The 57,671-nt window shown below is 46.9% G+C and carries 57 protein-coding genes (2 of these 57 cut by a window edge); 22 read left to right on the top strand and 35 right to left on the bottom strand.

What is annotated here, in order from left to right; genetic code table 11:
- Nucleotides 1-327, top strand: partial view of a molybdate ABC transporter permease subunit gene (gene modB / locus AOC07_RS03845; protein WP_215358221.1) — the 3' end only. The gene continues 327 nt to the left of window position 1, outside the view; only the last 327 of its 654 coding nucleotides appear in the window; its start codon lies beyond the left edge, outside the window; the stop codon is at nt 325-327.
- Nucleotides 327-1,433, top strand: coding sequence for an ABC transporter ATP-binding protein (locus tag AOC07_RS03840; RefSeq protein WP_215358220.1), 1,107 nt, complete (start codon nt 327-329; stop codon nt 1,431-1,433). The genes modB and AOC07_RS03840 overlap by 1 nt, the downstream gene beginning before the upstream one ends.
- On the opposite strand, the gene AOC07_RS03835 is transcribed toward AOC07_RS03840, so the two are convergent.
- From AOC07_RS03835 to AOC07_RS03720, 24 genes are all read right to left on the bottom strand, one after another.
- The gene (locus AOC07_RS03835) at nt 1,423-2,079 is read right to left on the bottom strand and encodes a bifunctional 2-polyprenyl-6-hydroxyphenol methylase/3-demethylubiquinol 3-O-methyltransferase UbiG (RefSeq protein ID WP_251371725.1); all 657 of its coding nucleotides are present in this window, start codon (nt 2,077-2,079) and stop codon (nt 1,423-1,425) included. The genes AOC07_RS03840 and AOC07_RS03835 overlap by 11 nt on opposite strands.
- Entirely contained in the window at nt 2,063-3,271 is a 1,209-nt protein-coding gene (locus AOC07_RS03830) for an O-succinylhomoserine sulfhydrylase (protein ID WP_215358218.1), read from the bottom strand. Before AOC07_RS03830 ends, AOC07_RS03835 begins: the two co-directional genes overlap by 17 nt.
- Nucleotides 3,272-3,331: 60 nt before the next feature.
- A complete protein-coding gene (purF, locus tag AOC07_RS03825; protein ID WP_215294066.1) occupies nt 3,332-4,870 on the bottom strand; it encodes an amidophosphoribosyltransferase in 1,539 nt (512 codons plus the stop codon).
- A 4-nt stretch (nt 4,871-4,874) separates the two neighbouring features.
- The gene (locus AOC07_RS03820; protein WP_215358216.1) at nt 4,875-5,441 is read right to left on the bottom strand and encodes a CvpA family protein; all 567 of its coding nucleotides are present in this window, start codon (nt 5,439-5,441) and stop codon (nt 4,875-4,877) included.
- Entirely contained in the window at nt 5,441-6,259 is an 819-nt protein-coding gene (locus AOC07_RS03815; RefSeq protein WP_215358215.1) for an SPOR domain-containing protein, read from the bottom strand. The genes AOC07_RS03820 and AOC07_RS03815 overlap by 1 nt, the downstream gene beginning before the upstream one ends.
- A 3-nt stretch (nt 6,260-6,262) precedes the next feature.
- The gene (folC, locus tag AOC07_RS03810; protein WP_215358214.1) at nt 6,263-7,588 is read right to left on the bottom strand and encodes a bifunctional tetrahydrofolate synthase/dihydrofolate synthase; all 1,326 of its coding nucleotides are present in this window, start codon (nt 7,586-7,588) and stop codon (nt 6,263-6,265) included.
- A 4-nt stretch (nt 7,589-7,592) separates the two neighbouring features.
- The gene (gene accD / locus AOC07_RS03805) at nt 7,593-8,480 is read right to left on the bottom strand and encodes an acetyl-CoA carboxylase, carboxyltransferase subunit beta (RefSeq protein ID WP_215358213.1); all 888 of its coding nucleotides are present in this window, start codon (nt 8,478-8,480) and stop codon (nt 7,593-7,595) included.
- A 5-nt stretch (nt 8,481-8,485) separates the two neighbouring features.
- Nucleotides 8,486-9,283, bottom strand: a complete 798-nt coding sequence (gene trpA, locus AOC07_RS03800; protein ID WP_215358212.1) for a tryptophan synthase subunit alpha — start codon at nt 9,281-9,283, stop codon at nt 8,486-8,488.
- An 8-nt stretch (nt 9,284-9,291) separates the two neighbouring features.
- On the bottom strand, nt 9,292-10,485 hold the full coding sequence (gene trpB, locus AOC07_RS03795; protein WP_215358211.1) for a tryptophan synthase subunit beta: 1,194 nt from the start codon (nt 10,483-10,485) through the stop codon (nt 9,292-9,294).
- A 30-nt stretch (nt 10,486-10,515) separates the two neighbouring features.
- A complete protein-coding gene (locus tag AOC07_RS03790) occupies nt 10,516-11,193 on the bottom strand; it encodes a phosphoribosylanthranilate isomerase (protein ID WP_215358210.1) in 678 nt (225 codons plus the stop codon).
- A gap of 27 nt (nt 11,194-11,220) precedes the next feature.
- Nucleotides 11,221-12,048 carry a tRNA pseudouridine(38-40) synthase TruA gene (truA, locus tag AOC07_RS03785; RefSeq protein WP_215358208.1) on the bottom strand — a complete coding sequence of 276 codons (828 nt, stop codon included), beginning with the start codon at nt 12,046-12,048 and terminating at the stop codon, nt 11,221-11,223.
- A 9-nt stretch (nt 12,049-12,057) separates the two neighbouring features.
- Entirely contained in the window at nt 12,058-13,437 is a 1,380-nt protein-coding gene (locus tag AOC07_RS03780; RefSeq protein ID WP_215358207.1) for a FimV/HubP family polar landmark protein, read from the bottom strand.
- Nucleotides 13,438-13,444: 7 nt separating this feature from the next.
- A complete protein-coding gene (gene asd, locus AOC07_RS03775) occupies nt 13,445-14,602 on the bottom strand; it encodes an aspartate-semialdehyde dehydrogenase (protein ID WP_215358205.1) in 1,158 nt (385 codons plus the stop codon).
- A gap of 23 nt (nt 14,603-14,625) precedes the next feature.
- Nucleotides 14,626-15,696 (bottom strand): 3-isopropylmalate dehydrogenase, encoded by a 1,071-nt coding sequence (gene leuB, locus AOC07_RS03770; RefSeq protein WP_215294055.1) that lies wholly within the window; start codon nt 15,694-15,696, stop codon nt 14,626-14,628.
- A gap of 21 nt (nt 15,697-15,717) precedes the next feature.
- The gene (gene leuD, locus AOC07_RS03765) at nt 15,718-16,365 is read right to left on the bottom strand and encodes a 3-isopropylmalate dehydratase small subunit (RefSeq protein WP_215358204.1); all 648 of its coding nucleotides are present in this window, start codon (nt 16,363-16,365) and stop codon (nt 15,718-15,720) included.
- Between the two features lie 24 nt (nt 16,366-16,389).
- Nucleotides 16,390-16,593: a hypothetical protein gene (locus AOC07_RS03760; RefSeq protein ID WP_215294053.1), complete on the bottom strand. Its 204-nt coding sequence runs from the start codon at nt 16,591-16,593 to the stop codon at nt 16,390-16,392.
- A 12-nt stretch (nt 16,594-16,605) separates the two neighbouring features.
- Nucleotides 16,606-18,015 (bottom strand): 3-isopropylmalate dehydratase large subunit, encoded by a 1,410-nt coding sequence (gene leuC, locus AOC07_RS03755; RefSeq protein ID WP_215358203.1) that lies wholly within the window; start codon nt 18,013-18,015, stop codon nt 16,606-16,608.
- A 17-nt stretch (nt 18,016-18,032) separates the two neighbouring features.
- The gene (gene gltA, locus AOC07_RS03750; RefSeq protein ID WP_215358202.1) at nt 18,033-19,346 is read right to left on the bottom strand and encodes a citrate synthase; all 1,314 of its coding nucleotides are present in this window, start codon (nt 19,344-19,346) and stop codon (nt 18,033-18,035) included.
- Nucleotides 19,347-19,428: 82 nt separating this feature from the next.
- Nucleotides 19,429-19,698, bottom strand: coding sequence for a succinate dehydrogenase assembly factor 2 (locus tag AOC07_RS03745; RefSeq protein WP_215358201.1), 270 nt, complete (start codon nt 19,696-19,698; stop codon nt 19,429-19,431).
- Nucleotides 19,695-20,399: a succinate dehydrogenase iron-sulfur subunit gene (locus tag AOC07_RS03740; RefSeq protein ID WP_215294049.1), complete on the bottom strand. Its 705-nt coding sequence runs from the start codon at nt 20,397-20,399 to the stop codon at nt 19,695-19,697. The genes AOC07_RS03745 and AOC07_RS03740 overlap by 4 nt, the downstream gene beginning before the upstream one ends.
- A gap of 17 nt (nt 20,400-20,416) precedes the next feature.
- Nucleotides 20,417-22,195 carry a succinate dehydrogenase flavoprotein subunit gene (sdhA, locus tag AOC07_RS03735; RefSeq protein ID WP_215294048.1) on the bottom strand — a complete coding sequence of 593 codons (1,779 nt, stop codon included), beginning with the start codon at nt 22,193-22,195 and terminating at the stop codon, nt 20,417-20,419.
- A 4-nt stretch (nt 22,196-22,199) separates the two neighbouring features.
- Nucleotides 22,200-22,565 (bottom strand): succinate dehydrogenase, hydrophobic membrane anchor protein, encoded by a 366-nt coding sequence (gene sdhD / locus AOC07_RS03730; RefSeq protein ID WP_215294047.1) that lies wholly within the window; start codon nt 22,563-22,565, stop codon nt 22,200-22,202.
- A gap of 24 nt (nt 22,566-22,589) precedes the next feature.
- Nucleotides 22,590-23,009 (bottom strand): succinate dehydrogenase, cytochrome b556 subunit, encoded by a 420-nt coding sequence (gene sdhC, locus AOC07_RS03725; RefSeq protein WP_215358200.1) that lies wholly within the window; start codon nt 23,007-23,009, stop codon nt 22,590-22,592.
- 132 nt (nt 23,010-23,141) lie between these two features.
- Nucleotides 23,142-23,879 carry a GntR family transcriptional regulator gene (locus AOC07_RS03720; RefSeq protein WP_215358198.1) on the bottom strand — a complete coding sequence of 246 codons (738 nt, stop codon included), beginning with the start codon at nt 23,877-23,879 and terminating at the stop codon, nt 23,142-23,144.
- A gap of 149 nt (nt 23,880-24,028) precedes the next feature.
- Here AOC07_RS03720 and AOC07_RS03715 point away from each other — a divergent pair, with 149 nt between their 5' ends.
- Together AOC07_RS03715 and AOC07_RS03710 are read left to right on the top strand one after the other, a co-directional pair.
- Nucleotides 24,029-25,018 carry a malate dehydrogenase gene (locus AOC07_RS03715; protein WP_215294044.1) on the top strand — a complete coding sequence of 330 codons (990 nt, stop codon included), beginning with the start codon at nt 24,029-24,031 and terminating at the stop codon, nt 25,016-25,018.
- 13 nt (nt 25,019-25,031) lie between these two features.
- Nucleotides 25,032-25,406 (top strand): hypothetical protein, encoded by a 375-nt coding sequence (locus tag AOC07_RS03710; protein WP_215294043.1) that lies wholly within the window; start codon nt 25,032-25,034, stop codon nt 25,404-25,406.
- Between the two features lie 62 nt (nt 25,407-25,468).
- Here the strand turns inward: AOC07_RS03710 and AOC07_RS03705 are convergent, their stop codons facing one another.
- The gene (locus AOC07_RS03705; RefSeq protein ID WP_215294042.1) at nt 25,469-26,680 is read right to left on the bottom strand and encodes a DUF2863 family protein; all 1,212 of its coding nucleotides are present in this window, start codon (nt 26,678-26,680) and stop codon (nt 25,469-25,471) included.
- Nucleotides 26,680-27,456: a peroxide stress protein YaaA gene (yaaA, locus tag AOC07_RS03700; protein WP_215358195.1), complete on the bottom strand. Its 777-nt coding sequence runs from the start codon at nt 27,454-27,456 to the stop codon at nt 26,680-26,682. Before yaaA ends, AOC07_RS03705 begins: the two co-directional genes overlap by 1 nt.
- 59 nt (nt 27,457-27,515) lie before the next feature.
- On the opposite strand from yaaA, the gene AOC07_RS03695 reads away from it, so the two are divergent.
- From AOC07_RS03695 to AOC07_RS03635, 13 genes are all read left to right on the top strand, one after another.
- Nucleotides 27,516-28,715, top strand: a complete 1,200-nt coding sequence (locus AOC07_RS03695) for a pyridoxal phosphate-dependent aminotransferase (RefSeq protein WP_215358194.1) — start codon at nt 27,516-27,518, stop codon at nt 28,713-28,715.
- 11 nt (nt 28,716-28,726) lie between these two features.
- On the top strand, nt 28,727-29,458 hold the full coding sequence (locus AOC07_RS03690; RefSeq protein ID WP_215358193.1) for a glutathione binding-like protein: 732 nt from the start codon (nt 28,727-28,729) through the stop codon (nt 29,456-29,458).
- Nucleotide 29,459: 1 nt separating this feature from the next.
- Nucleotides 29,460-30,314, top strand: a complete 855-nt coding sequence (locus AOC07_RS03685; RefSeq protein WP_215294038.1) for a 3-hydroxybutyryl-CoA dehydrogenase — start codon at nt 29,460-29,462, stop codon at nt 30,312-30,314.
- A 34-nt stretch (nt 30,315-30,348) separates the two neighbouring features.
- Nucleotides 30,349-30,834 carry a DUF3429 domain-containing protein gene (locus AOC07_RS03680; RefSeq protein WP_251371724.1) on the top strand — a complete coding sequence of 162 codons (486 nt, stop codon included), beginning with the start codon at nt 30,349-30,351 and terminating at the stop codon, nt 30,832-30,834.
- Between the two features lie 7 nt (nt 30,835-30,841).
- A complete protein-coding gene (locus AOC07_RS03675) occupies nt 30,842-32,155 on the top strand; it encodes a replication-associated recombination protein A (RefSeq protein WP_215358192.1) in 1,314 nt (437 codons plus the stop codon).
- Nucleotides 32,156-32,165: 10 nt separating this feature from the next.
- Nucleotides 32,166-32,792 carry a 2-hydroxychromene-2-carboxylate isomerase gene (locus AOC07_RS03670; protein ID WP_215294036.1) on the top strand — a complete coding sequence of 209 codons (627 nt, stop codon included), beginning with the start codon at nt 32,166-32,168 and terminating at the stop codon, nt 32,790-32,792.
- Between the two features lie 50 nt (nt 32,793-32,842).
- A complete protein-coding gene (locus AOC07_RS03665) occupies nt 32,843-33,418 on the top strand; it encodes a peptidylprolyl isomerase (protein WP_215294035.1) in 576 nt (191 codons plus the stop codon).
- 24 nt (nt 33,419-33,442) lie between these two features.
- Entirely contained in the window at nt 33,443-35,269 is a 1,827-nt protein-coding gene (locus AOC07_RS03660) for a bifunctional chorismate-binding protein/class IV aminotransferase (RefSeq protein WP_215358191.1), read from the top strand.
- A 9-nt stretch (nt 35,270-35,278) separates the two neighbouring features.
- A complete protein-coding gene (locus tag AOC07_RS03655) occupies nt 35,279-35,839 on the top strand; it encodes an NUDIX hydrolase (protein WP_215294033.1) in 561 nt (186 codons plus the stop codon).
- Between the two features lie 34 nt (nt 35,840-35,873).
- Complete coding sequence (aat, locus tag AOC07_RS03650) at nt 35,874-36,611, top strand: leucyl/phenylalanyl-tRNA--protein transferase (RefSeq protein ID WP_215358190.1); 738 nt, start codon at nt 35,874-35,876, stop codon at nt 36,609-36,611.
- Nucleotides 36,608-37,363 carry an arginyltransferase gene (locus AOC07_RS03645; RefSeq protein WP_215358188.1) on the top strand — a complete coding sequence of 252 codons (756 nt, stop codon included), beginning with the start codon at nt 36,608-36,610 and terminating at the stop codon, nt 37,361-37,363. Before aat ends, AOC07_RS03645 begins: the two co-directional genes overlap by 4 nt.
- Nucleotides 37,364-37,372: 9 nt before the next feature.
- The gene (locus tag AOC07_RS03640; protein WP_215358186.1) at nt 37,373-38,407 is read left to right on the top strand and encodes a quinone-dependent dihydroorotate dehydrogenase; all 1,035 of its coding nucleotides are present in this window, start codon (nt 37,373-37,375) and stop codon (nt 38,405-38,407) included.
- Between the two features lie 94 nt (nt 38,408-38,501).
- Nucleotides 38,502-39,326 (top strand): IclR family transcriptional regulator, encoded by an 825-nt coding sequence (locus AOC07_RS03635; RefSeq protein ID WP_215358184.1) that lies wholly within the window; start codon nt 38,502-38,504, stop codon nt 39,324-39,326.
- A gap of 1 nt (nt 39,327) precedes the next feature.
- Here AOC07_RS03635 and AOC07_RS03630 read toward each other — a convergent pair whose 3' ends face one another.
- The gene (locus AOC07_RS03630; RefSeq protein ID WP_251369690.1) at nt 39,328-40,392 is read right to left on the bottom strand and encodes a serine hydrolase; all 1,065 of its coding nucleotides are present in this window, start codon (nt 40,390-40,392) and stop codon (nt 39,328-39,330) included.
- 47 nt (nt 40,393-40,439) lie between these two features.
- On the bottom strand, nt 40,440-41,327 hold the full coding sequence (locus AOC07_RS03625) for a DMT family transporter (protein ID WP_215358183.1): 888 nt from the start codon (nt 41,325-41,327) through the stop codon (nt 40,440-40,442).
- Nucleotides 41,328-41,516: 189 nt separating this feature from the next.
- On the opposite strand from AOC07_RS03625, the gene AOC07_RS03620 reads away from it, so the two are divergent.
- Nucleotides 41,517-42,071: a phasin family protein gene (locus AOC07_RS03620; protein ID WP_215358181.1), complete on the top strand. Its 555-nt coding sequence runs from the start codon at nt 41,517-41,519 to the stop codon at nt 42,069-42,071.
- 72 nt (nt 42,072-42,143) lie between these two features.
- Here the strand turns inward: AOC07_RS03620 and lpdA are convergent, their stop codons facing one another.
- From lpdA to aceE, 3 genes are read right to left on the bottom strand one after another with little or no spacing between them, the layout of a single operon-like run.
- The gene (gene lpdA, locus AOC07_RS03615; RefSeq protein WP_215294026.1) at nt 42,144-43,910 is read right to left on the bottom strand and encodes a dihydrolipoyl dehydrogenase; all 1,767 of its coding nucleotides are present in this window, start codon (nt 43,908-43,910) and stop codon (nt 42,144-42,146) included.
- A gap of 9 nt (nt 43,911-43,919) precedes the next feature.
- Nucleotides 43,920-45,521 carry a dihydrolipoyllysine-residue acetyltransferase gene (gene aceF / locus AOC07_RS03610; RefSeq protein WP_215358178.1) on the bottom strand — a complete coding sequence of 534 codons (1,602 nt, stop codon included), beginning with the start codon at nt 45,519-45,521 and terminating at the stop codon, nt 43,920-43,922.
- Nucleotides 45,522-45,534: 13 nt separating this feature from the next.
- On the bottom strand, nt 45,535-48,231 hold the full coding sequence (aceE, locus tag AOC07_RS03605; RefSeq protein ID WP_215294024.1) for a pyruvate dehydrogenase (acetyl-transferring), homodimeric type: 2,697 nt from the start codon (nt 48,229-48,231) through the stop codon (nt 45,535-45,537).
- 294 nt (nt 48,232-48,525) lie between these two features.
- Between aceE and AOC07_RS03600 the strand changes: the two genes are divergently transcribed.
- Genes AOC07_RS03600 through AOC07_RS03585 form a run of 4 tightly spaced genes read left to right on the top strand, consistent with a single transcriptional unit; the run spans nt 48,526 to nt 54,661 of the window.
- Nucleotides 48,526-50,952 (top strand): PAS domain-containing sensor histidine kinase, encoded by a 2,427-nt coding sequence (locus tag AOC07_RS03600; protein ID WP_251371723.1) that lies wholly within the window; start codon nt 48,526-48,528, stop codon nt 50,950-50,952.
- Between the two features lie 36 nt (nt 50,953-50,988).
- Nucleotides 50,989-51,633, top strand: coding sequence for a response regulator transcription factor (locus tag AOC07_RS03595; protein ID WP_215294022.1), 645 nt, complete (start codon nt 50,989-50,991; stop codon nt 51,631-51,633).
- A gap of 30 nt (nt 51,634-51,663) precedes the next feature.
- Nucleotides 51,664-52,518 carry a bifunctional methylenetetrahydrofolate dehydrogenase/methenyltetrahydrofolate cyclohydrolase FolD gene (gene folD, locus AOC07_RS03590; RefSeq protein ID WP_215294021.1) on the top strand — a complete coding sequence of 285 codons (855 nt, stop codon included), beginning with the start codon at nt 51,664-51,666 and terminating at the stop codon, nt 52,516-52,518.
- Between the two features lie 19 nt (nt 52,519-52,537).
- The gene (locus tag AOC07_RS03585) at nt 52,538-54,661 is read left to right on the top strand and encodes a M3 family metallopeptidase (RefSeq protein WP_215358174.1); all 2,124 of its coding nucleotides are present in this window, start codon (nt 52,538-52,540) and stop codon (nt 54,659-54,661) included.
- Nucleotides 54,662-54,679: 18 nt separating this feature from the next.
- Here AOC07_RS03585 and AOC07_RS03580 read toward each other — a convergent pair whose 3' ends face one another.
- The 4 genes in view from AOC07_RS03580 to glnL are tightly spaced (at most 33 nt apart) and all read right to left on the bottom strand, a layout consistent with a single transcriptional unit that may run on beyond the window.
- Nucleotides 54,680-55,285, bottom strand: coding sequence for a glutathione S-transferase (locus tag AOC07_RS03580; protein WP_256437857.1), 606 nt, complete (start codon nt 55,283-55,285; stop codon nt 54,680-54,682).
- Nucleotides 55,286-55,318: 33 nt separating this feature from the next.
- Entirely contained in the window at nt 55,319-56,167 is an 849-nt protein-coding gene (gene xth / locus AOC07_RS03575; protein WP_215358172.1) for an exodeoxyribonuclease III, read from the bottom strand.
- Complete coding sequence (gene ntrC, locus AOC07_RS03570) at nt 56,160-57,611, bottom strand: nitrogen regulation protein NR(I) (protein WP_215294017.1); 1,452 nt, start codon at nt 57,609-57,611, stop codon at nt 56,160-56,162. The genes xth and ntrC overlap by 8 nt, the downstream gene beginning before the upstream one ends.
- Nucleotides 57,608-57,671 carry the end of a nitrogen regulation protein NR(II) gene (gene glnL / locus AOC07_RS03565; RefSeq protein WP_371816730.1) on the bottom strand. The gene runs 1,058 nt beyond the window's last position, so 64 of the gene's 1,122 nt are visible here — the last part of the coding sequence; its start codon lies beyond the right edge, outside the window; the stop codon is at nt 57,608-57,610. Before glnL ends, ntrC begins: the two co-directional genes overlap by 4 nt.

The following is a 57,671-nucleotide window of genomic DNA, read 5'->3' as shown; positions in this document are numbered from 1 at the left end:
GAAGCCGCTCAAGTCAGCGGTCTTTCTCAGTGGCAAATCTTTCGCACGATTGAATTGCCATTAGCCTGGCGCGGCATCACTAGTGCAGCCGTCCTGACCTTTGCCCACACTCTTGGAGAATTTGGCGTTGTCCTGATGATGGGTGGCGCAATACCCGGGGAAACCAAAACAGTCTCCATTGCTATCTATGACAAAGTTCAAAGCTTTGATAGCGCTGGCGCAGGAGCGCTATCATTACTATTGCTTGCAACCTCTTTAATAGCGATTGCAATCTCCTATGGTGTGTTTGGCCGAAACCCATCTCGTAGAAGTGGATGGAGAGCTTAATGCTGAAGGTCAAAGCCACACAAATACTCCCCAATCCATTGCAAATTGATATTGAATGCGCCCCCGGAGAATTACATGCTCTGGTAGGCCCATCCGGAAGCGGCAAAACATCAGTCCTCAGGACAATTGCAGGTCTGAACAATGCTAGCGCAGGGAAAGTTGAATGTGATGGTCAAACTTGGTTCGAGGCCAACGAGCTAAGAGGAGTTACAAGGTCCCTTGCACCAGCCGAGCGCTCATGCGGATTTTTATTTCAGCAATATGCACTCTTTCCCCATTTAACTGCCCTGCAAAATGTCTGTATTCCTTTGCAAAATTCTGGATTGAATCAAGCAAAGCGTGAATCAATCGCCTTAGATTGGTTAAACCATATGGGCATTGCCGAACTGGCTCAACGCATACCTCACGAACTGTCTGGCGGACAACAGCAACGCATAGCACTCGCTCGAGCGCTAGTAAAGAAACCAAAAGTGCTGCTACTTGATGAGCCTTTTTCTGCAATTGATGCGCCCACCCGTCAGAGTCTTTATAAAATCCTAGCTGAACTCAGAAAAGAGTTGCATATTCCCATTCTGCTAGTGACTCATGATTTACGCGAAGCTGATTTATTGGCAGATCACATCACCGTAATTGACCAAGGTATTGGCTTGCAGACCGCAGCTCCAAGGGTTTTATTTCAGAAACCCAGAAACTCGAGAGTGGCAGAGCTAGTTGGCATTAACAATATATTCGAAGGTATATTCACCTCGGGTAAGCTCTCCTGGGATAGAAGTCATCATATTTTTAATGTAATGGATAAAGGTAAGATCCCTCCGGGTACACCGGTCGCCTGGGTAATTCCGGCAGATGGATTGAGCGTTCATGATAGCCAGGTCTCGGACGGCATTCCTGTTGTCGTTGAGCAAATTAGCGCCCTGGGTCAGATTGCCGTCATTCAACTTCTTGCAAACAATAGCGCTCACACCATTACCTGGGAAGCCTCTGCAGCAGAAGTCAAACGCTTAGGCCTAGAGCTCGGCACGAAGACCTATGCTGAAATCGATGGTAGCAAGATTCACATCATGCCACTACGCTCCATCAACGACCCGCGCCGCTTTACTTCCTAGCAACCAGCCCCAATAAGGCAGACATGCCAGTATGTCTTGGGCCTTCTGATAACACTTGTTCGTATGAGCGCAGTTCAAGAATCTCAAAATCAATTGTGAGTTCTCGAATGAGCTCTTCGGTATACAGATGGTCAATGAGAGACGGGCCACCCGTCTTGTACTCGAGCTGCTTAGGTGTGTAGCCCTGCATTATCAAAATGCCGCCGGGCTTTAATGCCTCATAGGTCTTCTGAAAAATGCGCTCACGCATCTGCGGATCAGCAAACTGAATAAAGATCCCGATAACGGCATCATAAGTATTTGCCTGCCAAGCAAAGCTATCGGCATCCGAGAATGAGTATTGGACTACTACCTGGTTATCTTTTGCGAACTGGTTTGCTTTAGCAAGCGCAATATCAGACGCATCAAAGCCAACTACTTGCATACCTTGCTTAGCAAGCCAGACGCCATTGCGCCCTTCACCATCCGCAATACAGAGGACTTTGTTATTTGGCTTTAGATACTGATTAGCTTGTTTGACGAGATATTCATTTGGCTCTTTACCAAAGATAAATTCTTCTTTATTGAATCGCTCATTCCAAAACTGAGTGGCATCAGCAAAACCCAAAGGTTTACTGAGGTGGACTTCCTTATTTTTTGAGTCCACCAACGAGGTCATTCTTTAAATCATTGATATTTTCAAGACCAACCGCAATACGCACCAAGCCATCAGAGATGCCTGCTGCCTTGCGAGCCTCTGGAGTTACGCGGCAATGGGTAGTTGTCGCAGGATGAGTAATGGTCGTGCGTGTATCACCGAGATTTGCTGTAATTGAGCAAAGCTTAGTTTGATTAATGAGGCTAAAGGCCGATTTCTTGCCACCCTTCAAGATGAAAGATACGATCGCACCGCCTGCTTTTTGCTGACGTTTTGCTAATGCATGCTGAGGATGGGATGCGAGGCCAGGATGGTAAACACGCTCAACACCAGACTGCTTCTCCAACCATTGGGCCAGGGCGAGTGCATTTTGACTCTGCTGTTTCATACGAAGCTCTAGAGTCTCTAAACCTTTGAGAAATACCCAGGCATTAAATGCGGATAGTGTTGGTCCTGCTGTGCGCACATAAGGAAACACCTTGCCCATGATGAAATCTTTGCTACCCACAATTGCGCCACCCACCACTCTGCCTTGACCATCCAAATACTTTGTCGCCGAATGAATTACGACATCAGCACCGAAAGCCAGCGGCTTTTGCAAGGCCGGCGTACAGAAGCAGTTATCCACTGCGAATAAGGCGCCTGCTTTCTTGGCAACCTTGGAAATTGACTTGATATCTGCAATCTCTGTCAGGGGATTAGATGGCGTCTCTAAGTAAAATAATTTGGTGTTTGGCTGGACAGCAGCCTGCCATGACTTGGCATCAGCCAAATCAACATAAGTTGTTGTAATCCCAAAGCGCCCCAAGATATTGGTAAACAATTGAACCGTTGCACCAAATACCGAGCGGGAGCACACCACATGATCGCCAGCTTGCAGATGAGCCATCGCCATCGTCAAGATGGCCGACATACCAGAGGCAGTAGCGATGCATGCTTCGCCACCCTCTAAGGCAGCCAAGCGATCTTGAAACATGCTCACAGTTGGATTGGTAAAGCGGGAATAGATAAAGCCCTGGTCTGCGTGAGCAAAGCCATCGGCAGCCAACTCTGCACTATCAAAGCAAAAGCTCGACGTCAGAAACATTGCCTCTGAATGCTCTTGATATTCAGCTGTGCGGCGAGTGCCAGCACGGACCGCCAAAGTCTCTAATGCCAGCTTAGAAAAATCCGGCTTTTTGCGTATAGTTTTGCTCTTCATCGTGCTATTTTGACACCGAATTGCAGAATTGCCTCGTAGAAGGCAAATTCTTGTCGCTTTTTAGTCTTCAGTAGCCAAATGCAGGTGGAGCTGTGAGCGGGCAAAGTCACTCGAATCACGCTGACGATCAGCCTTAGCATCAGAGGTATTTCTGGCAGCCTCTAAGGCATCAAGATAGGACTCGGTAATATCTCCGGTGATGTAATTGCCATCAAAGCAGGAGGCCTCAAAGTTCTTGAGATCAGGATTGATATCACGAACTGCTTGTTTCATATCCTCAACACTTTGATAAATCAATTGGTCAGCACCAATCATCTTGTTGATTTCTTCATCGGTACGACCATAAGCAACCAACTCACTCCGTGTTGGCATATCAATGCCATACACATTCGGAAAACGGACAGGTGGCGCTGCTGATGCAAAGATTACTTTCTTCGCGCCAGATTCACGTGCCATTTGCACGATCTCGAATGAGGTAGTGCCGCGGACGATTGAATCATCTACGATCAGCACCGTTTTATCTTTGAACTCAATCCGCATTGCATTAAGTTTCTGACGTACAGACTTTTTGCGGACTGCCTGACCAGGCATGATGAAGGTGCGACCAATGTAACGGTTCTTAAAGAAGCCTTCACGATAATCCACCCCAAGCTTCTTGGCTACTTGCATTGCTGCAGGTCGGCTTGAATCAGGAATTGGCATGACCACATCGATTTCATCCACATTAGTCTCTTTGCGGATTTTCTCTGCTAAATAATCGCCCATGCGCATGCGCACGTTATAAACAGTTACTCCATCAATAGTGGAGTCTGGACGTGCCATGTAGACGTATTCGAAAATACAAGGCGTGAGGACTGCATTAGGCGCACACTGACGGGAATAAAAATTACCATCCAAATCAATATAAATTGCTTCACCCGGATTAACGTCACGTACAAAAGTAAAACCAAGACCTTCAAGCGCCACAGACTCAGATGTCACCATCCATTCAGGACCTTGTGGCGTATCAATCCGCCCAAGACAAAGGGGGCGAATACCAAATGGGTCGCGAAATGCTAATAGGCCATAACCCGCAATAATCGAAACAACGGCATAAGAACCTTTAACGCGACTAGTCACTCCAGTAACCGCATTAAACATAGCGCCCTCATCCAAGGCAGCGCTATTGGTCTCTTTTTGAAGTTCATCAGCTAAGACGTTTAAGAGCACTTCGGTATCAGAACTGGTATTAATATGACGACGATCACGATAGGCCATCTCAACCCGCAAGCTCGGTGCATTTGTAAGATTACCGTTGTGCGCTAAAACAATTCCGTATGGCGCACTGACATAAAAAGGCTGAGCTTCTTCTTCGCTGCTGGCTGAACCAGCAGTTGGGTAGCGGACCTGGCCGATACCAGCATTACCAACCAAGCTGCGCATATTACGAGTTCTAAATACGTCGCGCACAAGGCCATTGGCCTTATGCATGGTGAACGAGTTACCGTTCATAGTTGCAATACCAGCTGCATCTTGTCCGCGGTGTTGCAAAAGCAACAAAGCATCATAGAGAAGTTGATTTACTGGTGAGTGGGAAATAGCTCCGACGACGCCGCACATATCTCTAGATTCCTATTGTTAATTTAGGAGTAATCGTTGGCGTTACTTTGGGCATTGAATCACCCAATTGCTTAGCCCAGTCAGCTGGTAGCCAACCTTTAATTAAACCGGTTGCCGTATCCATAGCCGGTCTTGTAATAGCATCTTTCCAAGCGTTGCTTTGTGGGATCGGCGTTAGTGCAGCGAGCGTTGCCAGAATAATCACAATCAGGCCACCGCGCGCTAGGCCAAATACCAAGCCTAAAAAACGGTCCGTCAAACTCAAACCTGCTGACAAAATAATTTTTTGTACTAGACCACCGAGTAATCCACAAACAATCAAGGTCAAGATGAAAAGAATCAGGAAGCTGATACCCAGACCAAGTAACTCATCAAGGTGAAATGTTGAAAGCCATTCGGTGGCAAGGTAATTTGTATAGTGATAGGCAACCCATGCAGCCGCAAACCATGAACCTAGAGCAAGCACCTCTTTAAATAAACCGCGAGAAATGCCTACCAAGGCGGATACCAAGAGGACAACTAGGGTGAAGTAATCCACCGATGTTAATTTTAAGGTGGATAAGTATTCCATTACTGTTTACCAGTCTCGACGAGTCTTGGTGAAAGACCCATCGCCTTTGTTTTCTTTTCTGCTGCTTCAGCAGCATCTTTATCCGCAAACGGACCAGCTCGTAAAACATAGAGTTTGCTGCCATCGCTAGCTGTTTTATTAAAAACGTAATTAGGAATCTTTTGTTCTTTGAGTTTAGCAATCCAACCTTTAGCGCGATCTTCAGATGCAAATGCGCCCAGCTGAATAATAAATTTGCCAGAACCACTCGCAACATTGTTAGCACCACTTGCATTGGTCTTAGTAAGGTCATCAGCCTTCGCTTTGGTATTAGAAGCAGAGACCACTTCTTCTCCGGTAGCTAGACCTAGGGCGGCAGTTTTGCTTGGTACAGACTTAGCCTCAATCTTGGTATCTGATTTGGGCTCCACCTTAAGCTCAGATTTCACTTCTGAAATAGCTGCCGCTTCTTTAACAAGCTCTGTTGGGGTATCTACTTTTACTTTTTCTTCGACCTTGGTTTCTGGCTTTGCATCAATACCCGGAATTGGCAGACTCGTTACGATGTTGACAGCAATATCGTTTGGCGCTGACTTAGGCTTGCTATCCAAAATACGCGGCAAACCCACGACCGCAATCAGCACTAATACAGTGGCGCCAATTAAACGATGGCGAGCCCTTTGTTGTTCTGGGTCTTCGGTGAGGGCAAGTTCTTCTGCTTCGGCAGCACGCTGAAAACTGCGAGGAGCAGCGCGTTGAGCAGTGCGCCCCCTTACTGAACCTAATTCAAGGTCATCAGCCTGTGTTTTTCGCTTAAAGAAGCTCGGTAAACGAATCATGGATCAATGGGCCTGGTTGTTTCGGTAAATCATTACGCCTGCAACGGTATAGAAGGATCCGAAGGTCACAATTCTATCACCCTCACCCGCTTTTGAGAGCGCTTTTTGATACGCTGCAGCAGGATTTTCAAAGGTTTCAATACCGCCATCCGCTCCGTTTTGAGGCTTTACGCCCAAGGCCTCAAGTCTCTGGCTCAAGGACTTTGCGCTGGCCGCCCTAGGGGTTGGCAAATCCGTACAAAACCAGAAATCCACAATACTCAACAAGGGCTTCATTACCCCCTCAATATCCTTATCGGCCATAGCCCCAAAAATGGCATAGGTATAAGGGTGGTAACCCATTTTGTCTAAGCCTTGAGCCAAAGTAGCTGCGGCATGGGGGTTGTGGGCCACGTCCAAAACTATGGTTGGCTGCCCTGGCAAAACCTGAAAACGGCCCGGCAGTTCAACCAAAGCAAAACCATTACGAATATCCTGGGCGCTGACTGGCAGACGTTGGTGCAAGGCCATTAAGGCGGCAATGACAGCGGAGGCATTCAGAATTTGGTTAGCGCCCCGTAACGCTGGGTATCCAAGACCACTAAAGCGCTTCTTACGACCTGCCCATCCCCACTGCTGCTTATCCCCCTGAAAGTTGTAATCACGTCCTTGCAACCAAAGATCACAGCCAAGCTTTTCTGCATAGTCAATTAAAGATTGCGGCGGTACTGGGTCGCCGCACACGGCGATATGTCCAGGACGAAAGATGCCCGCCTTCTCGAAACCAATAGCCTCGCGAGTAGCTCCCAAGAAATCTGCATGATCAATATCAATGCTAGTAACGATCGCGCAATCGGCATCCACAATATTGACTGCGTCTAAACGACCACCCATGCCTACTTCTAACACCACGGCATCCATATTGGATTTAGAAAACAGATGCATGATAGCCAAAGTAGTGAACTCAAAATACGTTAGCGTTGGTGCATCTACCAAACTCACGCGTGCATTTTCAACAGCAGCAAAATGTTCTAATAAAAGATTGTCGGTAACCTCTTGTCCATTGACACGGGCGCGCTCATTGAATTTGAGAAGGTGAGGTGAAGTGTGGCAAGCAACGCGATATCCGGAGGCTAGCAAAATACTTTCAAGATAAGCGCAAGTAGAGCCTTTGCCGTTAGTGCCAGCAACTGTAATTAAAGGGCAATCAAAATGAAGATCTAAGGCCGACTTGACTCGATTGATACGTTCCAGACCCATGTCGATACCGACTGGGTGCGCTGTTTCGAGGTGACTAAGCCAAGCCTCTAGGCTAGAAAAAAGAATTGGGGTTTGGTGTGCTGTACTCAAGCGCTTAAACGACTGCGCTACCCGCAATCGCAGGCTCTGGTAGTTTTTGTAAGAGCGCCAATAAGCGTGCAATCTCGCCACGCATCTGGCGACGATCAACAATCATGTCAATGCCGCCCTTTTGCATCAAGAACTCGGAGCGCTGAAAACCTTCTGGTAATTTTTCACGAACAGTTTGCTCAATGACACGTGGACCAGCAAAACCAATCAAGGCTTTTGGTTCAGCCATCACCACATCACCCATAAAGGCAAAGCTTGCAGAAATACCGCCCATAGTAGGGTCAGTCAATACACTGATATATGGCAAACCTTTTTTAGACAGCAGAGTCAACATCGAGTTAGTCTTTGCCATCTGAAATAGAGATAACAAGCTCTCTTGCATACGCGCACCACCAGTAGCAGTAACACAGATGAAAGCGCATTTCTTGTCAATCGCTTCTTGCACACCGCGGGCAAAACGCTCACCCACGACAGATCCCATTGAGCCACCCATATATTGAAACTCAAAACAAGCTGCCACAACTGGAATACTCTCAATCTTGCCACCCATCACAATCAGAGCTTCTGTTTCGCCAGAAGCATCATTGGCTTCTTTAATACGATCTGGATATTTTTTAGAATCTTTAAATTTGAGCGGATCGGTTGGATAAATATCAGCTCCGATTTCGTATCGGCCACTTGAATCGAGAAGGCTATCTAAACGCTGTCGCGCGCCAATGCGCATGTGATGACTACATTCTGGGCAAACTGAAAGATTAGCTTCGATATCAGTGCTATAGAGAACTGTTTCGCAACTTGGGCACTTCACCCACAACCCTTCTGGTACTGACTTACGATTTGCAGGATCAGTATGTTGGATTTGGGGTGGGAGTAATTTATCTATCCAGCTCATTAGTTTTAACTATCCAATGCGTCGCGAATCTCACGAATGAAGGTTTCCAATGATTGTACCGCTTGACCAGGTGGCGCATCCTCTAACAGACGAATAATTCGACTGCCGATGACCACTGCATCAGCACTAGCGGATACCGCCTTGGCGCTTGCCGCATCGCTAATCCCAAAGCCTACGGCAATTGGAATATCGGTCTCCTCGCGAATCTTAGGGATGATGCTGGCCACATCTTGAGTGTTGAGGTGGGAAGCGCCTGTGACCCCACGCATCGAAACATAATAGATATAACCAGAGGCAATTTTGGCAGCCTCTTTAATACGCTCATGCGATGAGGTTGGTGCCAATAAGAAAATCGGGTCAATACCTGCAACACGCATACGTGCAGCAAAATCTACACACTCTTCTGGTGGGTAATCCACAACCAAGACCCCATCTACACCGGCCGCTTTTGCTTCGGTTGCGAAACGCTCTGCCCCCATTTGCTCGACAGGGTTTGCATAACCCATTAAGACTACGGGAGTAGTGACATCTTTTTGACGAAACTCTTTCACCATCCCCAAGCAAGAATGCAAAGTCACACCATGTGTTAAAGCACGCTCCGATGATCTCTGAATCACTGGGCCATCAGCCATGGGGTCTGAGAAAGGTACGCCTAACTCAATGACACTCGAGCCACCACGTACTAGTGCATGCATTAGCTCAACCGTTTGCTTTGGATCGGGATCGCCTGCAGTAATAAAAGGAATTAATCCTTTTTTGCCACTTGCTTTTAACTCTTTAAAGAGCGCTGTAATTTTTGACATCGTTTTTCTTAACCTTCAGAACCAGTAGCTTGTGCAACGGTGTGCATATCCTTGTCGCCACGTCCCGAAAGATTTACCAAGATGGTTTTATCTTTTGGCAAAGTCTTGGCGAGCTTGCAGGCATAAGCAATTGCATGGGCCGACTCCAATGCAGGAATGATGCCCTCAATCTGACAACAGTCATGAAATGCCTTAAGCGCTTCCTCATCGGTAATAGCTACGTAGTCAGCACGGCCAGAGTCCTTCAACCAAGCATGCTCAGGACCAACGCCGGGGTAGTCCATGCCCGCTGACACCGAATGGGTTTCAGAGATCTGACCATTCTCATCTTGTAACAAGTAAGTGCGGTTGCCATGCAAAACACCGGGCTTACCAACACAAAGTGCTGCTGAATGCAGACCACTACCCAATCCATGGCCTGCAGCCTCAACGCCAACCAGATTTACTTCTGGGAAATCAATGTAAGGATAGAAAATGCCCATTGCATTAGAGCCGCCACCAACACAAGCTAATACGAAGTCTGGTTGTCGACCAGTCATCTCCGGCATTTGCACTTTGCACTCTTCACCAATGACGCTTTGGAAATCGCGCACCATCATTGGGTAAGGATGCGGCCCTGCGACAGTGCCAATGATGTAGAAAGTATTTTCCACATTGGTCACCCAATCGCGCATTGCTTCATTGAGTGCATCTTTTAATGTTTTGGTACCCGATTCCACGGGAACTACTTTGGCACCGAGTAATTTCATACGGAAGACGTTTTGTGCCTGACGTGCAACGTCTACAGAACCCTGATAAACCGTGCAATCCAAACCAAAGCGCGCGCAAATAGTCGCTGTAGCAACACCGTGCTGCCCAGCGCCGGTCTCAGCGATGATGCGAGGCTTGCCCATGCGCTTAGCCAGCATCGCTTGGCCAATCACGTTATTAATCTTGTGTGCCCCAGTGTGATTAAGATCTTCACGCTTAAGATAGATCTGTGCACCGCCGACCATTTCGCTCCAGCGCTTGGCGTGGTATACCGGCGACGGTCTTCCGACGAAGTGTTTGAGCTCGTAATGAAACTCTTCAATGAATTCTGGATCGTGTTGATATTTAGCATAAGCTTCTTTGAGCTCATCTAATGCAAACATCAACGTCTCAGAAACAAACACGCCGCCGTAAGGACCAAAGTGTCCTCGTGCATCTGGCTTGTCGTACATAGCTACCTCTTTTGATTTATCTACAGCAATTTATTGGGATGATGATTTCTCATCTGCTGCGCGCACTGCTTTTACAAATTCAGCCATGAGCGCAGGATCTTTAATACCCCTGCTGCTTTCTACGCCACTAGAGACGTCAACCGCGCAAGGATGTAGACGAGCAATCGCCTCGCCCACGTTGTGCGTGTTCAATCCACCACTCAAAACGACCCGAGGCGCGTTTTCGCTTACCCATGTCTGTGGAATTCCTTGCCAATCAAAAGGAACGCCTCCGCCACCATAGCCCTCGACGAGAGCATCTAGCAGAAAAGCGTTTGCATCCCTATATTGTAGGGAAAAATCATCGAAGGCGAACTGAGGGCCTACACGCGCAGCCTTCATCCAGGGCTCACCTTGAGCCAATTGAGCACATCTCTGAGGGGTCTCATCCCCATGAAACTGCCACAAAGTGATTGGGGCAGCCGCACGTATAGCAGCAAACTCATCATCGCTCACATTCACCAGTAATCCAACGGCGTCTACCCCTGCCGGAAGTCTAGAAATGAGCTGGGCAGCCATATTGGGGCTTACAGCTCGAACACTGGGGGGATAAAAGACAAAGCCAACCGCATCAACACCAGCCAGAACGGCCGCATCAGTATCTGCCGCCGTCTTTAAACCGCAGATTTTGACCCGGGTTCGCCCCGGAAAATATGTCAATAAGCCCATAAATGAATGATAAGGCCTTATAAGCCCCTAAGACTGAATGATCTGAGCAGGCAACCAGGAGTTTTTTAGCCAAGGCGCTGGTATGGCAAATTCCTCCGGATAAGCAATTTTGGCCAAATATAGACCATCCGGCATAAAAGTGGGGGCAGCCAAATGGCGATCTTTAGCGGCCAACACCTCAGCCATCCATTCTGGCTGATGTTTACCGCGACCAATTTGCAAAAAGCTACCAACAAGATTGCGCACCATGTGATGCAAAAATGCATTGCCTCGAATGCGGAAATACAACCAAGGCTCATCAGAAATGATGTCAATCGCATATATTGTTTTTACCGGCGTCTTGCTTTGACATTCGGAAGATCTAAATGAGGTGAAGTCGTGCTCTCCAATAAGGCATTGAGCAGACTCTTTCATGGCATCGACATCAAACCATTGATTGGGTGGCAATAGCACATAACCCGCGCGCGCATTCACCATCGGCGAAGGACAAGGTCCTGCATGTATTGCATAAATATAGGTGCGCTCGAATGCCGAAAATCGCGCACTAAATTCTGTCGAGACTGTTTTGGCCCAATTGATAACAATCGATGGTGGCAGGAATGAATTCACCCCCCTCACCCATGAGAAATCTTCCCGCTCAACCTGTGTCTCAAAATGAACTACCTGTCCAAGCGCATGGACGCCAGCATCTGTTCTACCAGCAGTAATGGTGTGCACCGGGCAACTTTTAGCCTCTTCACCAATAAAAGCCGTAATTGCTTTTTCTAATTCTGCTTGAACAGTATTGTGATTGTGTTGAACTTGCCATCCAGCATACGGACTACCGTCGTATTGGAGGCCGAGCGCTATACGCATCGCTCAGCCCTAAGCCTGACGATGGGAAAGCTCTGATAGTAAGCCTTGCGCTTCAATCGTAATGGTTGGATCTACTGAGTTACTAACGCGAATAATTTCTTCTAAAGATTTCTTTGCTGCCGAGTAATCTTCAATAGTGATGTAAGCGCGAGCCAAGTTCAGTTTTACGCGCAAGGTATCCGCCAGAGGATTACTCTCAGACGCAACTTCAGCAGATGGCTCTTGCGCTGGAGTGGAAAGATCAAGATCAATTCCAGAAAATAGTGCTTTAGCCCGTTCAGGCATTTCAAAATTGGGGGCGGCGGCCGTCTTTTGCGAGTCTGGCTCGGCCTTAGCAAATGCAGAAGATTCTGAGCCACGCGCATTGCGCGCCAAGACCCACAGCAGAAGTCCTGTTAATGCAATTAAACCCATTGCCAAAACAGCTGGTCCAAAGCCACCCAAACCAAAATTATCAGCAACAGATTTTTTATCTTTGGATTTTTCCAAGAGTCGCTGTAAGTCAGCAATATTCTTTTGCAGTTCTGCAACACGCGCTTTGGCTTGCTCTAATTCTTTTTCTTGGGCAACCAGTTCTTCCGTATAGCGACGCTCTTCAGCGCTACCTTCAGCGCTGGAGCCAATCTTCAAACGGTCTTTTGCAGCATTCTCCCCCGCCTTAGTTTTGATGCCCTTACTAGAGCCATCAGGACCTTTATCGCCTTTTGTACCCTGATCAGCGCGCCACTGTTCATTCGCATCAGCAACAAACTGATGTGCCTCAACTGGACTAATAGAGCGCAGAAGTGCTTGGCTTGGTTTATTAAGCTCAGCTCCAGAATTTAATCTATTAATGCTGCCGCTGGCAAATGCTTCAGGATTCGCTTTGTATAAGGCCAGCATAGTCTGATCTAGGCTAGCGCCTTCCAAGCGAGGCGCCATAATGGTCGCAATCTCGGATAGACTTTGACCGGGCTTTACTATCACCTTCTGCGTATCGCCTAGTAAAAAGGTATACGTTTTAGTAAGACTTCCGCTAGACCAATTCAGCTTCACTAATATATCCAAGAATGGATCATTGCTAACTGGTACAGGGTTAACTGACTCAACTAGCACCATTAACTGTTCTTGGCGGTTTCGATAAACCATCACCTGCGGATTGAGATCTAGAATTTTTTGAGAAATTCCCAATTTTTCATAAGCAGCCTTACTCGGAAGCTCAACAGTGAGACTTGATAAAAAAGCTTTTTCATCTGGTCCACTACGAATGGGAATTTCAACACGCAAAGGTTCACCAGGGACAGACTGTAATTTAGGGACGCCTAAATAAATCGCACTGGCCGTGCAAGACCAACTGAGCAAAGTAAAGCAAATTACTTTAAGCAAACTAGATTGATCAAGACGAAGCATCTGTTCATTACCTCTCGAGTAGGATTCTGAGCATACGGCGCAAGGGCTCAGCAGCACCCCATAATAGCTGATCACCCACAGTAAATGCACTAAGATACTCCGGACCCATCGCCAATTTGTGCAATCTGCCGATAGGCACAGTCAAAGTGCCACTCACTGCTGCCGGCGATAAGTCTCGTTCTGTCAATTCACGGTCGTTTGGCACTACTTTGACCCATTGGCTATCATTTGCCAAGATAGATTCGATTTCCTTAAGTGGAATATCCTTCTTTAACTTCACAGTCAAACCTTGTGAATGGCAACGCATTGCGCCAACACGTACGCACAATCCATCGATTGGAATACTGCCAGGAGTGCGGAATGCTGGACGACCCAAGATTTTGTTGAACTCAGCGCCACCCTTCCACTCTTCTTTCGTTTGACCATTTTCAACTGGCACATCAATCCATGGAATCAAACTACCAGCCAAGGCAGTGTTGCGGAAATTCTTTTTCGGAAAATCTGCTGAACGTAATGTTTCCGTTACCTTACGATCAATATCCAAAATCCATGAGGACGGGTCTGCTAATTCAGTAGCAACACTGTCGCGCAAAGCACCCATTTGCAAAAGCAACTCACGCATGTTTTGTGCGCCAGCACCAGATGCCGCTTGGTAAGTCATGGCGCTGATCCACTCAACCATGTCAGCCTTTACCAAACCACCCATGGCCATCATCATCAAGCTCACGGTGCAGTTACTACCAATCCAGTTTCTACCTCCAGCAGCCAATGCCTGATCAATTACGGGACGGTTGACTGGATCCAATACCAAGACAGCATCATCCTTCATGCGCAATGCACTAGCAGCATCAATCCAATGACCAGCCCAGCCTGCAGCTCGCAGTTTTGGAAATATTTCGTTGGTGTAGTCACCACCTTGGCAAGTCAAAATGATGTCGCAACGTGACAATGCTTGGATGTCATTGGCATCTCGCAAAGTACTTTCGCTCTTTGTTACTTTTTGACCATTGAGCAATGGCACTTCGCCTCCTGCTTGGCTAGTACTAAAGAAGATAGGTTCGATTAGGTCGAAATCTTTTTCAGCAAGCATGCGCTCCATCAGGACGCTACCGACCATACCACGCCAGCCAACTAAGCCTACTATAGGAGTTTTTGTATTTACCATGATGAATAAATTTTTATGTCGATTTATGAGAGTGCGGCGACTACTGCATCGCCCATTTGTACAGTAGATACTTTTTGAGTGCCCGCGGTATAAATATCAGCTGTACGCAAGCCTTGTGCCAATACTGTTTGCACAGCTTTTTCAATCCGATCCGCTTCAGCTGGCATTCCCAAGGAATAGCGCAGCATCATTGCCGCAGAAAGAATCGTTGCCAAGGGATTCGCAATACCTTTGCCGGCAATGTCAGGTGCAGAACCGTGGCTGGGCTCATACAAACCCTTATTGTTCTTGTCTAATGATGCGGAAGGCAACATACCAATGGAGCCTGTAAGCATCGCTGCCTCATCAGAAAGAATATCTCCGAACAGATTACCAGTTACCACCACATCAAATGCCTTGGGCGCTTTTACCAACTGCATTGCAGCGTTATCCACATACATATGGGATAACTCAACATCAGGATATTCTTTAGAAATACGAATCATCACCTCGCGCCACAGTTGTGAAGTTTCTAAAACGTTTGCTTTATCAACGCTACATACTTTCTTGCCACGTTTGCGCGCCGCCTCAAAAGCAACGCGACCAATACGCTCTACTTCAGGCTCACTGTAGTGCATGGTGTCGAAACCTTCGCGCGCACCTTTAAACAAAGGCAACTCTGAACTACGAATACCACGCGGTTGACCAAAATAGATGTCGCCATTCAATTCACGCACAATCAAAATATCTAAGCCACCAATAATCTCTGGCTTCAAACTAGACGCTGCAGTTAACTCTGGGTAGCAAATTGCTGGTCTGAAGTTAGCAAACAGTTCTAAGTGTTTGCGCAATCCTAAAATAGCCTGCTCTGGACGCAATTCACGCGCAAGGGTATCGTATTTCCAATCACCCACTGCACCAAATAAAATCGCATCAGCATTCTTTGCCAAATCAAGAGTTGCTGGCGGCAAAGGGTGTCCGGCGACATCATAAGCGGCGCCACCAACAGGGGCTTCTTCAAGATCAAACTTTGGGCCGAGTGCATTTAAAACTCGAACGGCTTGAGCAACGATTTCCGGGCCGATACCATCGCCCGGTAGAACTGCAATTTTCATGAAAGGCCTTTAAATCTAAAATTACGGCAATTGTGTCGCAAGCCAAGGCATTTTGAGAATGCGCTCGGCTTCATAAGCCTTGATTTTATCTGCATGTCGCAGAGTTAAGCCGATATCGTCCAGACCATTGAGAAGGCAATACTTTCTGAATGGGGCTACTTCGAAGCTATATACAGTGCTATCAGGGGTAATCACCTGTTGAGCTTCGAGATCAATAGTGAGCTGATAGCCACTAAATGCGAGGGTTTCGTTAAACAGGTGATCAACCTGAATTTCTGTCAAAACGATGGGTAGAAGACCGTTTTTGAAGCAATTATTGTAAAAAATATCGGCAAAACTAGGGGCGATGACTGCCCTAAAACCGAATTGATCAAGCGCCCAAGGGGCGTGTTCACGGGAGCTGCCACAACCAAAGTTTTTGCGCGCCAAAAGAATCCCGGCATCCTTGTACCGAGCCTGATTCAGAATAAAATCAGGATTAACTGGGCGAGTACTGCAATCCTGCCCTGGCTCACCATGATCTAAATAACGCCACTCATCAAATAAGTTTTGACCGAAACCAGTCTTCTTGATGGATTTGAGAAACTGTTTCGGAATAATAGCGTCGGTATCCACGTTCTCGCGATTAAGCGGAGCAACCAAACCTTTGTATACCGTAAATTTATCCATGATTCTGACTTTAACTCTTAATGTTTACTTCACAGGGGTAATCACAACATCTTTACCCTTGGTTTGTGACTGATTATTTTGGGTGCTATTTGAGCTATCCATTGACTTACCCATCGTTTGTAAATCTTTCCCCATGCCTTCAAACGTATTGCTGCAAGCAGAGATGGTAAGACCTGCAATACCAACGATAGCTAATTTAGCCATTAAAGATACTGGAGAAAATTTCATTCTGAATGGCCCTTATGAAATCTTACGTACATCAACAAAATGACCTTCAATTGCAGCGGCAGCTGCCATCGCAGGACTCACTAAATGGGTGCGACCGCCATTACCTTGGCGGCCTTCAAAGTTACGATTGGAAGTTGATGCGCAACGCTCACCCGGCTCTAAGCGATCAGCATTCATTGCCAAACACATAGAGCAACCTGGCTCGCGCCATTCAAAGCCAGCAGCCTTAAAGATGCGATCCAAGCCCTCACGCTCAGCTTGCGCTTTAACCAATCCCGAACCAGGAACAACCAATGCCAACTTCACATTCGCCGCAACTTTTTTACCAAGACGATCAACCACTTTAGCTGCTGCGCGCATGTCTTCGATGCGGCTATTGGTGCAGGAGCCAATAAATACTTTATCAACGGAAATACTGCTTAGTGGCGTATTCGGAGTCAGATTCATGTACTCCAATGCACGCTCCATTGCAGTACGCTTATTAGGGTCACGCTCTTTTTCTGGATCAGGAACACGTTCGCTGATGGCAAGCACCATTTCTGGTGAAGTGCCCCAAGTCACTTGAGGGGCAATCTCTTCTGCGCGCAACTCCACTACTGCATCAAATTTTGCATCTAAATCAGAATGCAAAGTTCTCCAATACTGTAAAGCTTGCAATAACGCCGGGCCTTTTGGTGAGTATGGGCGACCTTGAATATATTCAATAGTGGTTTCATCAACGGCAACTAAGCCCGCTCTTGCACCAGCTTCAATTGCCATATTACAAAGGGTCATACGACCTTCCATCGATAGGCTGCGTATGGCTTCGCCAGCAAACTCGATGGTGTAGCCCGTTCCCCCTGCAGTGCCAATCTTACCGATGACAGCAAGAACGATATCTTTAGCAGTAGAGCCTGGCTGCAAACGGCCATCTACTTTAACCAACATATTCTTGCTCTTTTTCATGAGCAGGGTTTGAGTCGCCAATACGTGCTCGACTTCTGAAGTGCCAATACCAAATGCCAAAGCACCAAATGCGCCATGAGTACTAGTATGCGAATCACCGCACACCACCGTCATGCCCGGTAACGTTGCGCCCTGCTCTGGCCCAATCACATGAACAATTCCTTGACGGGCATCGTTCATTTTGTATTGGGTAATACCAAAAGCATCGCAGTTTTGATCCAAGGTATCTACTTGCAATTTTGAAATTGGATCAGCAATACCTTCAGAGCGATCTGTTGTTGGCACGTTATGGTCTGAAACTGCTAAATTCGCAGAGATACGCCAAACTGGGCGGCCGGCCATATTCAAGCCTTCAAACGCTTGTGGGCTAGTTACCTCATGCAGTAGCTGACGATCAATATAGATCGTCGCTGTGCCATCTTCTTCAGAGTAAACAACGTGGTCATCCCACAATTTGTCATAAAGCGTACGAGACATGAGCGACCTTAAGAACCTTATTTACGAACCGAGATGTTAGGAACCTTGCGTGAAGTTTCACCAACATACAGCTGACGTGGACGTCCGATCTTGTACTCTGGATCGGTAATCATCTCTTCCCACTGCGCAATCCAGCCTACTGTTCTTGCCAAAGCAAAAATACAGGTAAACATTTCTGTTGGGATGCCAAGTGCGCGCTGCACGATGCCCGAATAGAAGTCCACGTTTGGATAGAGCTTACGGCTAACGAAATACTCATCTTCCAAAGCAATCTTCTCAAGGGTCATTGCCAACTTGAACAATGGATCATCTTGCAGACCGAGTTCGTTCAAAACTTCATAGCAAGTCTCACGCATCAATTTTGCACGTGGATCAAAGTTTTTGTAAACACGATGGCCAAAGCCCATCAAACGAACGCTAGAGTTCTTGTCTTTCACTTGAGCGATAAATTCATGGATCTTATCAACGCCACCGCTTGCTTGAATCTCATTCAACATCTGTAAGCAAGCTTCGTTTGCTCCACCGTGAGCCGGACCCCATAGACAGGCTATACCAGCAGAAATAGCAGCAAATGGATTTGTGCCTGAAGAGCCGCACAAACGCACGGTCGATGTAGAAGCATTTTGCTCATGGTCTGCATGTAAGGTAAAGATGCGGTCCAAAGCACGTACCAATACTGGGTTTACTTTGTACTCTTCACATGGGGTAGCAAACATCATGCGCATAAAGTTGGCGGTGTATGACAAAGAATTATCTGGATAGATAAAAGGTTGTCCTACTGAATACTTGTATGCCATTGCCACAAGGGTTGGCATCTTCGCGATCAAACGAATTTGCGCTACTTCACGGGCCTTAGGCTCGCTGTAGTCAATCTCGTCATGGTAGAAAGCAGCCATGGCGCCAACCAAGCCAGTCAATACTGACATTGGGTGCGCATCACGACGGAAACCGCGCAAGAAGAATTGCATCTGCTCATGAACCATGGTGTGGTGCATAACCATTTCTTCAAAATCTTTTTTCTCGGTAGCGTTTGGCAATTCACCATTAATCAGCAGAAAGCATACTTCCAAGAAGTCGCAGTTATTTGCCAGGTCTTCAATTGGGTAGCCGCGATAGAGCAACTCACCTTTGTCGCCATCGATATAAGTAATTTTGCTATTGCAAGACGCAGTAGAAAGAAAACCTGAATCGTAAGTGAACTTACCAGTCTGACCATAGAGCTTGCGAATATCGATTACATCAGGACCAACTGTTCCTTTGTAAATTGGCAGATCAATATCTGGCGTGCCATCCGAAAACGAGAGTTTTGCTTTGATGTCCGATTCAATCATTTCTAATCCTTAGTCATTCAAAATTATGAGTAAAACACTATTCAATCACATGCCATCACTACCACTGCACCAAAAAGCTGAATTATTTCTCTCTGAGCTTTTGTAAAACTGCTTTGAAAGAATCAGACTGCATCTCTTTCTCCAACATTGATACTGAATCTTTACGACCAATTAACAAATCCATGAGGTCATTGTCATCAAGGGCCAATAACTGACTTAAAACGATTCCATCTGCTTCGCTCAACTGAGCGCCATAACGCTCAAAGAAGCGCTGCAGAATTAAGTCGTTTTCTAGCAAGCCTCTACGAGCATCACTCTTTAAACGATATAACTCTGCATTGCCTAGGGTCATACTGCCCTACGAACCATCAACTCCTTGATCTTGCCAATTGCCTTGGTTGGGTTCAAGTGCTTAGGACAGACGTCCACACAATTCATAATGGTATGGCAGCGGAATAAGCGATACGGATCTTCCAGATTATCCAAGCGCTGCGATGTTTCTTCGTCACGGCTATCAGCAATAAAGCGATATGCCTGTAACAAGCCCGCTGGACCCACAAACTTATCAGGGTTCCACCAGAATGATGGGCATGAAGTTGAGCAAGATGCGCACAAGATGCACTCATACAAGCCATTTAACTCTTCACGCTCTTCAGGGCTCTGAAGGCGCTCTTTTTCTGGAGGTGGATTGTCATTTACCAAGTAAGGTTTGATAGACAGGTATTGTTTGAAAAACAAAGTCATGTCGACGATCAAATCACGCACGACTGGCAAGCCAGGCAATGGGCGCAATGTGATGACCTTAGGCAAAGTCAACATATTGGTCAAACAAGCCAAACCATTTTTACCGTTGATGTTCATCGCATCTGAACCGCACACACCTTCACGGCATGAACGACGATAAGAAATTGTTTCGTCTTGCTTCTTTAAAGAAATCAAGGCATCTAACAACATACGTTCGCCAGTAAGCTCTAGCTCATAGCGCTGCATGCGTGGAGCTGCATCGACATCTGGATCGTAGCGGTAAATTTCAAATATACGGATATCACTCATTTTCTATTTCTCTTCGCTTAGAAAGTACGTTCTTTAGGAGGGAAGGACTCAACAGTCAAGGGCTTTAATACCACTGGCTTATAAGAGAGCTTATTTCCTTCGCTATACCAAAGGGTATGCTTCATCCAGTTGTCATCATCCCGATGCTGGTGATCATCATGTGAGTGTGCGCCGCGACTTTCTTTGCGGGCTGCAGCAGAAATCATGGTTGCATTGGCAGTCTCAACTAAGTTAGCTACTTCCAACGCTTCAATACGCGCTGTATTGAAAATCTCAGACTTATCTTTGACCCACAAGTTCTGAGCACGCTCAGTCAATTTCGCCATTTGACGAACGCCTTCATCCATCAGCTCTTGATTACGGAACACGCCAGCATATTTCTGCATACACTTGCGAATGTCGTTAGCAACGTCTTGTGCGTACTCACCAGAAGTAGAGTTATCTAACTTCGCAATACGTTCCAAGGTTTGCTGACCAGCATTCTCAGGCAATTTCTTGAACTCACGATTCTTCAAGCCCAAGCCAACAATGTGGTTACCCGCTGCGCGACCAAATACCAAAAGGTCTAGTAATGAGTTAGTGCCTAAACGGTTTGCACCGTGAACGGAGACGCATGAGCATTCACCAATGGCATACAAGCCATTCACGATTTCGTTATGAATACCGTTGGCAGGCACAACCACTTGCCCATTGATGTTAGTTGGAATGCCACCCATCTGATAGTGAATGGTTGGCACAACTGGAATGGGCTCTTTAGTCACGTCAACGTTAGCAAAGTTAATGCCAATTTCATACACAGAAGGTAAACGCTTCATGATCGTTTCGGCGCCAATGTGCGTCAAATCCAGCACAACATAATCACCGTTGGGACCACAACCGCGCCCTTCTTTAATTTCTTGATCCATGCAACGAGATACGAAATCGCGTGGCGCTAAATCCTTATAGGTTGGCGCATAACGCTCCATGAAACGCTCTCCGTCTTTGTTGCGCAAGATACCGCCTTCACCGCGGCAACCCTCTGTCAGCAATACGCCCGCACCCGCTACGCCGGTTGGGTGGAACTGCCAGAACTCCATGTCTTCCAATGGAATACCTGCGCGGGCTGCAAGACCCATACCGTCGCCGGTATTAATAAATGCGTTAGTAGAGGCGTCCCAAATACGGCCTGCACCACCTGTAGCCAACATAACAACCTTGGCCTCAAGGATATAAACCTGACCAGTCTCCATTTCAAGAGCGGTAACACCAACGACATCACCCTCATCGTCACGAATTAAATCCAGGGCTAACCACTCAACAAAGAAATTGGTTTTAGCGCGCACGTTACGCTGATACAAGGTGTGCAACATTGCGTGACCAGTACGGTCAGCAGCAGCGCAAGCACGTTGCACTGGTTTTTCACCATAGTTTGCAGTGTGACCACCGAATGGACGCTGATAAATCGTACCATCTGGGTTACGGTCAAATGGCATCCCAAAATGCTCTAATTCGTAAACAACTTTTGGCGCCTCACGACACATAAACTCGATGACGTCCTGGTCACCTAACCAATCAGAACCTTTAATAGTGTCATAAAAGTGATAGTGCCAATTGTCTTCGCTCATATTACCCAATGAAGCACCAATACCACCTTGTGCAGCAACCGTATGTGAACGTGTTGGGAAAACTTTCGTTAATACAGCAACATTGAGACCAGCTTCCGCCAATTGCAATGAAGCACGCATACCTGAACCACCCGCACCAATAATCACCGCATCAAAACGGCGGCGTGGCAATGATTTTTGAATTGCAGTCATCGAATTACACTTTCCACAAAATTTGGACGGCATAGGCCGCACAGGCTACGAGATAGAGGACGGTCAACACTTGCAGTGTTAAACGAATACTTACGGGCTTGATGTAATCCATCCAGATATCGCGCACACCAATCCAGGCGTGATAGAAAAGGCTGAATAAAGCCAACAAGGTTAAAAGCTTCATAAACTGATTGGCGAAAAGACCAGACCAGCCTTCATAAGTTGCGCTACCAGTGATGCAGTAGTCAACCAGCAAAACAACTGTAAATATCACCATCACAATCGCAGTGACGCGTTGGATGATCCACTCTTTAAGACCGTAATGGGCGCCTACAACTAAGCGCTTTGGTCCAATTTGATAAATAGGCATGAAATTTCCTTAAGTGATGTGCGCTTAGTACAGGTCAAATAATTTGAGGCCAACGATTGCCGTCAGAGCCAAGCCAACAATTAAAACAATGATGGCAGAGCGATTGGATTCCGACTTCTCCACCCCGATTTCCAAATCGAGTAAGAGGTAACGGATACCAGCACAAAAGTGGTGCAAGAATGACCAGATCAAGCCTAAGCAAATTATTTTTACCAAAATGTTGCCAGTAAAAGCTTGGAATTTTTGATAACTCAACTCAGAAGCCAAACTCTGATCAAAGAGATACAAGATGAATGGCAATAAGAGGAACAATACCGCTCCGCTAATGCGGTGAAGAATAGAAACCTTCCCTGCCCAAGGAAGGCGATATTTCACTAATTGGGCTAGGCCAATATTTCGATAAACCGGTTTATCTTTTTTTACATTGTGTTGTGCATCAACCATGGGCAATCTCGATGTTTAAGTGGAGGTTTATTGTGGTTTTGTTGTGTCGCAACATATTCTATTGGAAACCTTAGGGGTGGTGGGGATTTTTTAGTGTTTAAAAGCGTTAAATAGGGGTTTTAACGGATATTTTTAGTTCAATTTATTTTCGTAGTGCTGCTCTGAAGTGTCGTATCTGGCATGACGAATTTCTACTGGTTTATTCCCGTAAGTGAAGGCCACTCTCTCAACAGAAAGCAGTGGTGCGCCAAGTGGCAATTGGAGATGACCCGCCAAGACTTCATCAGCAGCTACTGCCTTAATTTTTTCTTCTGCACGCACCATATGTGTCGCAAATTGACTCTCATAGAAAGCGTATACCGGACCATGCCAGGTATTCAGCGCCTCGAGATCAAGATCCTTAAAGCGGGCTCCAGGTAGCCAAATCTCTTCAAAAACAATGGGTTTACCTGCAAAACTCTGGACACGATCAATATGAATCACTGCGTCACCTGCCTTTAATTTAAGCAAATCCGCTATATATGGACTTGCTTTAGCCCTGACACAGGCTAAAAACTGGCTAGTGAGATGAAATTTCTCACCAGAATCAGGGGCTAAGCGTAAAAAACGATATTGCCAATCGTCTTCTTGATGGGTGGCAACAAAAGTACCCTTCCCTTGACGTCTCACCAATAAGCTTTGGGCTGCCAGCTCATCGATAGCCTTGCGGACGGTGCCCTGGCTAACGGCATAGCGTGCCGCCAATTCCATTTCACTAGGGATGGCTGCTCCAGGAAGCCATTCTGCAGCTTGCAGGCTAGCCAAAATCATTGACTTGATCTGCTCGTACAGAGGGCTAAATGAGGCAACAGGCAAATTGACTTCTGACAAATTGACTCCAGTCGATAGCAATTGGATAAAATTTACGGTGATTCTAGTCTTATATAAGACGTCATTGACAGTGTAAAGCGAAAGTCCATACACTTAAATGGATAATAGAAATGTTTTGATTAATTAACCTTCCTCTGGAGTTATTAGTAATGGCAAAAGCCCCAATGCGTGTCGCTGTAACCGGTGCAGCCGGTCAAATCGGATATTCCCTTCTGTTCCGTATCGCCAATGGCGACCTTTTGGGCAAAGACCAGCCTGTCATCCTCCAGTTGCTTGAGATTCCGGATGAGAAAGCTCAAAAAGCCTTGGCTGGCGTGATGATGGAATTAGAGGACTGCGCATTCCCACTATTGGCAGGCATGACAGCGCACTCTGACCCCATGACCGCGTTTAAAGATATTGACGTAGCCCTCTTGGTTGGCGCACGTCCTCGCGGTCCTGGCATGGAGCGTAAAGATTTACTCTCTGCTAACGCACAAATTTTTACGGCTCAAGGCAAGGCATTGAATGCAGTTGCTAAGAAGACTGTCAAAGTATTGGTGGTTGGTAACCCAGCAAATACCAATGCATATATCGCGATGAAATCTGCTCCAGATATTCCTGCGAAGAACTTCACAGCAATGTTGCGTCTCGATCACAATCGCGCACTCTCACAGTTGGCCACAAAGCTAAACAAGCCTGTTGCTGACATTGAGAAACTGATTGTTTGGGGTAACCACAGTCCAACAATGTATCCAGACTATCGCTTTGCAACGATCGATGGTCAGTCTGTAAAAGACGCCATTAACGATCCAGCCTGGAACAAGGATACCTTCATTCCTACCGTTGGTAAGCGTGGCGCAGCCATCATTGACGCTCGTGGTCTCTCATCTGCAGCTTCTGCTGCAAATGCTGCGATTGATCACATGCGTGATTGGGTGCTCGGTACGAATGGCAAATGGGTCACTATGGGTATTCCTTCTAAAGGCGAGTACGGTATTCCAGCTGAAGTGATTTATGGCTTCCCAGTAGTGTGCGAAAACGGCGAGTACAAAATGATCGAAGGTTTAGAGATCGATGAATTCTCCCGTGAGCGCATGACTCATACCCTCAATGAATTGCTTGAAGAGCAAGCTGGCGTGAAGCATTTGCTCTCCTAAGGAAAAATTACACATGAAGAAAAATCTTCTTACCATTAGCGTTGTCATTGCCAGTTTTTTTGCTGCTGCACACGTCAGCGCTAGTGAAGAAGTTTTCACTTGGACTTGCAGCGAAAGTAAACAGTTCAAAACTTCTGGCACTACCGAGAAAGTTCGCTTAACTTGGGAATCCAAAACGTTCGACTTAGATCGTCAAACTTCATTGCCTGGCAGTCTGCGTTACAAAAACACAAACAGCGGGCATGACCTTGTTGTGCTTGGTAACAAGGCAATGTTGTTTAACATTAAAGCGGGCGTCAGGCTGGCTGACTTCTGCCAAACCGCAGAGATGAGATCTGGCAAGTTACCGCATTTATTTGCTGGTGCTGAGCCGTTTACTCAGAACTAATGCTTCATCAACGCATCAATTAAAAAGCCGAGAGTTTCTCGGCTTTTTCTTTTGTTTTTGTATTAGTGAAATAGGGGTTGTTGGGTTGGAGAGTCTTCGGGCATCTCTGCATGCACTGCCTCTCCTGAGCGATCGGGGAATAGCGGGGCGCCACAGTCATCACATAACTCTGGCTCAAAAAGCATTGCATGACGAAAGACATCCTCCACTCCAGCATCATGCAAAGCATCGCATATTTTCTTGATTGGGCTTTCATCATCCGACAGATCATTTAAGGCATCGCTCGCCACGCTCTCGCGGTCATACAAAGGCCAGATCACGCCATACATAATTTCTGGGGATCCCTTTGCGCTAAAGGAAATGCGGTACTCATCAGCCTGCTCTTCTCCAAATGCACCCACTACGCAAGATAAGCCAGCAGGCAAGATACCTAAACCGCTCTCTAAAAAGTTCACCGCTGCGCGAATACTCAAGGGACGAACATGCTTATCGGCTAAACGGCAATTTGTGAAATAAGATTCTGGAAGTAAGAGTTCGAATTCACAACCTGGCAGCAAAGAAGCAATCGGCTCTTGCATTGCGTTTTGCCAACCAATCAAGCTCACGCCACGTTCTTGCCGAGCTGGAGGCTCAGCCTGCCAACGGAAGATAGGGGCTCCACTGGGCGCACTTAAAGCAGCAATAATGAAACGGGGATCAGCCAGGACTGCAATGGTCTCAGACATATCGCGCAACTCAAGCTTGACATCTTTATTGCAGATGGCCGCATTAGCCAAGGACTCAGTCAAGACACGTGTTTGACAATGAGAGTGAGGCATCTGATCAATGCTGTAGAGCCAAGGAACAATGGCAAGACGGGTATCAGGGGCAGCAATAGCAGCGTTCAAGGCCTGCGCAGTCGCCTCAATAATACTTGCCGGTAAAGGTCCAGAAGGAATTTGATAACGGGTATGCGCCACAATCGGCATCGCCAATAAAAGAACATCCCACTCCTGCCCCTCATGCTCCATTCTCAGGGACTCCGCCAAGGTTTCTGCAGAATCCGCAAGTACTTCAAAGGCAACCGTGTTGATGCGAAAAGTTTGATCTAGAGCGGCATCAATCACATTTTGATTTTGGCTTTTCAGTAAACGCATCAAACGAATATTGAGGCGATCTTCCCAAAAGCGATCTTCAATCTGACTGCCAGAGGCTGCCAAGGAAATGGCGTCAGATACCAGCTTTTCAACTTCGGGAGAACTGCGTTGCGAAGACTTCGTGCGATGTACGGCCATTATTTTTTCTCTGCCCTTCTAAATACCGGCTTGTCTAACTTCGATTCTGCAGCAAAATACTTATACCCATCCAAATGAAAACCTTTTAAATCGGCTGGATCGGTAATGCGGTTCTCGACTACGTAACGCGCCATCAACCCACGTGCGCGCTTGGCATAAAACGAAATGATTTTGTACTTTCCGTCTTTAGCGTCCTGAAATACAGGGGAAATAACAGGGCAATCCAAATCTTTAGCCTGCAAGACCTTGAAATACTCCTCTGAGGCCAGGTTGAGTAGCGCAGGCTTCTTTTGCTTTTCCAATATTTTCTTGAGCGAATCCGTTACCCGGCTACCCCAAAAAGCGTAAAGATCCTTGCCTCTTATATTGTTGAATGCAGTGCCCATTTCCAGGCGATAGGCCTGCATCAAATCGAGGGGCCTTAAGGCACCATAGAGACCAGACAAAATCCGGATATGGTCTTGAGCAAAATCAACTGCCTTGGCATTAAGGGTTTTGACGTCAAAGCCGTCATAGACATCACCATCAAAGGCATAGATCGCTGGCTTGCTGTTCTCTTCGGTAAATTTCTTAGACCAATCCCGGTAACGGCCGACATTTAAGGCTGCCAATGGATCGGACAAACCCATTAGCTTAGCTAGGTCCTGAGGGGACAGCTTTTTGAGGTCAGCGATCAGTTTGGCCGATTCCGAGACAAATTCAGGCAAGGTAGGCGCCTTGACCTGGACTGGGGTCTTGTAGTCTAAGGATTTAGCGGGAGAAAGTACGATCAGCATGGCACAATTTGTATATGTATTTTTACCATTCTAGCGACTACTAGACTTCCCTGCCCCAAATGACCGCGCCAGACCACGCACCCTCATTTCCGAGTCGCCTACCCAATGTAGGAACAACGGTATTTACCGTTATGTCTGCGCTTGCAGTGGAGCATCAAGCAATCAACTTAGGGCAAGGCTTTCCAGATTTTCCTTGTGATCGCAAATTAATTACTAGCGTCAATGATGCGATGCTCGCCGATCGCAACCAATACCCCCCCATGATTGGCATCGCTGAACTGCGTAACGGAATTTGCCAAAAGATTAAAAACCTATATGGCCATCACTATGATCCCGATAAAGAAATCACGATTACTGCGGGGGGTACTCAGGGCATTCTCACAGCAATACTTGCCTGTGTAAGCCCAGGCGACGAAGTGGTTATCATTGAACCTGCTTACGATAGCTACCGACCCTCAATTGAATTGGCAGGTGGCAAAACCATTGCAGTATCACTTCAAGTAAAGCGTGACCCAAATGGTCAAGTGGCCTCTTATGAAATTCCTTGGGAGGCTTTGGCTAAGGCTATTCATTCCAAAACACGCTTACTCATCATTAACTCTCCGCACAATCCTACTGGAATGGTGTGGCAAGAAGCTGATTTAGATCGCCTAGCGCAATTAGTGAAAAATACTTCTGCGCTCATTTTGAGTGATGAAGTCTATGAGCATATGGTCTTTGACGGCGCCGAACATCACAGCGTTGCCTCCCACCCAGAGCTGGCTGCAAGGAGTTTTCTAATTTCCAGCTTTGGTAAGACTTATCACGTTACTGGCTGGAAGGTCGGCTATGTAGCAGCGCCTCCCTTGCTCACTAAAGAATTTCGAAAGGTTCACCAGTTCAATGTCTTTACTGTAAATACACCAATGCAGTATGGCCTCGCTTCCTATCTAGAAGATGCATCGCATTACTTAAATCTTCCGGATTTTTATCAATCCAAACGGGATTTTTTTCGGGCTGGTTTAGAGAAGACTCAATTTAAGCTACTGCCAACACCTGGCACTTATTTTCAGTGCGTCGATTACTCTGCACTGAGCATTCCAGAATCCAAATTGAATGAAGCAGATTTTTGTCAATGGCTCACCACCAAAGTTGGTGTAGCGGCTATCCCCGTTTCCGCTTTTTATGATCAACCCACTGAATCTGGCGTGATCCGCTTCTGTTATGCCAAAGAAGAACAGACTTTATCGAATGCCTTACAACGCTTACAAAACTTATAGAGAGATCCCCCATGGCAAATAAGCAATCCAAAAACGTCATTGATGTTTATAGCTGGCCAACGCCGAATGGCCACAAGGTCCACATCATGCTGGAGGAATGTGGCTATCGCTTAGGTAAGGATTGGGTTGCCCATCCCATTGATATTGGCGCTGGTGATCAGTTTGCCAAGGACTTTTTAAAGATTAGTCCGAATAATAAGATTCCGGCATTAGTAGACCCCCATGGGCCCGATGGAAAGCCAATCAGTATTTTTGAATCCGGCGCCATCTTGCTCTACCTCGCCAGCAAGACCGGCAAGTTTCTTCCTAAAACAACTCGCGCTAAGTATGAGGTTTTGCAATGGCTCATGTTCCAAATGGGTGGTTTAGGACCTATGCTTGGGCAAAACCACCATTTTCGACTGTACGCCCCCGAGAAAATTGACTACGCCATTCATCGCTACACCAATGAAGCAAAGCGTTTATATGGAGTTCTGGATGCGCAACTGAAAGATAATCCTTACATAGCAGGTAAAACCTACTCGATTGCGGATATGGCGATTTACCCTTGGACGCGAAATTGGAAAAATCAAGGTATTGAGATTAATGACTTTCCTCATTTCAAGCATTGGTTTGAAAAGCTTAGTGAACGTCCAGCAGTCAAGCGTGGTTGCGAAGTATTAACCGCATTACGCAAGCCCTTGACAGACAATAAGGCTAGAGAGCAATTATTTGGTTCAACCCAGTATCAAAAGAGGAAATGAAATGAAGATTCAATCAGTTGGCGTGGTCGGTGCGGGCACAATGGGTAATGGTATTGCACAGGTTTGTGCGGTTGCCGGTCTCGATGTCGTCATGGTTGATATTAACGAAGCAGCCGTACAACGCGGGCTGGATCAAATTAGTAAAAGCTTAGATCGCCTCGTTAAGAAAGAAACACTCACTGCCGATGCAAAAGAAGCGGCACTCAAGCGAATTAAAGGCAGTACCTCTTATGCAGATTTCAAGGGCTTAGGCTTAGTCATTGAAGCTGCTACCGAAAATCAAGCAATTAAAGAAAAGATTCTCAAGCAAGTAGATGAGATTGTTGGCAAAGACACCATCATTGCCACCAATACCTCCTCCCTATCGATTACCAAGCTTGCTGCACTTGACTCAAATCCAGCGCGCTTTATTGGCATGCACTTTTTCAACCCGCCACCTCTCATGGCTTTAGTAGAAGTGATTCGTGGCCTGCAGACGAGCGATACAACGCATGCCGCCATTATTGAGATGGCTAAACAAATTGGCAAAGAACCCATCACCGTGAAGAATTCACCAGGGTTTGTGGTGAATCGTATTTTGTTACCCATGATTAACGAAGCATTCTTCGTGCTGTCAGAAGGACTTGCTAGTCCAGAAGATATCGATGCCGGTATGAAGTTGGGCTGTAATCAACCTATCGGCCCCTTAGCCTTGGCAGACCTCATTGGTTTAGATACTTGTTTAGCGGTGATGGAGGTTTATTTTGAAAACTTCAGCGACTCCAAGTACCGCCCTTGCCCACTCCTTCGTGAAATGGTTGCAGCCGGTTATCTAGGTCGCAAAACCGGTCGCGGCATTTATACCTACGACAAATAATTTCCCAATCCAATTAACCTCAACTAAAACTGAAGTGCTCGTGAATCCTATTCCACCCCTAGTTAGTAAACTGGCTTACGCTGGTCTCATTCCTTTTATTGGCCTCGCTTTAATGGTGCAACTAGCGCCAACGCCTCTTAACTATTTAAGTGCAGAGTCTCTTGCGGGCTATGGGGCAGTGATTACTTCCTTTATGGGTGCTTTACATTGGGGCGCTAACTTGCATCACTTAGGCAAAGCACCTATTGGTGATCGTTGGGTTGACCGCAATGCTTGGATTTGGGGTGTGATACCCGCTCTAGTTGCCTGGGTTGCCTTGCATATTTACATTCCGGTGGGGCTGTTGATTTTGGCATCCACTTTAATCATTCAGCGCAATATTGATCAGAGCACCTATCAATATTATTTTTCTGATGAAGCAGCACGCAGCACCTTTATGACGATCCGCAATCGCCTGACTTATGTTGCCGCGGCTTGCTTAAGCTGGGCAGCCATCGTCATTCTCTTTATTCAAGCATGACTGTTCAATGAGCGGTCTTTTCGAGAGCACCCCTCCGCCGCCACTAGCGGAAGCTTTGCGTCCGAAAAACATTGAAGAAGTGATTGGGCAAACCCATTTATTGGCGGCCGGCAAGCCACTTAATCTAGCGTTTGCCTCAGGCAAGCCCCACTCAATGATTTTGTGGGGGCCTCCAGGCGTAGGCAAGACAACGCTGGCACGCCTCTCAGCAAAAGCCTTTGAGCGCGAATTTATTGCCATCTCTGCAGTCTTAGCTGGCGTCAAAGAGATTCGCGAAGCCATTGAACAAGCGCAACAAAACATGGCGCAATATGACAAGCAAACAATTTTGTTTGTTGATGAGATTCATCGCTTCAACAAGAGTCAGCAAGATGCCCTTTTACCTCATGTTGAATCAGGCCTGTTTACCTTTATCGGCGCCACTACTGAGAATCCTTCTTTTGAAGTGAACTCAGCACTTTTATCTCGCGCACAAGTGTATGTACTTAAATCATTAACTGCAGATGAACTGAAGAAGCTATTTATTCGCGCACATCAGCATGCTATGCCCAATGTCAAATTTGACGATAGCGCAATAGATACTCTGATCTCTAATGCTGATGGCGATGCTAGAAGACTCTTTAATCTAGTGGAGCAAGTTCGTAATGCCGTTTTGACACCTAACGCTCTTGTTGATGTTGTTGACGAAGCCTTTATTGAAAATGCGCTTACCGTCCAGGCACGTCGCTTTGATAAAGGTGGCGATCAGTTTTATGACCAGATTTCTGCGCTCCATAAATCAGTGCGGGGATCCAACCCTGATGCAGCACTCTATTGGTTTTGTCGCATGCTCGATGGTGGCGCAGATCCGCGTTACTTAGCGCGCCGCATTATTCGCATGGCATGGGAAGATATTGGATTGGCTGATCCCAGAGCGATGCAATTAGCAAACGATGCCGCCCAAACATTTGAAAGATTAGGATCGCCCGAAGGTGAGCTGGCTTTAGGTCAAGCGGTAGTGTATTTGGCGGTAGCCTCAAAAAGTAATGCTAGTTACAAGGCATTTAATGCTGCGCGAGCCTATGTTGCCCAAGATCAATCTAAGCCGGTGCCCAATCATTTGCGCAATGCGCCAACTAAACTCATGAAAGAGCTTGGACACGGCAAAGAATATCGCTACGCACACGATGAACCGCATGGCTATGCCGCTGGTGAATCCTATTTGCCCGAAGGAATGCCAGAAACACAATGGTATGAACCTGTGGAGCGTGGTCTGGAGAGTCAGATTAAAGAAAAACTGGCTTTCTTACGAAAACTGGATGCTGAGTACAAAGGGAAATAGGACTAACTCTATGAGTGAGAAAACAGCAGCCACCCTCTACTACGACATCATTTCACCTTTTGCTTATTTGTATATTAAGCAAAGGCAGCGTTTAGAAGACAAACTCAACATCACACCCGTCCCAATTCTCTTAGGCGGCCTATTAAGGGCCACTGACAATAAAGGTCCCGGTGAAATCACCGCCAAGCGTCCGCATACATATCAATTTTGTGTCTGGCAAGCTGAAAAGTTAGGCATCCCATTTCGCTTTCCTGAACACCACCCGTTTATGACAGTTGCAGCTCAGCGTCTTCTTGTACAAGAGAATGCAGATTGGGCCATGCTTGAACGCGCCTTTGATTATGTGTGGATGGAAGGTAAAGATCCCAATCTTTCTTGGTCCGAGTTTTGTACTTATTTAGGTTTGCCAGCAGATACTGCAAAACCAGAAAGCCCCGAAGTAAAATCTAGGCTCATTGCCAATACCGATCAGGCTAAAGCAGATGGCGCCTTTGGATTGCCGGCCCTGATACTGAAGCAACATTGTTTTTGGGGCGTCGATACCATTGATTGGGCGCTGGACTACCTCAATCGGCCAGGCATGTTCGAGGAAGCCTCCTATGCCTATGCTGGCAATGTCCCAAACGGACTGACTTAATGCGGTTGCGCAATACAATCTGTTGTATCTATCTCACCCAAGGAGTCCTTATGCGTAAGCTTTTTACCAGCCTCATTCTGATTGCCGCCTGCTTTGCTAGCCAAGCTGCTATTGCTGGCACTAAGGTTGAATTCAAAACCACCATGGGCAACTTTGTAGTAGAGCTCGATGATGTGAAAGCCCCAAAGACTACCGCTAACTTTTTAAATTATGTCAAAAGTGGTTTTTACAATGGCACCATCTTTCATCGCGTCATTGATGGCTTCATGATTCAAGGTGGCGGCTTTACTCCTGATCTGATGCAAAAGTCGACTGATGCACCGGTTGCATCAGAAGCAAACAATGGCCTCAAGAACAATACATACACCATTGCAATGGCTCGTACTGCTGACCCTGATTCTGCGACCTCCCAATTTTTTATTAACGTTAACAATAATGCGGCATTGGACTACCCGAATGCAATGGGCAATGGCTATACCGTATTTGGGAAGGTGATTTCTGGGATGCAAACCATCGATGCCATTCGCAAGCTACCTACCATGGTGGCACCAGCCCCACGAATGGGCAGAATGGCTGATGTGCCATCCAAGACTGTCACTATTGAATCTGCCACCCTTCTGAAATAACTAGAAGACATTAGGTTAGCTGCGATGATTTTGCTCGATGATGCGCAAAGTACGGCAGCTAAGCCATCTAGTCGTCATTATGAAAACCCACTGCAGTATTGGCGAGTGCTTACAAGTGGTGACAATGCTCAGGATCTAGCTGCGACTCAGGCCTGTTTAACCCAGATTACTGCTTCGCTTGCTAGAGGCGAGTTTGTAGTTGCTGCATTTGCGTATGAGTTTGGCAGACAAATTCATCAGCTTCCACAAAGATCGGAGGCTAGTCCAAGTTCACACCCGCTGATCGAGGCTTGGTCATTTAAAGGCTATGACAAGCTATCCAAGACTAAAGTGGATACCTTCATCGCTAAGCAGGTTGCGATGCTCGAGGATCGCCAGAAGACTGCTGGTGTGCTCGATATTCGTGAGTCATTAAATGAAGTGCAGTTTTCATCTGATATCGCTAGCATTCAGGAATACATTCGCAGTGGCGATAGCTATCAAATCAATCATACCTACCGAATTTCTGGCAAGACATATGGTTCACCACTGGCTTTATATAGTCGCCTACGTGAGCGTCAGCCCGGTAGGTTTGGGGCATATATCGCACACTCTGGCAGCTACTTACTTTCTCAATCTCCCGAGCTCTTTATTTCCCGCGAAGGTGATACCTTAAAAGCAATGCCGATGAAAGGCACTGCCAGCGCATTATCTGAAGTAGCAAGCGCTTTATCAGACGATCCGAAGAATCAAGCCGAGAATGTCATGATTGTGGATCTCTTGCGTAATGATCTTGGCCGCGTCTCTTTACCTGGCACGGTCACGGTACCTAATTTATTTGAAGTTGCTAGACATGGTGATGTATTGCAAATGACTTCAACCGTTCAGAGCCAAGCCAAACCAAATACTGCTCTCTTTGATATTCTGAGTGCTGTCTTCCCTTGTGGCTCAGTAACAGGTGCGCCCAAAAAACGCAGCATGGAAATTATTCAAGAGTTAGAGCCTGAAGATCGCGGCTATTACTGTGGTGCCTTAGGTTGGCTAGACCCCAGTGGAGACTTTGCTTTTAGCGTTCCCATCCGCACGGTTGAGATTACAGAAGATACTCAGTCACATGCCTCCACTTTTACCCTGGGAATCGGTGCTGGCATTACTAATGATTCTGATGCAAAACAAGAATGGCAAGAGTGCCAAATTAAATCCACCTTCTTCAAGAATCTTTCCGCTGCTACCGGATTATTCGAAACGATTGCCATTGCCGAAGGAAATCCGCAACAACTTGAGCTTCATTTAGATCGCATGCAGTCATCCGCTTTAGCCTTGGGAATTCCATTTCATAGATCTGCCGCAACAGCAGTGATTACAAATACATGTTCATCACTCAATCCCGCAACTTCTTTTAGACTAAGACTTGATCTTGCTCCCAACGGTGAATTGTCAGCCTCTATTGGAGTTCTCGAGCGCCTTCATGAACCCGTCAAAATTTTCTGGGCAAAAGATATTCTTTCTGGCGATATGCGAATGTTTTCTGGCGATGCTTTATTGCGTCACAAGGTGAGCAACCGCCATCTCTACGATCTTGCTTGGCAGACCGCCACCGAATTAGGGGGTTTTGATGCCCTCTTTACTAATGAGCAAGGCTTTGTTACTGAAGGAGGCAGAACTAGCATTTTTGTTAAACCTCAAGGTAGCTCTGAATGGCTTACTCCCCCCATTTCAGCTGGCTTGTTACCAGGGGTACTGCGCGCAAGCCTACTAGCCGATCCCATGTTCAATGCCCGCGAAGCCAACCTGACTATTAATGATGTTTCAATGGCAGATGAGATTATTCTTAGCAATGCCCTACGTGGCACTCTCAAAGCCCATTTCTAGAAAGTCAGTATGAAGTATTGCCCTAACTGCGCCACCTTGCTGACCATCAAGATTCCGGCCGATGATTCTCGTGAACGCCATGTATGTGAAGCATGTGGAAGCATCCATTATCAAAATCCCCGCAATGTAGTGGGTAGCATTCCGATCTACGGTAAGCAAGTGCTTCTATGTCGCCGTGCCATCGAACCACGTCTTGGTTATTGGACCTTGCCTGCGGGTTTTATGGAATTAGGTGAAAGTACTGGTCATGGCGCTGCTCGAGAAACACATGAAGAGGCGGGTGCTCATGTAGAAATTGGACCGCTCTACTCCCTGCTCAATGTTCCGCATGCAGAACAAGTGCACCTGTTTTATTTAGCAAGAATGGATTCACCGGAATTTTCTGCCGGCGAGGAGAGTCTTGAAGTAGCTCTCTTTGATGAGCATGAGATTCCTTGGGCAGAATTAGCCTTTCCAACGGTTAAACAAACACTGGAATGGTTCTTTGCTGATCGTGCTGCAGGCCTATTAGAAGAAGGCAAAGCATTTCATGTACGGAGTCGCGACGTTTTGCCCTCTGAAAGAATTTAGTGGCTAAGCTATGGGTCGAGTTAGGGGTCAAGGCATGAGTCAAATTGCTTGGCTTGGACCAAACGATTCCTTTCCAAACCCGCTGATTCATCCGGATCCCGATCCCAGCGTACCTGGATTAATTGCCGTCAGTGAACGGATATATCCCGGACAATTATCCCAGGCTTACCAGTTAGGCATTTTTCCTTGGTACTCCGATAATCAACCCGTTTTGTGGTGGTCACCAGATCCCCGGATGATTCTCAAACCTGCGCAATTTAAATGCAGTGATTCCCTTAAAAAGAGTCTTCGCTTTTTTTGCCAAGATGCTCACTCACAAATTGCGGTAGATGTAGATTTTGGTGCAGTGATTCGTGCATGCGCTACCAGTAGTCGAAAAGATCAAGATGGCACTTGGATCACCCATGAAATCATGGATGCTTACACTGCACTTCATGAACAAGGTCATGCGCATAGCATCGCTGTGACTGAACAGGGTCAGATGATTGGCGGCCTTTACTGCGTATCCTTTGGCGGGATGGTATTTGGGGAATCGATGTTTAGCCGCAAACCGGGTGCCTCGAAGATTGCCCTAGCGAGCTTAAGTGCCTGGTGCCTTCAGAACGGGATTGCCATGATTGATTGCCAGCAAGAGACGGAACACCTGCATTCCCTGGGTGCTAGCCCGATTGCTAGGGGACAATTTTTAGAGCAACTGCAAATATCTGTAAATCAAACTAAGATGGAATCATCTTGGACTTTTGATAAAACAATCTTGACCCACTGGCTATGACCCAGCTCAAAGAACTTCCGCTCACCGCATTACAGTTTTATGCAACGGCGCCCTATCCTTGCTCTTATTTACCCAACAGAATGGCGCGCTCCCAAGTGGCTACGCCGTCTCATTTAATTCATGCGGATGTTTACAGTGAGCTTTTGAATGCGGGCTTTCGTCGTAGCGGTCTTTACACCTATCGCCCATATTGCGATGAATGCCGGGCTTGTATCGCCACCCGCATCTTAGTGAATCAATTCACGCCTTCACGCAGTCAACGTCGTTCCTGGAAAAAACACTTCGGCCTCGAAGTATCCGTTCTCAACTTAGGCTATCAAGATGAGCACTACCAGCTGTACCAGCAGTATCAAAACCAACGACATGCTGGCGGAGAAATGGATAACGAAGACCAAGATCAATACATGCAGTTCTTGTTGCAAAGCCGGGTGAACTCACGCATTGTGGAGTTTCGCGATGGGCCACATGACCCCCACCCTGGCCGCCTGCGCATGATTAGCATGATTGATATCTTGGATCAGGGCATTTCTTCGGTTTATACCTTCTTTGATACCTCTGTACATGCCTCTAGCTACGGCAGTTACAGCATCCTATGGCAAATTGAGCAGGCAAAAACACTCGGACTTCCTTATCTCTATCTTGGCTACTACATTAAAGAGAGTGAAAAAATGTCCTATAAGGCCAAGTATCAGCCTATGGAAGGTTTGATTGATGATCACTGGCAGCCTTTGTCTGGGTTGACTGGGTCATAATATCTACCCATGATTGATCGCTATTCTCTTTTGCGTCCCTGGCTCTTTTGCCTAGATCCCGAACAAGCCCACAACCTCACCCTCAGTAATTTAGATCGTGCTCAGCGTTGGGGCCTACTTGAACGCTTCCTTACTAAACCGGTGCTTGACCCACATACGATTTGTGGAATTACTTTTCCAAACCCAGTCGGTTTAGCTGCTGGATTAGATAAAGACGGCAAGCATATCGATGCACTTGCCGCCCTTGGATTTGGCTTTTTAGAGATCGGCACAGTTACCCCGCGCCCACAAGCCGGCAATCCTAAACCCCGCATGTTTAGACTCACAGAGGCTCAGGCCATCATCAATCGCATGGGCTTTAATAATGATGGTGTTGAAGCTTGCGTTGCGCGCGTACGTCGCTCCCAGTTTTGGCAAAAGGGTGGTGTTTTGGGTATGAATATTGGCAAGAATGCCAGTACGCCAATTGAAGATGCGGCCAGTGATTACATTCTGGCAATGGAGGCTGTTTATGAAATCGCCTCTTACATTACCGTCAACATCTCTTCCCCTAACACCCAGAACCTACGGGCTCTCCAGGGAGAAGAAATGTTGCGCTCTTTATTAGGTGACTTAGATGAAGCCAGAAAACGTTTAAGTGATCGTTATGGCGTTCACAAACCGCTCTTTTTAAAAATTGCACCTGACTTAGATGCCACCGACCTTCATTTGATTGCAGATCTACTCATAGAGTTTGGTATCGATGCCATCATTGCTACCAACACCACTATTAGTCGTGATAGGGTACAAGGGATGAATCATGGTGGTGAAGCTGGTGGATTATCTGGCGCCCCAGTGCGCGCCGTATCGAATCAGGTGATCAAAACACTGAAGGCACGGTTGGGGAACAATCTTCCCATCATTGGTGTTGGCGGCATTTTGTCAGGAGCCGATGCAAGAGAAAAAATCATGGCTGGCGCCAGCCTAGTGCAGCTGTATACCGGCCTAATCTACCGGGGTCCAGATCTAGTGAATGAGTGCGCTAAGGCCCTCAGACAATCCTAGAATCACCTCTGAATACTGAGTATTGACGCTCAGGAATCGTTCCAGCAGGATTTCATAATATGCAATCGCATCTGAAATCGCTACAATAAACCCCATGAGCACGAGCAAAACCGTCAAAATCACCAGAAGCACTGGGGAAGTTGGTAAAACAGCTATCCAGGTGGTTGAGCGCATGATGAATTTGCTTGACGCCTTGGCAGAACAAGAAGAATCAAGCAGCCTCAAGAATTTGGCCGAACAAACGGGTCTACACCCCTCCACTGCCCACCGTATTCTGAATGATATGGTGGCCTGCCGTTTAGTAGAGCGTGGTGATGGCGGCACCTACCGTCTTGGCTTAAAACTTTTGGAGCTTGGTAACTTAGTTAAAGCACGGCTCTCTGTTCGTGAGGCTGCGCAAATTCCGATGCGTACACTGCATAAGCTTACTGGTGAGACCGTTAATCTATCGGTACGCCAAGGTGATGAGATTGTGTACATCGATCGCGCCTATAGCGAACGCTCTGGCATGCAAGTGGTTCGCGCCATTGGTGGTCGCGCACCACTACACCTTACTTCAGTAGGTAAATTATTTTTATCCAGTGATGACCCTAGCCAAGTGCGCGCTTATGTCACCCGCACCGGCTTATCAGGGCACACCCGCAACAGCATTACGGACCTCACCAAATTAGAAGCTGCTCTGAATCAAGTTCGCAAAGAAGGCAATGCGCGCGATGACGAAGAATTGGAGTTGGGTGTGAGCTGTTTAGCCGCCGCAATTTTGGATGACACCGGTAAATTGGTTGCGGGTTTATCACTCAGCTCACCGACAGACCGAATGCAAGCAGATTGGTTAAAAGCCTTGCAGGATACAGCCCTACAGATTTCTAAAGGGATGGGCTACAAACCCAAATCCAGCGATCCTGGCTCAGCTGCCTAGATTACATTAAGCGGCGAATGGGTTGGGCGCCTGAAGGCATACGCTCATACCAATCGCGCACTCGTACCGCATCAGCAAAACGCGATTGCGTACCAACAGAATCTAAGAAGACTAACAATAGAGGGGTGTTATTCACCCTGGCTTGCATAACCAAGCACTTACCTGCTGCATTAATAAAGCCCGTCTTTTGTAGGCCGATATTCATATCACCTGATCGTACTAAACGATTGGTGTTTAGGAACTTCTGTGGGCGCTTGGCAATCACCATCGTTAAATCGGGCCATGTTGAAAACTCACGAATCATTTTGTACTGATAGGCAGCGTTCAGCATGCGGGTTAAATCTTCAGCAGACGCCACGTTCTCACTCATCAAGCCAGTAGGATCAGCAAAATGCGAATGGTCCATTCCTAAATCTCTGGCTTTACGGTTCATGGCATCCACAAATGCAGAAATACCGCCCGGATAATTTCTACCCAAGGTATATGCAGCGCGGTTCTCAGAGGACATTAAAGCTAGCAACAGGGCTTCTTCACGCGTCATAGCTGTGCCACCAGCTAGACGAGAATTTGGGTAGATACGGACATCATCCGCATTGATCACAATCGTCTCATCCAGGGGTAGTCTGGAATCCAAAACAACCATAGCTGTCATTAACTTAGTGATTGATGCGATTGGCAGACTGACAGAAGAATTTTTTTCAAAATAGACTTCTTTGGTATCTTGATTAACCACCATCGCTACGCTCGACTTCAAGCTCAGCTCGTCATGTTGGCCGCGGAGACCAAGCGCTGTCGCAAATGATGGATGAGAAGAAACAAGGGGCTCAGATGAGCGAGTCACCGTTACTCGAACTGTTTTTGGCTTTTTGGGTGATCGAGCAGTTTTAATCACTACTTTACTAGTCTTGACTTGCTTGTCTTTATCCTTGCTGGCAGCAATTACTGGTGTATTTACCAGAGCGCCACAGGCAAATACCGCAATGAAGGCAAAGAGCCAAAATCGATTCAAATACATCCCAAAATACCTTCCAAAACTTTCAACATACGGAATGATAATTAATTTCACAAGTCGACATGGATTTATTGGCCCCAACTTGGACATTCGCTGGCACCCTACTCAGCAATGGTCGCTACCGTGTTGGCTTGGCGGGCATTTACCAAAACGACCCCCGTCATCGTCAAACCAAGCCCTACGGCCATCATTGCGTTAAACGGCTCATCAAAAAAGAACCAGGCTAGCAGCGCAGTGGTTGGAGGCGTGAGGTAAAGAAAACTCGTTACCTTGGTTGCAGCACCCTTGCGAATCATCATAAATAACAAGCTAATTGAGCCAATGGATAGAGGAAAGATGGCCCACAACAAGGCCCCGATGACAGATGCATTCCAGACCATGACACCCGTCTCAAAGAAATACATGCAAAAGAAACAAAGAACCGCAGAAACACTGAACTGAATCGAGGAGCCAGCTCGCAAGTCAAATACGGGGCAATATTTTTTCTGATACAGCGTTCCAAAGGTAATGGAAAGCAAAGCAATGAACGCTAAAACGTAGCTAGCAAATGGGATATGAGCAAAGCTAATTTTTTCCATTACCACCAAGGCAACACCAGCAAAACCAAACCCTAAGCCGATCCATTGACGGGGTGAAACTTTCTCTGAGATCCAGGCTGCAAACCAAGCAGTCAAAATCGGCTGCAAACCAACGATGATCGCAACCAAGCCGGCTGTCATACCTAAGCGGACAGCAAACCACACGCCCAATAGATAGCCAAATTGAAGCAAGATTCCAGCGATAGCAATATGCTTCATTTGCGACCAACTTGGCCAAGTAATACGCCAGATCAGACTTAAGGCTGCCATGGCTGCCAAAACACCTGCAAAGCGCCAAAACAAGAACGTTGCTGGCTCAACATAAGGCATCGCAAGTCTTGCAATGACAAATCCAGTACTCCAAATCAGCACAAAAATAGGTGCAATTGCGTTATCTAGCCTGAGCTTCATGGGTCACTTTTTGATTGAATCATTGATTTTAGGCTTTTTTGGCTTCCTTCCCTGCCCTTCAATATCCATACTGAAATGATTCTTTATGCTGCGATGCAATATAAGTGCTGTAAAATGGTACAAGAAGGAATAGAGTGAGCCATCAGCAAGAGTAAAAACAAATCGTGAATCTACACGAAAGGGATTGAGATGAATCTAACACCAGAGCAATTGGCTGCAGCACAAAAGGCCAATTTAGAAACGTTGAGCAGCCTCACAAATCAAGCGCTGCAAAGCATTGAAAAATTAGTTGAGCTCAATATGCATATTGCCAAACAAAGTTTGAGTGACAGCATGACCAGCGCTAAGAAAGCTTTGGAAGTGAAAGACATTCAACAGCTCCTCGCCCATCAAGCAGAAGCGGTTCAACCAATGGCTGAAAAGATCATGGCTTACAGCCGTCACTTATATGACCTAGCTCATGAAACTCAAAACAACTTTACAAAATCTGCTGAAAAAGAATTTCAGGCAGGCCAACAAAAGATCAATGCATTGGTTGAAGAGTGGACTAAGAATGCCCCAGCTGGTTCTGACGCCGCTGTTCAAGCAATGAAACAAGCCATTGCTTCTGCTAACAATGTTTATGAATCTAGCCAAAAGGCTGTGAAGCACGCAGTCAATGTTGCGCAGACAAACCTGAACAGCGCTACTGACACGGTAATGAAAACCGCTGAAAATGCCAGTAAAGCGGCTAAGAAGAAATAAAGAGTTTCTTGAATATAAAAGCCCCGATTACTCGGGGCTTTTATATTTTTAGCTTCTAAGACAGTTATCTACCTAAGACTTCTTCTTGACCGGTGGCAGATCGGTGCAATGGCCATGTACCGCTTCCGCAGCCAGACCAACAGACTCGCCTAAGGTTGGATGCGGATGAATGGTCTTACCCATATCGATAGCATCAGCACCCATCTCAATCGCTAAGCAAACCTCGCCAATTAAATCGCCAGCATGTGTACCAACAATACCGCCTCCAATAATCCGATGAGTGCTTGCGTCAAAGATCAATTTTGTGAAACCTTCATCGCGCCCATTGGCAATAGCACGTCCACTAGCAGCCCAGGGGAATAAGCCTTTTTCATAGGCGATACCTTGTGCTTTGCACTGCTCTTCGGTTAAGCCAGCCCACGCCACTTCTGGATCAGTATAGGCAACGGATGGGATTTGCTTCGCATCAAAGTAAGACTTTTCACCGAATGCAGCCTCAGCAGCCACATGGCCCTCATGCACAGCTTTGTGGGCCAACATCGGCTGACCAACGATATCGCCAATGGCGAAGATATTTTGAACATTGGTGCGCATTTGCTTATCAACGGGAATAAAGCCACGCTCATCTACTTGCACACCCGCTTTACCTGCATCAATCTTCTTGCCATTTGGGGTGCGGCCAACCGCAACCAAGACTAAGTCATAGGTTTGCGGTTCTGCAGGCGCATTCTCGCCTTCAAAGGTCACTTGAATGCCATCAGGCTTCACTTCAGCTTTAGCAGCACGAGTCTTGAGCATGACCTTTTCAAAACGTCCGGCATTGAACTTCTCCCAGACCTTTTCCAGATCACGGTCGGCACCAGCCATGAGGCCATCCATCATCTCGGCAATATCAATGCGTGAGCCAAGAGTGCTGTAAACCGTGGCCATCTCTAAACCAATAATGCCGCCACCAATCACCAGCATTCGTTTTGGAATACTCTTAAGCAATAAGGCGCCAGTACTATCCACGATACGTGGGTCTTCAGGTAAAAAAGGTAATTTCACAGGCTGACTACCAGCAGCAATGATCGCTTTCTGAAAACGCACTACTTCTTTTTGGCCTGTCAAATCTTGCCCAGCACCACTAGTGATTTCAACTTCAACGTGATTAGCATCTAAGAAGCGCCCTAGGCCACGCACTGTTTTGACTTTGCGCGCTTTTGCCATACCAGCTAAACCGCCAGTCAATTTTGCAATCACCGAATCTTTGTAGCCGCGCAATTGATCGATCTCTATCTTTGGCGCACCAAAAGTAATGCCATGCTTAGACATGGTTTTGACTTCATCCATTACAGAGGTGGTATGCAGCAGTGCTTTAGAGGGAATACAGCCTACGTTAAGACAGACGCCACCTAAAGTTGCGTAACGCTCTACGAGAACAGTATTCATACTCAAATCCGCACTGCGGAATGCGGCACTATAGCCACCAGGGCCAGCGCCAAGCACCAATAGCTCGCACTCGTGATCCACTTTGCCGCTGTATTGACCGGCAATGGGAGTGGGAGCCTTTGCCGCTGGAACTGCTGGCGCTGTAATTGCTACTGGAGCAGGTGCAGCAGCGCTTGCCTCGATCTCAGCGATAACAGAACCCTTGCTCACTTTATCGCCGAGCTTTACAGCAATACTAGTAATCTTTCCGGCAGCATCTGCTGGCACTTCCATGGTTGCTTTATCTGATTCGAGCACTAATAGTGGCTGCTCTTTTTCAACGACATCACCAACCTTTACCAGCACTTCAATCACCGGCACATCGGAATAGTCACCAATATCTGGAACGAGGATCATTTGCTTAGCCATAGAACCCCTTTACAGAGTAGCGCGACGGAAGTCGGCTAACAGTTGCGCGATATACAAATTGAAACGCGTAGCTAAGGCACCATCAATCACGCGGTGATCTGCAGAGAGAGACAATGGGCAGATCAGACGCGGCACAAATTGTTTACCATCCCATACCGGCTTCATAGCAGCTTTGCTCACACCTAAAATTGCAACTTCCGGCGCATTCACAATGGGTGAGAAGTAAGTTCCACCAATGCCGCCTAAAGATGAAATCGTGAAACTCGCGCCCTGCATTTGGTCTGGCTTCAGTTTGCCATCACGAGCTAAAGCTGCCAACTCAGAAGTTTCCTGAGCGATTTCAAAGATGCCCTTCTTGTCCACATTTTTGATAACTGGCACTACCAGACCAGTTGGCGTATCAGCTGCAAAGCCGATATTGAAGTATTTCTTGAGAATCAAATCATCGCCATCAAGTGAGCTATTGAACTCTGGGTGCTTCTTCAAAGCAGCTACCGCAGCCTTCATGAGGAATGCGAGCATCGTAATCTTGACGCCCTTCTTCTCATTGTCTTTGTTCGTTTGTACGCGGAATGCCTCTAAGTCAGTGATATCTGCATCCTCGTGATACGTCACCGCTGGAATCATGACCCAGTTACGGCCAAGATTGGCGGCAGTCATTTTCTTAATACGATTCAGTGGCTGACGCTCAATCTCACCAAACTTCGTGAAATCAACTTTTGGCCAAGGAATCAAGTTGAGGCCACCTAAGCTGCCGCCACTTGAGGCTACTGCTGGACTACCAGCACCACCACTCATTGCCGCTTTAACAAATGCTTGTACATCCTCCTGAGTAATACGACCTTTCAGACCAGATCCTTTAACCTGGTTGATCGTGACACCGAGTTCACGCGCAAATTTACGCACTGATGGGCTTGCATGACTCAGTGTTGGGTCTACCGCTGGGGCCGTATTGATCACTGGAGGAGGCGCTGGAGCACGTGCAATTGGAGGCTCCACTGCAGCCGGCTTACTTGCTGGTACCGGTGCCGCCGCAACTACTGGTGCTGCTGCCCCAGAAGATCCGCTTTCCAGAATCAGCACAAGCGATCCTTCAGAAAGATTGTCACCAATCTTCACTTTGACTTCCTTTACAACACCGGAGTGTGATGAAGGAACATCCATGGTTGCTTTGTCAGACTCAAGAACAACAATTGATTGTTCTTTTTCAACCTTGTCGCCTGCTTTGACTAAGACCTCGATGACTGGCACATCTTTATAGTCGCCAATGTCTGGGACTTTAATGTCGATTAGAGTGCCGCCCGAACTTGAGGATGTCGCTGCTGGAACCGTTGCAGGACTGGCCTGGGCTGCTGGAACCGCAGTAGCTGCACCTTCTTCCAAGGTGATCACTATTGAGCCTTGAGAAAGATTGTCACCAATCTTCACTTTGACTTCCTTTACAACACCGGAGTGTGATGAAGGAACATCCATGGTTGCTTTGTCAGACTCAAGAACAACAATTGATTGTTCTTTTTCAACCTTGTCGCCTGCTTTGACTAAGACCTCGATGACTGGCACATCTTTATAGTCGCCAATGTCTGGGACTTTAATGTCGATTATTTGACTCATGAATTAATCTCGCTTAAACCGTCATCGGGTTTGGTTTAGTAGTATCGATGCCATACTTTTTAATGGCCTCAGCAAGTTTTTGACGATCCATCTGGCCTGCATCTACCAAAGATCTCAAGGCAGTAACTACTACCCAGCGGCGATCTACCTCAAAGAAGTCACGGAGTTTTTCACGGGTATCAGAACGGCCAAATCCATCAGTCCCCAATACCTCATAGCGACGCCCGATGTGCTGAATCGCTGGACGAATCTGCTCAGCAAACAAACGAACATAGTCAGTAGCTGCAATGATCGGGCCTGAAGTATCTTTCAAGCACTTTTCTACGTGAGAAAGTGATGGCGTTGCTGTTGGGTTTAAGAGGTTGGCGCGGTGAACAGCATTCCAATCACGACCCAATTCAGTAAAGCTTGGGCAGCCCCACAAATCAGAAGCAACACCCCAATCTTTTTGTAGCATTTCTGCAGCTTCAATCACTTCGCGGAAGATGGTTCCTGAGCCGAGAAGCTGAACACGCAACTTAGCCTTAACATCACCAACAGACTTAAGCTTATACATGCCCTTAATGATGTCCTTCTCAGCGCCCTTTGGCATTGCTGGATGGGTGTAGTTCTCGTTCATCAAAGTCACGTAGTAATACACGTCTTCCTGAACTTCCAACATACGGCGCATACCATCCTGAATCACTACTGCCAATTCAAACGAGAACGTTGGATCATAGCTAATACAGTTTGGAACAGATCCACTCCAAAGGTGGCTGTGGCCATCCTCGTGTTGCAAGCCCTCACCATTCAGCGTGGTTCTTCCAGCAGTACCACCGAGCAAGAAGCCACGGCTGCGCATATCCCCTGCCGCCCAGGCCAAGTCGCCAATACGTTGGAAACCAAACATTGAGTAGAAGATGTAGAAAGGCAACATCGGCACGCCATGAGTGGAGTAAGAAGTTGCAGCAGCAATCCAGTCACACATACCCCCGGCTTCATTAATGCCCTCTTGCAAAATCTGACCAGTCTTGTCCTCTTTATAGAACATCAATTGATCATGATCTTCCGGGGTGTAAAGCTGTCCCAACTGATTCCAAATGCCCAACTGACGGAACATACCCTCCATACCGAAGGTACGGGACTCATCAGGAACGATTGGAACAACCCGTTTACCTAAAACCTTATCGCGCACAATCGTGTTGAGCATGCGCACAAATGCCATCGTTGTCGAAATCTCACGGCCTTCTGCAGTTGCTTCCAGCAAAGGCGCAAATACGTCCAATGCTGGCACAGGCAAGCTTTCTGCTTTAGTGCGACGCTGTGGCAAATAACCGCCCAACTCTTGGCGACGAGCCTTCATGTACTCCAGCTCAGGGCTGCCATCAGCAAACTTCACCAAAGGCATGTCATCGAGATCCTCATCTTTTACTGGAATCTCAAACCGATCGCGGAAACGACGCACGTCGTCATCGTTCATCTTCTTCGCTTGGTGAGCAATATTCATCGCCTCACCAGAACCACCCATGCCATAGCCCTTAATAGTGTGAGCCAGGATTACGGTAGGTTGATTCTTATGATTTACCGCAGAGTGGAACGCTGCATAAACTTTATGGGGGTCATGGCCGCCACGATTGAGTTGCCAAATTTCATCATCACTCCAGTCGCTTACTAGCGCTTTTAATTCTGGCGTGTTGAACACGATCTCGCGAACGTAGGCACCATTCTTAGACTTCATGGTCTGATACTGACCATCTACGATCTCGCCTAGGCGTTGCATCAAAATGCCTTTTTTGTCACGCGCAAATAAGGCATCCCACTGACCGCCCCAGACTACTTTGATGACATTCCAGCCAGCACCGCGGAACTCGCTCTCAAGCTCTTGAATAATGCTGCCGTTACCGCGCACTGGTCCATCAAGGCGTTGCAAGTTACAGTTAATTACAAAAATCAGGTTGTCGAGTTTTTCACGGCCTGCCATACCAATTGCACCCAATGACTCCGGCTCGTCAGTTTCGCCATCACCCAAGAACGCCCATACCTTACGACCTTCGCTCTTAATAAAACCGCGATCCTGCATGTAGCGCATGAAGCGCGCTTGGTAAATCGCCATGATTGGACCTAAGCCCATAGAGACTGTTGGGAACTGCCAAAAATCTGGCATCAACCATGGATGTGGGTAACTAGAAATCCCTTTTCCACCAACTTCTTGGCGGAAGTTATTCAGTTGCTCATCAGAGAGACGGCCCAACATATAAGCACGTGCATACACACCTGGTGCTGAGTGGCCTTGCACAAAAATCAGGTCGCCGCCATGCTCTGGTGATGGCGCATGCCAAAAATGATTGAAACCTACGTCGTATAAAGTTGCCGCCGACTGGAAAGAAGAAATATGTCCACCAACGTTGGTGTCCTTGTTGGCGCGCAGAACCATCGCCATTGCATTCCAGCGTGTATATGAACGAATGCGATGCTCGACATTCTGATCACCAGGCAAACGTGCCTGGCCTTCAACTGGAATCGTATTGATATACGGTGTCTCAGCATGGAAAGGTTGAACTACTCCGTTCACCCGCGCATGAGAAATTTGTTGGTCTATTAAAAAGGCAGCGCGCTCTGGGCCCTCGTTGTGGATGACGCCATCAAGGGCTTGCAACCATTCTTGGGTCTCACCAGGATCTACGTCCTGTGAATTCTGTTTACCTAATACCTGCTCTGGAACTGCGGCCATAACTTGTCTCCAATAAGTACTTCGCAATTAGCTATTCACTTTATAGGCAACATTCTAGGAAGGTATATGGGTGTAAACAAGCAATTTTCCACATAATGATAATATTTCTCATAATGTGGTATTTTATTGCAGTGCAAATAAGATGTTGATTTATATGCAAAAAAGCGATTTGGAGAGCGCAATGAGGCAAAATGACTCTCATTCATGAAATTTACGGCTTTTTTTAGCTTACTCCTCAGTCCATTTAAATGGCTCCGAAAAATCCGGGGATTTAGGCTCGTATACACCCCTCTCTTGGCCATCATCCTATTCACCGCAGTCATGGGCGTGATTTTGGGCACCTTGCACTTACAGGAAAAAAATCAACAAGAGTCCGCATTATTTAGAGAGCTCTCATTTGCCAAACAGCGCATTCAACTTCGCTTTGCAAATAATTTAGATACTCTAGTCACTATTAACCGCGAAATTACTGCCAGCGAAGACCAGGCTAGATTAAAAAAAATTGCTTATGAGCAGGCTGATGACTTAGTCATCAACAATCATGAGATTGTCAAAATCATTTGGGTCAATAATCAAAATCAGGGGCAATGGTCTGTTCCACCAAGCAATACCAAATCCGACTGGATTAGCAAAACACAAAATGATCAGTCGGCCAATGATGCACTTGCCAGCACCATTGAATTAAGTAGAGTCACCAGCAGGGCTGCCTTTAGCCAGTTTGTAAACTTAAATTTGCCAAGCGATGATCCTCTTGCAAAAGAAAGAAAGATCGTTTTTTGGCAAGTAGTTCCTAATATTGTCAGTGGTGACATCACCGGATATCTGGCGGCGCTTTACACAACCCAGGGCATCTTAGATGTAGTGCCAGCAGAACTCAAAGCCCATTACCGCTTTACCCTCGTAACAGACAATGAAAGAGTATTGGCAATTTCATCGGACCAAGATACGCCCAAGAGAGCCTTTAGTAATCAGACTAGTCTTGACATTGGTGTTCTCAGTCCCAACCTGACTTTGCGCATTGACACCTACCCTCCTCCTACCAATCTCACCTTCAGGATGTTGATTGGTGTGGTCCTTGGATTGTGCGCCTTCGTGATTTGGAGCTTGTGGTCTGTTCTAAAACAAATGCAAGTTCGCCAAGAGGCGGAAGCAAGTTTACGTACTGAAACCAGTTTCCGAAACGCCATGGAGAATTCGACTCCAGTTGGTATTCGAGCACACGATATGCAAAAGCGCATCACTTATGTGAACCGAGCTTTTTGCGAAATGACAGGCTGGTCAGCAAAAGAGCTTGTTGGACTAACGCCTCCATTCCCCTTCTGGCCGGACTCCAGGCGTGATGAACTAGTCGAGAAAATGAATCGGGCTTTGAATTCAGAAACGGGATCGAAAGCAGGGATCGAGGGGGCCATTCTGCGCCGCGACGGTACACTGATACAGACTCGCACCTTTATTGCTCCGCTCATTAATGAAAAGGGCAAACAAACCGGTTGGGTTACCTCCTTAATTGATATCTCTGAGCCAAAAAAGATTCGCGAAGAATTGGCCGCATCACAAGAGCGATTTGTTACCGTGCTGGAAGGCCTGGATGCTGCAGTGTCTGTGGTTGACCTGGAAAACGACAAGCTATTATTTGCTAATCGCTTCTATAAAGAAAACTTTGGCGATGATTCCAAGGGCCACTTTAAGCTGGCTGGCAGTACCAATAACTTGGAGACCTTGCACGATGTTGCAGAAGATTTACAAGACTCCCCTCCAGGCATTCCGACCTCCTTTTTATACCAAGAGTCTGAGTCAGAAGAAATTCAACTGGACGATGGTAGCAATAAATGGTTTGAGGTTCGTCGCCGCTTTATTCCTTGGGTGGATGGCCACTTAGCCCAACTCTTAATTGCAACGGATATTACGATCCGCAAAGAGGCAGATGACCTAGCGCGCCAACAAGAAGAGCGCATGCAATTTACAAGTCGCTTGACTACTATGGGTGAGATGGCCTCCTCTCTTGCGCATGAATTAAATCAACCGCTCGCTGCAATCTCTAATTACTGTATGGGCGTTGCAAAACGTCTGGACGGAAACATTGATCCAGAATTAAACAAAGAAATTTTGCCTGCCCTTGAAAAAGCCTCTGATCAGGCTCACCGTGCTGGCACCATCATCCAACGCATTCGAGGCTTTGTAAAACGCAGTGAGCCTCAGCGCAAATCCTCGTCAATCGCCGAGATCATTAACGACGCTGTTGGCCTTGTTGAAATTGAAGCCCATCGCCATCGCTTAAGCATTACCTCTGACCTTGCAGACAATTTGCCCGAGGTCAACGTGGATCCAGTGCTCATCCTGCAGGTTCTGGTCAATCTCCTCAAAAATGCCCTAGATAGCGTACGAGAAGCCTACCCCCTCTCCTCCCGCTGGTCAGCACCGCCAGTTAGCATTAGTGCCGATTTGGATACCAACACTTTTCCAGCCATGCTACGCATTCGGGTGACTGATTCTGGGGGTGGCATTGCTGAATCAGTCCTAAACCGCATGTTTGAGCCGTTTTTTAGCACTAAGACCGATGGAATGGGCATGGGGCTCAATATTTGCCGCTCCATTATTGAATCCCATCACGGACGCCTCTGGGCCTCCAATGTCATGGACTCCGAACGCACCAAACTGGCCGGCTGCACCTTTACAATACTTCTACCCCTTGAATCTTCTGATTCGAAGGAAAATGGATGAATATCCTATTTTTAGGTTTACCTTGCGAGACCCAATATGAACGTAGCTGCTACTAAACCAAACCAAGCTGAAGTCGTCTATGTCGTTGATGATGATGAAGCTGTTCGAGACTCTCTCACTTGGCTCTTAGAGAGCAATGGTTATGTAGTGCGTTGCCATGCAAGTGCGGAGCGCTTTTTACAATCCCTACAAAGCACAGATAAGTCCACCATCTCTTGCGCTATTTTGGATGTTCGCATGCCTGGTATGTCTGGTCTCGAATTACAAGAGCGTTTGATTAGCGAAAACCTCCCAATGCCAGTGGCATTTATTACGGGTCATGGAGATGTATCGATGGCAGTCTCCACCATGAAACGTGGCGCCGTTGATTTTATTGAGAAGCCATTTAAAGAGAATGATCTCTGTGGCTTAGTTGATCGCATGCTTGCTAAAGCAAGAGTGGATTACTCACAAGCAAGTCAACGCAAAATTACCCAGAGCTTGCTGAGCAAACTTACTGGTCGCGAGCGCCAAGTATTAGAGCGTATTGTTGCCGGACGTTTAAATAAGCAAATAGCAGATGATCTTGGTATCTCTATTAAGACTGTTGAGGCGCACCGTGCCAACATTATGGAAAAGCTGAACGTCAATACCGTAGCGGACTTGCTCCGTTTAGCCTTATCTGATCCTCAACCCAATTAACCCGCAGTTAATCCAATTAATACTCTTGAAATGCCTGCACAATTACTAGACGGTAACGCGCTCTCCAAAAAAATACGTGCTGAAATAGCCGCCCGTGGCGCTATTGTTACGGCTAAAGGAGTTCGTCCTGGCTTAGCAGTCATCGTCGTTGGTGAAAATCCTGCCAGCCAAGTCTATGTTCGCAATAAAGTCAAAGCCTGTGAGGATGTTGGCTTTCACTCTGTACTAGAGCGTTACTCAGTTGAGCTTGGCGAAGAAGAATTGCTTGCTCGCATTGCCACCCTCAATGCTGATCCATCAATTCATGGGATCTTGGTGCAATTGCCGCTACCAGAACATATTGCTGCTGAGCGTGTGCTTGAGGCGATTGCCCCTCAAAAAGATGTGGATGGTTTTCATGTGGCCAATGCTGGCGCCTTAATGGTTGGCCAACCAGAATTTAAGCCCTGTACCCCCTACGGTTGCATGAAGATTTTAGAAAGCATTGATTACCCGATTCGCGGTGCTCGCGCAGTGATCGTTGGCGCCTCTAATATTGTGGGCAAGCCAATGGCTATGTTGCTGCTGCAAGCTGGTGCCACAGTCACTATTTGTAATAGCAAGACTCGTGACCTAGCCCACCATACCAAAGATGCTGACATCCTAGTAGTTGCTACTGGCAAACCCAAGATGATTTCTGGTGATATGGTGAAAACCGGCGCTGTTGTGATCGATGTAGGCATCAACCGCATGCCGGATGGCAAACTCTGCGGGGATGTGGATTTTGATGCCGCTAAATATATCGCCGGCTGGATTACCCCTGTACCGGGCGGTGTTGGCCCAATGACGATCACCATGCTCCTCATGAACACTTTAGAAGCAGCAGAAAAAGCAGCCAGGCCTTAGATCCATTAAGCTAGAGGGTATGACTACAGCCCTCTTTACCCTACCCGCCGCATTACAGAATAACCCGCTTCTGACTTTTGGTCGTGGCATTGCCGCCTACTCGGAAGTAAAACCAGAGCACATCGCACCTGCCATTCAGTTTTTGCTCCAGCATGCGCAGAATGCTGTAAATACTGCGACCGATCCCAAGACGCCGTCAAGCTGGAGCAATCTGGCAGAGCCTTTAGAAGATGCAACTGAAGCGTTGGGTAGATCATGGGGCGTTATCTCTCACCTCAATAGCGTAGCCGATACAGCAGAGTTGCGAGCCGCCTATGGAGAAATGCTACCAGAGGTCACTGCATTCTTTTCTAGTCTTGGACAAAACTTAGCGCTCTATCAGAAATTTAAAGAGCTCAAAAATAGTCCTGATTTTGCAAAGCTCAATCGTGCTCAGAAGAAAGTGATTGAAAATTCTTTACGGGATTTTCGTCTAGGCGGCGCAGAGTTGAGCGATGCTGATAAGCCGCGCTTCTCTGCAATCCAAGATGAACAAGCTTTACTAGGCAAAGCATTTTCAGATCATGTTTTAGATGCGACCGATGGCTTTGTTCATTTAGTTACCGATAAATCTGATCTTGCTGGACTACCAGAGGATGCTATCGCTGCAGCGGCAGATACTGCGCAGCAGAAAGATCTGCAAGGCTGGGCTTTTACCTTGCACTTTCCTTCCTACTATCCAGTAATGCAGTATTCCGAGAACCGAGAGCTGCGTCGCCTGATGTATCAAGCCTATGTGACCCGCTCATCAGAGTTAGCGCCGCAATACGGCAAAGGTAAGCTCGACTGGGATAACACGCAGAACATGTTAGATCAATTACGTCTACGCGATGAAGAGGCGCGCATGCTGGGGTTTGCAAATTACGCAGCCTTAAGTTTGGCGCCAAAGATGGCCAATACAGTTGATGAGGTAGATCTCTTTCTAACCAACTTTGCCATCAAATCAAAACCTTTTGCTCAGAAAGATTGGCAAGAACTTTGTGAGTTTGCTAAAGCAGAATTAGGATTCGCAGATGGGCTAGAGCCTTGGGATATTCCATTTGCTGCTGAACACCTAAAGCAAGCGCGTTATTCATTCTCCGAGAATGAACTTAAGCAATACTTCCCATTACCAAAAGTCCTAGATGGTTTATTCCAAGTTATTCAGACATTGTTTAACGTCAAGATTGAAGCCACAGACCTACCAACCTGGCATGCTGACGTGCAATCCTTTGCTGTTAAAGACCAGACTGGAAAGATCCGGGCTTACTTTTATTTAGATCCCTATGCTCGGCCTGGTAAACGTGGCGGAGCCTGGATGGATGACGCTCGTGGACGCAGAGAATTGCCCAATGGAGAAATCCAGATACCAGTAGCTTATTTGGTATGTAACTTTGCGCCACCAGTCAAAGTGGATGGCGTATTACGCCAACCGACCATTACTCATGATGATGTCATTACCCTCTTCCATGAAAGTGGTCATGGTTTGCATCACCTCCTGACACAAGTGAGTGCCCTAGGTGTATCAGGCATCAATGGGGTTGAGTGGGATGCTGTGGAATTACCAAGTCAGTTTATGGAAAACTTCTGCTGGGAATGGGAAGTGCTCGAGAAAATGACTGCGCATGCACAAACAGGCAAGCCACTACCACGTGAGCTCTTTGACAAAATCCTCGCTGCCAAGAATTTCCAAAATGGTTTAGCAACCTTACGTCAAATTGTGATGTCCTTAACAGACTGGCGATTACATTCCAGCTTTGATACAAAAGCAGCCAAGGGGCATGCAGCACTTGATGTTTCTAGGTCTATTGCTGATGAGTACAACATCATTCCGCAGCCAGAAATCTCTCGCTGGATTAATTCTTTCAGCCATATCTTTGCTGGTGGCTATGCCGCTGGTTATTACAGCTATAAATGGGCCGAGGTTTTATCTGCTGATGCCTACTCAGCCTTCGAGGAAGCCTCCAAGCTAACTGGCAGCGTGCTGGATGCCAAGACCGGAACACGTTACCGAGAGGAGATTCTGGAAGTGGGTGGAAGTCGTCCAGCTGCTGAATCCTTTAAAGCATTCCGGGGCAGAGAACCCAGTATTGATGCGCTACTTCGGCATGGTGGTTTGGCTTAGTAATCCTTTGGAGTTTACCTAATCTACCCAGGTGGGATGTTTCTCCATCACCGACTGAAATAACTGTGATTCGATATGTTGAGTAAGCCACCTCCTTGTTGCGGTAAGTGGCAGCGCTGCAAATCTTGGTGGGTTGACGCCAGCAAACTGTCGGATGAATGGAAAAATAGCTACATCTACCCAAGACAGCTTATTACCCATTAAATATGGATTTGCCTGTAATGCAATCTCAATGGGTTTAAGCATCAACTCTAACGTGGTGTTGAGGACCTCATCTTGATTAAGCCCTGGGTACCGATTGGGATATTTGTATTGATCAAGCAGTATTTTGAACTGGCCGTCATTTTTCTCGATCCAGCAGTTGGCCATACTCTCATCAACATTCTTCCAGCCATCGGGATCCGATTTATCCAATGCCCAATGGATGATGTCTAAGCTTTGGTCAATGACTTGTCCATCGATACACAGTACAGGAACAGTGCCTTTAGATGATGCTAGGAGCATCGATTTCGGCTTTTCTCTTAGGGCAATCTCTCGATGCTCAAGTTCTATGCCTGCATACTTTAATGCCATACGCGCCCTCATGGCATACGGACATCTTCGATAGGAATACAGAATTGGCATCATGGATGCAAGATTAACTTAAGTAGGTTTGCCTTAAGCTTTTTTAATAGTGGCAATCACCGGGGCATGGTCCGATGGTTGCTCCCAGGCTCTAGGCTCTTTGTCGACTATGCTGGCACTGCACTTTTCCTTAAGCGCTTCACTTAAGAGAATGTGGTCAATGCGCATACCGGCATTTCTTCTAAAGCCCATCATGCGATAGTCCCACCAACTGTAAGTTTTGGGTGCTTGCTCAAACATCCTGAAGGAGTCATGTAATCCAAGATTCATTAAATCTTGGAAAGCATTTCTTTCTGGTGGCGAAACCAGATTCTGCCCCTCCCACGCTTTGGGGTCATGCACATCTTGGTCTGCTGGCGCAATATTAAAGTCGCCCAAAAGGGCTAGCCGCTGGTTTTGTTGTAACTCCTCTGTTAACCAGGTTTGAAGTTTGCTTAACCAATCCAGTTTGTAAATGAACTTATCGCTATCAGGTGACTGCCCGTTTGGGAAGTAGGCTGAAACCAATCGAATAGGTTTAGTGCCTGCAAACGGAATGGTTGCAGCCAATATGCGCTGCTGCTCATCTTGGTAGTTTGGGATATTTCTGGTGGGTTTTAGAAAAGTCGTTGTTGTGTCAGAAGCAATTGCTGCTAGCGCTGCTTTGCGAACGATGATAGCAACACCGTTATAAGTCTTCTGCCCAGCAGCGATACTCAGGTAGCCGGCTGCTTCCAGCTCTTGGTGGGGATACTTATCATCCGTAAGCTTGAGTTCTTGCAAGCATAAGGCATCAATCGGCTGATTCTTTTTCTCCTGGTCTTGCAACCAACGAAGTAGGTGTGGAAGGCGAACCTTTAGGGAATTCACATTCCACGCCGCAATTCGGATTGAATCAGTCATCTATCCCCAGTTCCTGTAATTTACGTGTAATCGTATTGCGCCCAATGCCAAGGCGTTGCGCAGCCTCTACTCTACGTCCACGCGTTACCTCTAAGGCTGCTTGCAATACTGCCTTCTCAAACCGTGAGCATAGCGCATCGTAAACCTCTTTATCGCCATCTTGCAGCATCTTCGCTGCTAGACGTCCAAGCCCACTTTCCCAATCGCCTGCAGCTATTTTTGCAGTAGCCGGGTTTGTCGGAGAGGATTCACCATGCAAGATGATTGGCTGCTCGCTTGCTTCAGCAACGATATCAGCGGGTAAATCACTCACACCGATGATATTGGCAGGTGTCATTACTGTAAGCCAATGGCATAAGTTTTCTAATTGACGAACATTACCTGGAAATGGCATTGTGCTCATTTCTTTTAAAACTTCATCAGAAAGTTTTTTAGGCTCTACAGCCAATGATTTAGCGCAGATCAGCATGAAGTGTCTTGCCAACATCGGAATATCTTCACTGCGCTCGCGCAATGAAGGCATGCGCAGGCGAATCACATTCAAGCGATGCAATAAGTCTTCACGGAAGAATCCTGCGGCCACCCTAGTATCCAAATTTTGATGTGTAGAGGCGATCATGCGCACGTTTGCTTTAATTGGATCTTGACCACCAATACGATAAAAATGACCATCAGATAAAACGCGCAGGAGACGGGTTTGCAAATCAAACGGCAGGTCGCCAATTTCACCTAAAAATAAAGTTCCGCCATCGGCTTGCTCAAAACGACCCCGACGTAATGTCTGCGCACCTGGGAAGGCGCCACGCTCATGACCAAAGAGTTCTGACTCAAGAAGATCCTTAGGAACAGCTGAAGTACTCAGTGACACAAATGGACCTTTGGCTCTTGGGCTGTGCTTATGCAAAGCATGCGCCACCAGCTCTTTGCCAGTACCAGACTCACCAGTAATCAGCACAGTTGCATGAGATTGAGCCAAACGGCCAATCGCACGGAAGATCTCTTGCATCGCAGGTGCTTGGCCAATAATTTCTGTAGCATCTTGTCTCCACGCAGTCAGCTCTTTAGCGCCAGAATCATTCCGGATTCCCTGCTCCACTGCACGATGAATTAACTCAACTGCTTTTTCGACATCAAAGGGTTTTGTGAGGTACTCAAATGCACCACCCTGAAAGGATGACACCGCAGAATCCAAATCTGAATAGGCCGTCATGATAATGACGGGCAAATGAGGATGGCTGGCCTTTACATGTTGCAACAAATCTAAGCCATTACCACGAGGCATGCGGATATCGGAGATGAGAACCTGGGGAGATTCTTTCTCGAGGGCATTAAGCACATCATTGGGATTAGAGAAGCTCTTGTGCGGGATATTCTCTCGCGCCAAGGCTTTTTCTAGAACCCAGCGTATTGATTGGTCATCGTCGACGATCCAAATTGGTTTCATGATGCTCTCTCCTGCCTACGGTATGGTATTTGAATGTGGAAATCGGTACGTCCAGGGCGG

This window comes from Polynucleobacter sp. UB-Raua-W9 (assembly GCF_018687435.1).
GTDB lineage: Bacteria > Pseudomonadota > Gammaproteobacteria > Burkholderiales > Burkholderiaceae > Polynucleobacter.
Note: the sequence above shows the minus strand (reverse complement) of the source record. Positions and strands in the feature narration are given on the sequence as shown.

Coding starts and splice junctions, on each gene's coding strand:
- AOC07_RS03840 (WP_215358220.1), top strand. CDS start 327: ATGCTGAAGGTCAAAGCCACACAAATACTCCCCAATCCATTGCAAATT.
- AOC07_RS03830 (WP_215358218.1), bottom strand. CDS start 3,271: ATGAAGAGCAAAACTATACGCAAAAAGCCGGATTTTTCTAAGCTGGCA.
- purF (WP_215294066.1), bottom strand. CDS start 4,870: ATGTGCGGCGTCGTCGGAGCTATTTCCCACTCACCAGTAAATCAACTT.
- AOC07_RS03820 (WP_215358216.1), bottom strand. CDS start 5,441: ATGGAATACTTATCCACCTTAAAATTAACATCGGTGGATTACTTCACC.
- AOC07_RS03815 (WP_215358215.1), bottom strand. CDS start 6,259: ATGATTCGTTTACCGAGCTTCTTTAAGCGAAAAACACAGGCTGATGAC.
- accD (WP_215358213.1), bottom strand. CDS start 8,480: ATGAGCTGGATAGATAAATTACTCCCACCCCAAATCCAACATACTGAT.
- trpA (WP_215358212.1), bottom strand. CDS start 9,283: ATGTCAAAAATTACAGCGCTCTTTAAAGAGTTAAAAGCAAGTGGCAAA.
- trpB (WP_215358211.1), bottom strand. CDS start 10,485: ATGTACGACAAGCCAGATGCACGAGGACACTTTGGTCCTTACGGCGGC.
- AOC07_RS03790 (WP_215358210.1), bottom strand. CDS start 11,193: ATGGGCTTATTGACATATTTTCCGGGGCGAACCCGGGTCAAAATCTGC.
- truA (WP_215358208.1), bottom strand. CDS start 12,048: ATGCGTATAGCGCTCGGCCTCCAATACGACGGTAGTCCGTATGCTGGA.
- AOC07_RS03780 (WP_215358207.1), bottom strand. CDS start 13,437: ATGCTTCGTCTTGATCAATCTAGTTTGCTTAAAGTAATTTGCTTTACT.
- asd (WP_215358205.1), bottom strand. CDS start 14,602: ATGGTAAATACAAAAACTCCTATAGTAGGCTTAGTTGGCTGGCGTGGT.
- leuB (WP_215294055.1), bottom strand. CDS start 15,696: ATGAAAATTGCAGTTCTACCGGGCGATGGTATCGGCCCGGAAATCGTT.
- leuD (WP_215358204.1), bottom strand. CDS start 16,365: ATGGATAAATTTACGGTATACAAAGGTTTGGTTGCTCCGCTTAATCGC.
- AOC07_RS03760 (WP_215294053.1), bottom strand. CDS start 16,593: ATGAAATTTTCTCCAGTATCTTTAATGGCTAAATTAGCTATCGTTGGT.
- leuC (WP_215358203.1), bottom strand. CDS start 18,015: ATGTCTCGTACGCTTTATGACAAATTGTGGGATGACCACGTTGTTTAC.
- gltA (WP_215358202.1), bottom strand. CDS start 19,346: ATGATTGAATCGGACATCAAAGCAAAACTCTCGTTTTCGGATGGCACG.
- AOC07_RS03745 (WP_215358201.1), bottom strand. CDS start 19,698: ATGACCCTAGGCAATGCAGAGTTATATCGTTTAAAGAGTGATGCTCGT.
- AOC07_RS03740 (WP_215294049.1), bottom strand. CDS start 20,399: ATGAGTGATATCCGTATATTTGAAATTTACCGCTACGATCCAGATGTC.
- sdhA (WP_215294048.1), bottom strand. CDS start 22,195: ATGACTGCAATTCAAAAATCATTGCCACGCCGCCGTTTTGATGCGGTG.
- sdhD (WP_215294047.1), bottom strand. CDS start 22,565: ATGCCTATTTATCAAATTGGACCAAAGCGCTTAGTTGTAGGCGCCCAT.
- sdhC (WP_215358200.1), bottom strand. CDS start 23,009: ATGGTTGATGCACAACACAATGTAAAAAAAGATAAACCGGTTTATCGA.
- AOC07_RS03715 (WP_215294044.1), top strand. CDS start 24,029: ATGGCAAAAGCCCCAATGCGTGTCGCTGTAACCGGTGCAGCCGGTCAA.
- AOC07_RS03710 (WP_215294043.1), top strand. CDS start 25,032: ATGAAGAAAAATCTTCTTACCATTAGCGTTGTCATTGCCAGTTTTTTT.
- AOC07_RS03705 (WP_215294042.1), bottom strand. CDS start 26,680: ATGGCCGTACATCGCACGAAGTCTTCGCAACGCAGTTCTCCCGAAGTT.
- yaaA (WP_215358195.1), bottom strand. CDS start 27,456: ATGCTGATCGTACTTTCTCCCGCTAAATCCTTAGACTACAAGACCCCA.
- AOC07_RS03695 (WP_215358194.1), top strand. CDS start 27,516: ATGACCGCGCCAGACCACGCACCCTCATTTCCGAGTCGCCTACCCAAT.
- AOC07_RS03690 (WP_215358193.1), top strand. CDS start 28,727: ATGGCAAATAAGCAATCCAAAAACGTCATTGATGTTTATAGCTGGCCA.
- AOC07_RS03685 (WP_215294038.1), top strand. CDS start 29,460: ATGAAGATTCAATCAGTTGGCGTGGTCGGTGCGGGCACAATGGGTAAT.
- AOC07_RS03675 (WP_215358192.1), top strand. CDS start 30,842: ATGAGCGGTCTTTTCGAGAGCACCCCTCCGCCGCCACTAGCGGAAGCT.
- AOC07_RS03670 (WP_215294036.1), top strand. CDS start 32,166: ATGAGTGAGAAAACAGCAGCCACCCTCTACTACGACATCATTTCACCT.
- AOC07_RS03665 (WP_215294035.1), top strand. CDS start 32,843: ATGCGTAAGCTTTTTACCAGCCTCATTCTGATTGCCGCCTGCTTTGCT.
- AOC07_RS03660 (WP_215358191.1), top strand. CDS start 33,443: ATGATTTTGCTCGATGATGCGCAAAGTACGGCAGCTAAGCCATCTAGT.
- AOC07_RS03655 (WP_215294033.1), top strand. CDS start 35,279: ATGAAGTATTGCCCTAACTGCGCCACCTTGCTGACCATCAAGATTCCG.
- aat (WP_215358190.1), top strand. CDS start 35,874: ATGAGTCAAATTGCTTGGCTTGGACCAAACGATTCCTTTCCAAACCCG.
- AOC07_RS03645 (WP_215358188.1), top strand. CDS start 36,608: ATGACCCAGCTCAAAGAACTTCCGCTCACCGCATTACAGTTTTATGCA.
- AOC07_RS03640 (WP_215358186.1), top strand. CDS start 37,373: ATGATTGATCGCTATTCTCTTTTGCGTCCCTGGCTCTTTTGCCTAGAT.
- AOC07_RS03635 (WP_215358184.1), top strand. CDS start 38,502: ATGAGCACGAGCAAAACCGTCAAAATCACCAGAAGCACTGGGGAAGTT.
- AOC07_RS03625 (WP_215358183.1), bottom strand. CDS start 41,327: ATGAAGCTCAGGCTAGATAACGCAATTGCACCTATTTTTGTGCTGATT.
- AOC07_RS03620 (WP_215358181.1), top strand. CDS start 41,517: ATGAATCTAACACCAGAGCAATTGGCTGCAGCACAAAAGGCCAATTTA.
- lpdA (WP_215294026.1), bottom strand. CDS start 43,910: ATGGCTAAGCAAATGATCCTCGTTCCAGATATTGGTGACTATTCCGAT.
- aceF (WP_215358178.1), bottom strand. CDS start 45,521: ATGAGTCAAATAATCGACATTAAAGTCCCAGACATTGGCGACTATAAA.
- aceE (WP_215294024.1), bottom strand. CDS start 48,231: ATGGCCGCAGTTCCAGAGCAGGTATTAGGTAAACAGAATTCACAGGAC.
- AOC07_RS03595 (WP_215294022.1), top strand. CDS start 50,989: ATGAACGTAGCTGCTACTAAACCAAACCAAGCTGAAGTCGTCTATGTC.
- folD (WP_215294021.1), top strand. CDS start 51,664: ATGCCTGCACAATTACTAGACGGTAACGCGCTCTCCAAAAAAATACGT.
- AOC07_RS03585 (WP_215358174.1), top strand. CDS start 52,538: ATGACTACAGCCCTCTTTACCCTACCCGCCGCATTACAGAATAACCCG.
- AOC07_RS03580 (WP_256437857.1), bottom strand. CDS start 55,285: ATGCCAATTCTGTATTCCTATCGAAGATGTCCGTATGCCATGAGGGCG.
- xth (WP_215358172.1), bottom strand. CDS start 56,167: ATGACTGATTCAATCCGAATTGCGGCGTGGAATGTGAATTCCCTAAAG.
- ntrC (WP_215294017.1), bottom strand. CDS start 57,611: ATGAAACCAATTTGGATCGTCGACGATGACCAATCAATACGCTGGGTT.